50 protein-coding genes (1 of these 50 cut by a window edge) are annotated in these 57,062 nt (G+C 66.3%); 25 read left to right on the top strand and 25 right to left on the bottom strand.

Annotated elements, in window-relative coordinates; translation table 11 throughout:
- The 6 genes from ACW170_RS01860 to cckA all read left to right on the top strand — a co-directional run.
- Nucleotides 1-143: the final stretch of an ABC transporter permease gene (locus ACW170_RS01860; protein ID WP_492088014.1), read on the top strand. 625 nt of this gene lie to the left of the window's left edge; 143 of the gene's 768 nt are visible here — the last part of the coding sequence; its start codon lies beyond the left edge, outside the window; its stop codon occupies nt 141-143.
- A 67-nt stretch (nt 144-210) separates the two neighbouring features.
- Nucleotides 211-1,203 (top strand): hypothetical protein, encoded by a 993-nt coding sequence (locus ACW170_RS01865; protein ID WP_492088015.1) that lies wholly within the window; start codon nt 211-213, stop codon nt 1,201-1,203.
- Between the two features lie 128 nt (nt 1,204-1,331).
- The gene (gene fliQ / locus ACW170_RS01870; protein WP_008258892.1) at nt 1,332-1,595 is read left to right on the top strand and encodes a flagellar biosynthesis protein FliQ; all 264 of its coding nucleotides are present in this window, start codon (nt 1,332-1,334) and stop codon (nt 1,593-1,595) included.
- 4 nt (nt 1,596-1,599) lie between these two features.
- On the top strand, nt 1,600-2,385 hold the full coding sequence (gene fliR / locus ACW170_RS01875) for a flagellar biosynthetic protein FliR (RefSeq protein WP_492088016.1): 786 nt from the start codon (nt 1,600-1,602) through the stop codon (nt 2,383-2,385).
- Entirely contained in the window at nt 2,378-3,454 is a 1,077-nt protein-coding gene (gene flhB / locus ACW170_RS01880) for a flagellar biosynthesis protein FlhB (protein WP_492088017.1), read from the top strand. Before fliR ends, flhB begins: the two co-directional genes overlap by 8 nt.
- Before the next feature lie 63 nt (nt 3,455-3,517).
- Nucleotides 3,518-5,569: a cell cycle histidine kinase CckA gene (gene cckA / locus ACW170_RS01885; RefSeq protein WP_492088018.1), complete on the top strand. Its 2,052-nt coding sequence runs from the start codon at nt 3,518-3,520 to the stop codon at nt 5,567-5,569.
- Nucleotides 5,570-5,591: 22 nt separating this feature from the next.
- Here cckA and ACW170_RS01890 read toward each other — a convergent pair whose 3' ends face one another.
- From ACW170_RS01890 to chpT, 3 genes are all read right to left on the bottom strand, one after another.
- Nucleotides 5,592-6,407: a CheR family methyltransferase gene (locus ACW170_RS01890; protein WP_492088019.1), complete on the bottom strand. Its 816-nt coding sequence runs from the start codon at nt 6,405-6,407 to the stop codon at nt 5,592-5,594.
- Entirely contained in the window at nt 6,404-6,781 is a 378-nt protein-coding gene (locus ACW170_RS01895) for a response regulator (protein ID WP_492088021.1), read from the bottom strand. Before ACW170_RS01895 ends, ACW170_RS01890 begins: the two co-directional genes overlap by 4 nt.
- Before the next feature lie 91 nt (nt 6,782-6,872).
- Nucleotides 6,873-7,553, bottom strand: a complete 681-nt coding sequence (chpT, locus tag ACW170_RS01900) for a histidine phosphotransferase ChpT (protein WP_492088022.1) — start codon at nt 7,551-7,553, stop codon at nt 6,873-6,875.
- Between the two features lie 96 nt (nt 7,554-7,649).
- On the opposite strand from chpT, the gene cysQ reads away from it, so the two are divergent.
- The 4 genes from cysQ to ACW170_RS01920 all read left to right on the top strand — a co-directional run bounded on the left by cysQ (nt 7,650) and on the right by ACW170_RS01920 (nt 12,369).
- Complete coding sequence (gene cysQ / locus ACW170_RS01905) at nt 7,650-8,477, top strand: 3'(2'),5'-bisphosphate nucleotidase CysQ (protein ID WP_492088023.1); 828 nt, start codon at nt 7,650-7,652, stop codon at nt 8,475-8,477.
- A 91-nt stretch (nt 8,478-8,568) separates the two neighbouring features.
- Complete coding sequence (locus ACW170_RS01910) at nt 8,569-10,611, top strand: NAD(+) synthase (RefSeq protein ID WP_492088024.1); 2,043 nt, start codon at nt 8,569-8,571, stop codon at nt 10,609-10,611.
- A gap of 356 nt (nt 10,612-10,967) precedes the next feature.
- Nucleotides 10,968-11,192: an alkylphosphonate utilization protein gene (locus tag ACW170_RS01915; protein WP_492088025.1), complete on the top strand. Its 225-nt coding sequence runs from the start codon at nt 10,968-10,970 to the stop codon at nt 11,190-11,192.
- A 43-nt stretch (nt 11,193-11,235) separates the two neighbouring features.
- The gene (locus ACW170_RS01920) at nt 11,236-12,369 is read left to right on the top strand and encodes a CobW family GTP-binding protein (RefSeq protein ID WP_492088027.1); all 1,134 of its coding nucleotides are present in this window, start codon (nt 11,236-11,238) and stop codon (nt 12,367-12,369) included.
- 40 nt (nt 12,370-12,409) lie between these two features.
- Here ACW170_RS01920 and ACW170_RS01925 read toward each other — a convergent pair whose 3' ends face one another.
- From ACW170_RS01925 to ACW170_RS01945, 5 genes are all read right to left on the bottom strand, one after another.
- The gene (locus ACW170_RS01925; protein WP_492088028.1) at nt 12,410-13,018 is read right to left on the bottom strand and encodes a DUF1134 domain-containing protein; all 609 of its coding nucleotides are present in this window, start codon (nt 13,016-13,018) and stop codon (nt 12,410-12,412) included.
- A 282-nt stretch (nt 13,019-13,300) separates the two neighbouring features.
- Complete coding sequence (gene pheT, locus ACW170_RS01930; RefSeq protein ID WP_492088029.1) at nt 13,301-15,739, bottom strand: phenylalanine--tRNA ligase subunit beta; 2,439 nt, start codon at nt 15,737-15,739, stop codon at nt 13,301-13,303.
- Nucleotides 15,736-16,125 carry a hypothetical protein gene (locus tag ACW170_RS01935; RefSeq protein WP_492088030.1) on the bottom strand — a complete coding sequence of 130 codons (390 nt, stop codon included), beginning with the start codon at nt 16,123-16,125 and terminating at the stop codon, nt 15,736-15,738. The genes pheT and ACW170_RS01935 overlap by 4 nt, the downstream gene beginning before the upstream one ends.
- Nucleotides 16,126-16,129: 4 nt before the next feature.
- Nucleotides 16,130-17,206, bottom strand: coding sequence for a phenylalanine--tRNA ligase subunit alpha (gene pheS / locus ACW170_RS01940; RefSeq protein ID WP_492088031.1), 1,077 nt, complete (start codon nt 17,204-17,206; stop codon nt 16,130-16,132).
- Nucleotides 17,207-17,269: 63 nt separating this feature from the next.
- Complete coding sequence (locus tag ACW170_RS01945; RefSeq protein WP_492088032.1) at nt 17,270-18,247, bottom strand: polysaccharide deacetylase family protein; 978 nt, start codon at nt 18,245-18,247, stop codon at nt 17,270-17,272.
- Between the two features lie 161 nt (nt 18,248-18,408).
- Between ACW170_RS01945 and ACW170_RS01950 the strand changes: the two genes are divergently transcribed.
- Nucleotides 18,409-20,037, top strand: coding sequence for a response regulator (locus tag ACW170_RS01950; protein ID WP_492088033.1), 1,629 nt, complete (start codon nt 18,409-18,411; stop codon nt 20,035-20,037).
- 90 nt (nt 20,038-20,127) lie between these two features.
- Here ACW170_RS01950 and rplT read toward each other — a convergent pair whose 3' ends face one another.
- The 7 genes from rplT to ACW170_RS01985 all read right to left on the bottom strand — a co-directional run bounded on the left by rplT (nt 20,128) and on the right by ACW170_RS01985 (nt 26,319).
- Nucleotides 20,128-20,481 (bottom strand): 50S ribosomal protein L20, encoded by a 354-nt coding sequence (gene rplT, locus ACW170_RS01955; protein WP_395945729.1) that lies wholly within the window; start codon nt 20,479-20,481, stop codon nt 20,128-20,130.
- A gap of 54 nt (nt 20,482-20,535) precedes the next feature.
- Complete coding sequence (rpmI, locus tag ACW170_RS01960) at nt 20,536-20,733, bottom strand: 50S ribosomal protein L35 (protein WP_003166435.1); 198 nt, start codon at nt 20,731-20,733, stop codon at nt 20,536-20,538.
- Between the two features lie 160 nt (nt 20,734-20,893).
- Complete coding sequence (locus ACW170_RS01965; RefSeq protein WP_492088034.1) at nt 20,894-22,180, bottom strand: MFS transporter; 1,287 nt, start codon at nt 22,178-22,180, stop codon at nt 20,894-20,896.
- Between the two features lie 65 nt (nt 22,181-22,245).
- The gene (locus ACW170_RS01970; RefSeq protein WP_492088035.1) at nt 22,246-24,192 is read right to left on the bottom strand and encodes an alpha/beta hydrolase family protein; all 1,947 of its coding nucleotides are present in this window, start codon (nt 24,190-24,192) and stop codon (nt 22,246-22,248) included.
- 172 nt (nt 24,193-24,364) lie between these two features.
- On the bottom strand, nt 24,365-24,886 hold the full coding sequence (gene infC, locus ACW170_RS01975) for a translation initiation factor IF-3 (protein WP_492088037.1): 522 nt from the start codon (nt 24,884-24,886) through the stop codon (nt 24,365-24,367).
- A 124-nt stretch (nt 24,887-25,010) separates the two neighbouring features.
- On the bottom strand, nt 25,011-25,967 hold the full coding sequence (locus ACW170_RS01980; protein WP_492088038.1) for a glycosyltransferase family 9 protein: 957 nt from the start codon (nt 25,965-25,967) through the stop codon (nt 25,011-25,013).
- 37 nt (nt 25,968-26,004) lie between these two features.
- Nucleotides 26,005-26,319: a DUF5076 domain-containing protein gene (locus ACW170_RS01985; RefSeq protein WP_492088039.1), complete on the bottom strand. Its 315-nt coding sequence runs from the start codon at nt 26,317-26,319 to the stop codon at nt 26,005-26,007.
- A 48-nt stretch (nt 26,320-26,367) separates the two neighbouring features.
- Between ACW170_RS01985 and ACW170_RS01990 the strand changes: the two genes are divergently transcribed.
- Nucleotides 26,368-27,099 (top strand): alpha/beta fold hydrolase, encoded by a 732-nt coding sequence (locus ACW170_RS01990; protein ID WP_492088040.1) that lies wholly within the window; start codon nt 26,368-26,370, stop codon nt 27,097-27,099.
- Between the two features lie 67 nt (nt 27,100-27,166).
- Here ACW170_RS01990 and ACW170_RS01995 read toward each other — a convergent pair whose 3' ends face one another.
- The gene (locus tag ACW170_RS01995; RefSeq protein ID WP_492088041.1) at nt 27,167-28,672 is read right to left on the bottom strand and encodes a CoA-acylating methylmalonate-semialdehyde dehydrogenase; all 1,506 of its coding nucleotides are present in this window, start codon (nt 28,670-28,672) and stop codon (nt 27,167-27,169) included.
- Between the two features lie 402 nt (nt 28,673-29,074).
- Between ACW170_RS01995 and ACW170_RS02000 the strand changes: the two genes are divergently transcribed.
- From ACW170_RS02000 to ACW170_RS02010, 3 genes are all read left to right on the top strand, one after another.
- Entirely contained in the window at nt 29,075-30,205 is a 1,131-nt protein-coding gene (locus ACW170_RS02000) for a sensor histidine kinase (RefSeq protein ID WP_492088042.1), read from the top strand.
- 103 nt (nt 30,206-30,308) lie between these two features.
- Nucleotides 30,309-30,797, top strand: a complete 489-nt coding sequence (locus ACW170_RS02005; protein ID WP_492088043.1) for a MarR family winged helix-turn-helix transcriptional regulator — start codon at nt 30,309-30,311, stop codon at nt 30,795-30,797.
- 109 nt (nt 30,798-30,906) lie between these two features.
- Complete coding sequence (locus ACW170_RS02010; protein ID WP_492088044.1) at nt 30,907-32,523, top strand: methyl-accepting chemotaxis protein; 1,617 nt, start codon at nt 30,907-30,909, stop codon at nt 32,521-32,523.
- Between the two features lie 11 nt (nt 32,524-32,534).
- Here the strand turns inward: ACW170_RS02010 and ACW170_RS02015 are convergent, their stop codons facing one another.
- Together ACW170_RS02015 and ACW170_RS02020 are read right to left on the bottom strand one after the other, a co-directional pair.
- Nucleotides 32,535-33,269: an SDR family NAD(P)-dependent oxidoreductase gene (locus ACW170_RS02015; protein ID WP_492088045.1), complete on the bottom strand. Its 735-nt coding sequence runs from the start codon at nt 33,267-33,269 to the stop codon at nt 32,535-32,537.
- A 7-nt stretch (nt 33,270-33,276) separates the two neighbouring features.
- The gene (locus ACW170_RS02020) at nt 33,277-35,895 is read right to left on the bottom strand and encodes a PAS domain-containing protein (RefSeq protein ID WP_492088046.1); all 2,619 of its coding nucleotides are present in this window, start codon (nt 35,893-35,895) and stop codon (nt 33,277-33,279) included.
- Nucleotides 35,896-36,170: 275 nt separating this feature from the next.
- Here ACW170_RS02020 and ACW170_RS02025 point away from each other — a divergent pair, with 275 nt between their 5' ends.
- The 5 genes from ACW170_RS02025 to ku all read left to right on the top strand — a co-directional run bounded on the left by ACW170_RS02025 (nt 36,171) and on the right by ku (nt 41,734).
- Nucleotides 36,171-37,304, top strand: a complete 1,134-nt coding sequence (locus ACW170_RS02025) for a glycosyltransferase family 4 protein (protein WP_492088047.1) — start codon at nt 36,171-36,173, stop codon at nt 37,302-37,304.
- A 146-nt stretch (nt 37,305-37,450) separates the two neighbouring features.
- Nucleotides 37,451-39,598, top strand: a complete 2,148-nt coding sequence (locus ACW170_RS02030; protein WP_492088048.1) for an amylo-alpha-1,6-glucosidase — start codon at nt 37,451-37,453, stop codon at nt 39,596-39,598.
- A 7-nt stretch (nt 39,599-39,605) separates the two neighbouring features.
- A complete protein-coding gene (locus ACW170_RS02035; RefSeq protein WP_492088049.1) occupies nt 39,606-40,433 on the top strand; it encodes a TIGR02587 family membrane protein in 828 nt (275 codons plus the stop codon).
- Between the two features lie 3 nt (nt 40,434-40,436).
- The gene (locus ACW170_RS02040) at nt 40,437-40,808 is read left to right on the top strand and encodes a hypothetical protein (RefSeq protein ID WP_492088050.1); all 372 of its coding nucleotides are present in this window, start codon (nt 40,437-40,439) and stop codon (nt 40,806-40,808) included.
- Between the two features lie 65 nt (nt 40,809-40,873).
- Nucleotides 40,874-41,734, top strand: coding sequence for a non-homologous end joining protein Ku (ku, locus tag ACW170_RS02045; protein WP_492088051.1), 861 nt, complete (start codon nt 40,874-40,876; stop codon nt 41,732-41,734).
- 19 nt (nt 41,735-41,753) lie between these two features.
- Here ku and ligD read toward each other — a convergent pair whose 3' ends face one another.
- The 4 genes from ligD to ACW170_RS02065 all read right to left on the bottom strand — a co-directional run bounded on the left by ligD (nt 41,754) and on the right by ACW170_RS02065 (nt 48,420).
- Nucleotides 41,754-44,312 carry a DNA ligase D gene (gene ligD / locus ACW170_RS02050; RefSeq protein WP_492088052.1) on the bottom strand — a complete coding sequence of 853 codons (2,559 nt, stop codon included), beginning with the start codon at nt 44,310-44,312 and terminating at the stop codon, nt 41,754-41,756.
- A gap of 17 nt (nt 44,313-44,329) precedes the next feature.
- The gene (locus tag ACW170_RS02055; RefSeq protein WP_492088053.1) at nt 44,330-45,622 is read right to left on the bottom strand and encodes a PQQ-dependent sugar dehydrogenase; all 1,293 of its coding nucleotides are present in this window, start codon (nt 45,620-45,622) and stop codon (nt 44,330-44,332) included.
- Nucleotides 45,622-46,053, bottom strand: a complete 432-nt coding sequence (locus tag ACW170_RS02060; protein WP_492088054.1) for a DUF2231 domain-containing protein — start codon at nt 46,051-46,053, stop codon at nt 45,622-45,624. Before ACW170_RS02060 ends, ACW170_RS02055 begins: the two co-directional genes overlap by 1 nt.
- A 138-nt stretch (nt 46,054-46,191) precedes the next feature.
- Nucleotides 46,192-48,420: a TonB-dependent receptor gene (locus ACW170_RS02065; protein ID WP_492088055.1), complete on the bottom strand. Its 2,229-nt coding sequence runs from the start codon at nt 48,418-48,420 to the stop codon at nt 46,192-46,194.
- 244 nt (nt 48,421-48,664) lie between these two features.
- On the opposite strand from ACW170_RS02065, the gene ACW170_RS02070 reads away from it, so the two are divergent.
- A complete protein-coding gene (locus ACW170_RS02070) occupies nt 48,665-50,038 on the top strand; it encodes a metallophosphoesterase (RefSeq protein WP_492088056.1) in 1,374 nt (457 codons plus the stop codon).
- A gap of 96 nt (nt 50,039-50,134) precedes the next feature.
- On the opposite strand, the gene ACW170_RS02075 is transcribed toward ACW170_RS02070, so the two are convergent.
- Both ACW170_RS02075 and ACW170_RS02080 read right to left on the bottom strand, forming a co-directional pair.
- Complete coding sequence (locus ACW170_RS02075) at nt 50,135-51,307, bottom strand: zinc-dependent alcohol dehydrogenase (RefSeq protein WP_492027304.1); 1,173 nt, start codon at nt 51,305-51,307, stop codon at nt 50,135-50,137.
- A 31-nt stretch (nt 51,308-51,338) separates the two neighbouring features.
- On the bottom strand, nt 51,339-51,908 hold the full coding sequence (locus ACW170_RS02080; RefSeq protein ID WP_492088057.1) for an SRPBCC family protein: 570 nt from the start codon (nt 51,906-51,908) through the stop codon (nt 51,339-51,341).
- Nucleotides 51,909-52,352: 444 nt separating this feature from the next.
- Between ACW170_RS02080 and ACW170_RS02085 the strand changes: the two genes are divergently transcribed.
- The 3 genes from ACW170_RS02085 to ACW170_RS02095 are packed head-to-tail and all read left to right on the top strand — an operon-like array spanning nt 52,353 to nt 53,731.
- On the top strand, nt 52,353-52,877 hold the full coding sequence (locus ACW170_RS02085) for a hemerythrin domain-containing protein (RefSeq protein ID WP_492088058.1): 525 nt from the start codon (nt 52,353-52,355) through the stop codon (nt 52,875-52,877).
- The gene (locus ACW170_RS02090; protein WP_492088059.1) at nt 52,867-53,118 is read left to right on the top strand and encodes a hypothetical protein; all 252 of its coding nucleotides are present in this window, start codon (nt 52,867-52,869) and stop codon (nt 53,116-53,118) included. Before ACW170_RS02085 ends, ACW170_RS02090 begins: the two co-directional genes overlap by 11 nt.
- Before the next feature lie 4 nt (nt 53,119-53,122).
- Nucleotides 53,123-53,731, top strand: coding sequence for a cysteine hydrolase family protein (locus ACW170_RS02095; protein WP_492088060.1), 609 nt, complete (start codon nt 53,123-53,125; stop codon nt 53,729-53,731).
- A gap of 349 nt (nt 53,732-54,080) precedes the next feature.
- Here ACW170_RS02095 and ACW170_RS02100 read toward each other — a convergent pair whose 3' ends face one another.
- Nucleotides 54,081-55,490 carry an SLC13 family permease gene (locus ACW170_RS02100; RefSeq protein ID WP_492089124.1) on the bottom strand — a complete coding sequence of 470 codons (1,410 nt, stop codon included), beginning with the start codon at nt 55,488-55,490 and terminating at the stop codon, nt 54,081-54,083.
- 88 nt (nt 55,491-55,578) lie between these two features.
- Here ACW170_RS02100 and ACW170_RS02105 point away from each other — a divergent pair, with 88 nt between their 5' ends.
- The gene (locus ACW170_RS02105; RefSeq protein ID WP_492088061.1) at nt 55,579-56,424 is read left to right on the top strand and encodes a hypothetical protein; all 846 of its coding nucleotides are present in this window, start codon (nt 55,579-55,581) and stop codon (nt 56,422-56,424) included.
- Nucleotides 56,425-57,062: the final 638 nt, after the last annotated feature.

Here is a 57,062-nt window from a genome sequence, read left to right on the forward strand (position 1 = left end):
TGATCTCAGGCTTCCGCTGGACCTTCTACGGCGCGGGCGACGTGGCGATCGGGATCAGCGTGGCCGCGACCCTGGGCTTCTTCGCCCTGTGCCTGGCCGTGGTCATGTGGATGTTCAAGACCGGTTATCGACTGAAGGCCTGACGAACACGACCTGACGCTCCGCCGGAGCCGTCACGAAACCGGCTAGATCGCCTGCGAGTAGAGTAGCATGTCCGACGACGCCAAGAGCCCGACTGAACCGACCGCACCCGCGGGGTCGACGCCGGAGCCGTTCCAGCGCAAACAGGTGACCTGGGGCCGGATGCCCACGACCACCTTCCATGTCGGCCCTGTGCCGGTCGCGCCCAACCCGCTGGACCGGATTCCCAATCGGCCGCCGTTGAAGACGCCGTTGGGCCAGGCTCAAGCGGGGCAACCGCAGCAGGCGCAAGCCCGTCGGGCGACGCCAGCGCCGCGCCCCGGCGCCGGAATACTGAGCGGCTCGCTGATCCCCCAGGCTCGCCCCGCATCCGCCCCCCTGCCGACGCTGTCCACCGTCCCGCCCAAGCCCGCCGTTCAGGCGGCGGCCGATGTCGATCTGACGGTGCGTCCCCTGCCCGGCGCAGCGCCGACGCCTGCGCCCCAGGGAGCGGCAGACCCCACGCCGCCCGTCCCGGCGAGCGCCCCAATTGTTGAGACGCCCGAAACCGCTCCTGCGGTGTCGCCCGGCATCGCCCGCCCGACCCGAAGAGCCTCCCGACTGCCGGCCTATATCGGTTTAGGCGCAGCGGCCGCCCTGATCGTCGGCGGCGGCCTGTGGTTCGCGCTGCGTGCCGCGCCCGAGCCTGCAGCGCCGCTGAACGCCGCACCCGCCGCTGCGCCGGCGGCTACGGCCCCCGCCCCTCTCACGCCGGTCGCGGAGACGCCTCCGCCCGCCCCGCCCGTCGAGTCGGCGGCGGTCGAAACCGCCGCGGCCGGCGCCGCGACGCCCCGGCCGACGGCGTCGGCTCCCAACCCGACGAGCGCTCCAAACAGAACGCAAACGCCACCGACGACCCAGCCCGCCCCGCCACCTGCTCCGACCGTCGCCACGCCGTCCCAACCTGCGCCGACGACCGCTCAGCCGCCCCAGGTTGTGATAGTCCCCGCGCCGACCGCCGCTCGCCCGACCCAGACGGACCCGGACGCCCCCGTCGTAACGCGGCCGCAGCCGCTGGACTGACCGCGCTCGGATTGACGGCTTCAGGGCGGCGGAGAAAGCCAGGGCCGCCGCTTCCTTCAACTTGGTTATTCTCCCGTTAACCATCTTCCCGGCATTTTCTGCCCAGTGATTTGCGGGAGCCTGTGGCGATGAACGGCGCGGAAGTTCTGGATGTGGGGCGTGACGCCATCTGGCTGACGATCCAGCTGTGCCTGCCGGTCCTGCTGGTCGGCCTGGTCGTCGGCGTCGTGATTGGCCTGTTTCAGGCCCTGACGCAGATCCAGGAACAGACCCTGATCTATGCGCCAAAGATCATCGCCATCTTCGTCTCCCTGTTGCTGTTCCTGCCGCTGATGGGCGCCTTGCTGGGCGGGTTCATGCGCCAGATCGCGGCCCGCATCGCGGGCATGTAGACGGGTGGAGGCCTACGCCACCGCCGATCAGGTCTGGGCCGGCGGGCTGATCTTCGCCCGGATCGGGGCGATCCTGATGCTGATCCCCGGCTTCGGCGAGACCTATGTGCCGCCGCGGGTGCGCCTGTCCCTGGCCCTGGTCATCAGCCTGGCCCTGTGGCCGGTGGTGCGCGGGGCTCTGCCGGGCCTGCCCGAAACCGTAGGCGGCATGGCCGGCTGGATCATCCGCGAAGTGGTGGTCGGCCTGATGATCGGCATGCTGCTGCGGATGTTCCTGACCGCCCTGACGACGGCGGGCGAGATCGTGTCGCTTCAGACCACCCTCAGCTTCGCCCAGACCGCCAACCCGCTTCAGGCCGCGCCCGGATCGACCATCGGGTCCTTTCTGATGCTGTTCGGGGTGACGCTGATCTTCGCCACCAACACCGATCATCTGTTCATCGCCGGCATGGTCGGCTCCTACGAACTGATCGCCCCGGCCAAGCCCCTGATCATGAGCGACTTCACCGAAATGGCGGTGCGGACCCTGGGCGACAGCTTCCTGCTGGGGGTGCAACTGTCGGCGCCGGTTCTGGTGTTCGCCCTGATCTTCAACCTGGCCTCGGGCCTGATCGCGCGGGTCATGCCGTCGTTCCAGGTCTATTTCGCCGCCGCGCCTCTGAGCGTCATTCTGGGCCTGTCGATCTTCGCGCTCAGCCTGGGCGCCCTTGGCACCGTCTTCATCGACCGCTACCGCCGCCTCGCCGAGGTGTTCGCGGCCGGCGCCTTCGGGGGAGGGGCGGGTGGCTGACGACACCGACCCCGAGTCGAAAACAGAAGACGCCACCCCTCGAAAACTCGAGGAAGCGCGCAAGAAGGGCGACGTCGCCAAGTCCCAGGACGTCGGACAGGTTCTGTCCCTGGCGGGGGCGGCGGCCGTAGTCCTGGGATCCGGGGGATGGTTCGCCGGGTCGATGGCGCAACAGCTGCTGCCCTTCATCGCCCAGCCGCACCAGATGCTGGGCATGCTGGATTCCGGCGCGGGGACGCAGATCCTGGCCAAGGCCCTGTGGGCTATGACGCCCTTCCTGGGGGCGGTGATGCTGGCGACCATTCTGGGCGGCGCGGGCGGACACCTGGCGCAGTCGGGCCTGATCTTCACCGCTGAAAAGCTGAAGCCGAAATGGTCGTCGGTGAACCCGATGTCGGGGTTCAAGCGGATCTTCGGACCCGACGGGCTGATGCAGTTCGTCAAGACCTTCCTGAAGCTGATCGCCGTCTGCGTCGTCTGCTGGATGGTGCTGAAACCCCATGTCCGCGAGTTCGAGAACATGGTGACCCTGAGCCCCGCCGCCCTGCTGCCGCTGGCGCGGGACATGAGCCTGGCCCTGTTCGTCGCGGCCATCATCCTTCTGGGCGCGACGGCCGGGGCCGACTTCATCTGGCAAAAGATGCGCTTCGCCAAGCGGATGCGGATGACCAAGGAGGAGTTGAAGGAGGACTACAAGCAGTCCGAAGGCGACCCTCACGTAAAGGCCAAGCTGAAGCAGATCCGCATGCAACGCAGCCGCCAGCGGATGATGGCCAATGTGCCCAAGGCCACCGTTATCGTCACCAACCCGACCCACTATTCGGTCGCCCTGCGCTATGAACCCAGCGAGGGCGACGGGGCGCCGGTGTGTGTGGCCAAGGGCGTCGACGCCCTGGCGCTGCGAATCCGGGAGGTGGCCAAGGAACACGATGTGCCGATCGTCGAGAACGTGCCGCTGGCCCGCGCCCTCTACGCCTCGGTCGAGATCGACTCCGTCATTCCCAAGGAACATTTCGAAGCCGCCGCCAAGATCATCGGCTTCGTCTTCCAGTCCCGGAAACGCCGGTAAGACCCTGTAAGGCCCCAGGCCCGATTTGGGGGTATGATTCAGACCACTGATTCGCGAGGCCGCATGAAGTCCACCCGTCGCCTTCCGTTCGACCTGCTCGCCGTCGCGACGGCGTTCGGCGTCGTCGTGGCCATCGCCGCCCTGGCCTATCCGGCCTTCAAGGCCAATCCGATGTCGGCGCCGGGGATGATCCTGCTGGTGACGGCGGGCCTGATCGCCCTGATCGGCCTGTTCGGCTTCCGCCGCGCCGAAACCGTCAAGCCGTCCAGCGACGTCGCCGTCGACATGCTGGACGCCATGGCCGAACCGGCGGCCCTGGTGTGGGAGACGGGTCAGGTTCTGGCCTTCAACGGCGCCTGGGCCCAGGCCAACGGCACCATCACCGCCCTGCCACGCGGCAAGTCGGCCCAGGCCCTTTACATGGCCTTCGCCCAGGCGCGTCGAGGCGAACCCGGCCATGCCATCGTCCAGATCGGCGAGCGCGAAGTCGAGGTCGTGATCGGCAAGGCCGGCGACAACCGCTTCCTGCTGCGCGTCGCGCCCGAGGCCGTCCTGCCCGTGCCGGTCGCGGCGACGGCGCCGACGAACGGCGCTGCGGCAGGCGAATCCCGCGCCATGGCCGCCGGCGCCCCTTTCGGCTCGGCCGTTATCGACGGCGCCGACCTGTTCGCCGGCCGCGCGCAAGAGGCCAACGCCGCCCTGGCCGTCCTGACCGGTCCCGGCGCGGCCCGCGACGCCGCCTTCGGCCATCTGTTCGAGCCGATGGGCCTGGCCGAGGCCCGGGTGAAGCTGGCGGCCGGTTCGTCCGGCCCCATCGAACTGGTCGCCCGCGCCTATCCCGACAAGATGCTGCACCTCTATGTGGCGCCGGAAGGCGAGCGCAAACGCATCTGGCTGTTCGACGTCTCGGCGCAGAAGTCGATGGAGCTACAGCTGTCCCAAGCCCAGAAGATGCAGGCCGTGGGCCAGCTGGCCGGGGGCGTGGCGCACGATTTCAACAATCTGCTGACGGCCATTCAGCTGCAGCTGTCAGGCCTGCTTGAGCGGCACCCGGTCGGCGACCCTTCGTACGATGGACTGAACGAAATTCGCCAGACCGCCATCCGCGCCGCTGACCTGGTGCGCAAACTGCTGGCCTTCTCGCGCAAGTCCACCGTTCGGCGCGAGCGGCTGGATCTGGGAGAACTGGTCGGGGAGTTCGCCGTCCTGCTGCGCCGCCTGCTGCGCGAGGACGTGCGGCTGGAGACCGACTACGGCCGCGACCTGCCGGTGGTGCTGGCCGACAAGAGCCAGTTGGAGACGGCGGTCATGAACCTGGCCGTCAACGCCCGCGACGCCATGCGCGGCGTGGTCGAGCCGGGCGACGCCGTCGTGACCATCACCACCCGCCGCCTGACCGCATACCAGGCGCGCGAAATGGGCTGGCCCAACGCGCCCACCGACGAGGTCGCCCTAATCGAGGTGTCGGACACCGGTCCCGGCGTGCCCCCCGAACTGGTGGACAAGATATTCGAACCCTTCTTCACCACCAAGGCGGTGAACGAGGGCACCGGCATGGGTCTGGCCACCGTCTACGGCATCGCGCAACAGGCAGGCGGCCATATCTCGGTCAGCAATATCGAAGGCCCCCACGGCATGAGCATGGGCGCCGCCTTCCGCATCTTCCTGCCGGCGGCGGGCGAGGCAGAACTGGCCGAGGTGCAGCCGGTCGAGGTCAAGGTCAAGGCGCCGCGCGACCTGTCGGGCGCCGGCCGCATCCTGTTCGTCGAGGACGAAGACGCCGTGCGCGGCATCGCCGCCCGCCTGCTGCGTCAGCGCGGCTATGAGGTGATCGAGGCCGCCGACGGCGAGGAGGCCCTGATCCTGGCCGAAGAATACGCGGGCCAGATCGACATGATGATCTCCGACGTCATCATGCCCGGCCTGGACGGCCCGTCCTTGCTGAAGAAGGCGCGCAAATATCTGGGCGACGCCCCCGTCATGTTCATCTCGGGCTATGCAGAGAGCGACTTCTCGGACCTGCTGCAGGACGAAGTCGGGGTTTCCTTCCTGCCCAAGCCGCTGGACATCAAGACCCTGGCCGAACGGGTGAAACAGGAACTGCACGCGGGCTGAGGCGCCCGCCGCCGTCGGCTGCTCAGGCGGCGCGGCGCAGGGCGGAGGGTGACTTGACGTAGAGACCTTGGCGGCCGCTCACGGGGCGGAAGGCGACGGTCTCGCCTTCCAGCCGTTCGTCCTCCCCCAGGAACAGACAGCCGTCGTCTACAAGGCGGCGCTCCAGCCCGTCCAGGACGCGGGCCCGGCGCGCCGGCTCCATGTCAGCCAGCACATTGCGGCAGAAGATGACGTCGAAACGGGCCTCGTCCGCCGGCTCGTCCAGCAGATTGGCGCGGGCGAAGCGCACTCTGTCGGCCAGTTCGTCACGGACCCGCCAGTTGTCCTCGGCCGGTTCAAACCAGCGCAGCATGATGTGGGCGGTCAGGCCGCGCTGAATCTCGAAACCCGTATAGAGACCGGACCGCGCCTTCTCGATCGCACGCTGGGAAAGATCGGTGGCGACCAGATCCACGGCGACTCCGGCGTCCAGACCGGCCATGGCGATGGACCAGGCTTCCTGGCCCGTCGAGCAGCCGGCAGACCAGACGCTGACCCGGCCGCCGGGCCGCGCCCGGCTCAGAGCGGGCAGCAGTTCCTTCTCCAGCACAGCGAAGGGCGCGCGGTCACGGCGAAACCAGGTCTCGACGTTCAGCAGGGCCTCGATCACGGCCCAGCCCAGGGAGGCGACCGGATTGGCCCACAGATTGGTCAGCAGGGCCTCGACATTGGCATAGCCTTCGCGGCGCGCGATCGGGCCCAGCCGGTGTTCGGCCAGGTGGATGCGATCCCGCGTCAGCCGATAGCCGGCGCGGGTGGCCAAAAGTCCCTGAAGTCTGTCGAAGTCCTCGGGGGTCATGCCGCGATCGCACCGACCTCCGTCAATTTGGACTGCAGGATTTCGCCGTCGAACGGCTTCATCACATAGTCGTCCGCCCCGGCCGCCAGGGCCTCGGCGATCCGTTCGGGCCGGGTCTCGATGGTGCAGAACAGGATCTTGGGCCTGTCGCCGCCGGGCATGGCACGCAGGCGGCGCAGGAAGGTCAGCCCGTCCATCACCGGCATGTTCCAGTCGATCAACAGCAGGTCGGGCATGACCCCAGTGCAATAGGCCAGGGCCTCGGCGCCGTCCGCGGCCTCGTCAACCTCATAGTCAAGACCCTCGACGATTCGGCGGGCCACCTTGCGGATGATCCGGCTGTCGTCGACGATGAGGCAGGTTTTGAAATCCAAGGCGAGGCTCCCCAGGGCGCTGGGCTTCCGACAGAAGTCACGCGTCCTGCACCATCGCCCGATTCCAGTTAACGAGTCGTTTGGAAATCCATCAAAGGGGCATTCTCGCGACCAGCGAAACCCGGCCTTCCTCGACCGTCGTCTGCAGGGCGCCGCCCGCCTGAACGACGGTCAGCCACAACCAATAGGGCTGAATCCACTGGCCCGCCAGCCCCTCAGTCAGACGCTCTCCGGCCAGGCCCGTGACCGCCTCCGGCTTCAACCGCGCGCGCGCGCCCTCGGCGAAACCCTCGAAGATCAGCGCGTCGCCCTCGACATGGGACTGGATCACCGCATTGCCCCCCATCGGCAGGGCGCCGACGGTCAGATAGGCCAGGTTGATCAAGGCGCGCGCCTGGGGCTTGGAGAATTCGCCCTCGGCGATCCGCCAGTCCAGCGAGGCGCGTCCGCCCTCGGTCATGGCGGCGACCAGGGATTGAAGCTCACGGGCGTTAAACCTTTCGCTGGTCGTCGCCGCGCCGAAGGCCACCCGGGCGAAATGCACCAGGGAGACCATCTTGCGGGCGCTTTGCTCGATCAGGGACAGCGCGTCCTCGCGCATGTCCTGGGCCGTGGGATCGCGCATCAGGTCCAGGCCCGAGACGATCGCGCCCGACGGGCTGATGAAGTCGTGGCACAGCTTGGCGGCGATGTAGGTGGCCAGCTCGGTTCCGTCGACGGGCAGGTCCAGCGGGGCTTTGGCGGCGGCGGTCGAATTCATGGAGTCGAGCATACTCTCGTCGGCGTTCTGGTCACAGTTCGTGTCGCGCGCGAGGCTGACGTGATTTGCCGGTTCATGGAACCGCCGTGATGGTCTATCGAGCCCCTAATGACGACCTCCCCCATGATCACCCTTTCCCAAGACCTCGAATCCGGCGCCCTGGCCCTGGCCATCGCCGAGATCGCCGAAGACGCCGCGCGCGTGATCCTGCCCTTCTGGCGCAATGACACCGCCGTCGAGACCAAGGCGGACGACAGTCCCGTCACCCAGGCGGACCGCGCCGCCGAGGCGCTGATTCTCGAACGCCTGGCCGCCCTCTATCCCGGCGTCCAGACGGTGGCCGAAGAAGCCGTGGCCGCGAACGGCGCGCCCGATTCGGCCGATGACTGGTTCTGGCTGATCGACCCGCTGGACGGCACCAAGGGATTCGTGCGCGGCGGCGAGGCCTTCACCGTCAACATCGCCCTGATGCACGCCGGCTATCCGGTCGCGGGCGTGGTCACAGCCCCCGCGACGGGCACCACCTGGCGCACCGACGTCCCCGGCGCGGGCGCCTTCCGCCGCCAGTTCGGCGAGCAGCAGCAGGGCGAGGCCCACGCCGGCGCCGAATGGCGGCCGATCAAGGTTCGCGACCGCCCGCAGGAGGGCATGGCCCTGCTCAGCCACAGCGTCACCGACGAGGAGGCCGCTCGCCTGGCCGCCCGCCACGGCTGCACCCGCTGGCAGGGTACGGATTCGTCGCTGAAGTTCTGCCTGATCGCCGAGGGCCGGTTCGACGCCTATCCGCGCTCGGGCCCGACGTCCGAATGGGACACGGCGGCGGGTCAGGCCGTGCTGGAGGCGGCGGGCGGCCGCGTCCTGGCCGACGATGGTCAGCGCCTGGCCTACGGCAAGCCGCAATTCCTCAACGGCCCCTTCGTCGCCATGGGCGGCTGAGGCTGAAGACAGGGAGAGGATTCTCTCCCTTCATCTTTCGGGCCTATATGAGGATCGATGACCGGCGCGCGCCGGGATAACGGACGATCCGATGGCCGACACCCCCCTATTCCACTCCCCCAAGACCCACGGCTTCGTGCGCGTGGCGGCGGCGACCCCGATCAGCCATGTGGGCGACCCTCGGGCGAACGCCGAAGAGCACCTGGCCCTGATCCGTCAGGCGGCCGATCAGGGCGTGGACCTGATGGTGTTCCCAGAACTGTCGCTGTCCGCCTACGCCATCGACGACCTGCATATGCAGGCCGCGCTGCTGGACGAGGCGGAACGCCAGGTCGCGGTCATCGCCCAGGCGACGGGCGAACATGATCTGGTCGCCGTGGTGGGGGCGCCGATCCGCAACGGCGACGCCCTGTACAACTGCGCCGTGGTGATGGGCGCCGGCGAGGTTCTGGGCGTCGTGCCCAAGACCTATCTGCCCAACTACCGGGAATATTACGAGAAACGCTGGTTCGCCCCGGCGACGGCCCGAGCCGAGGACGTGATCCGGCTGAACGGCGAGACGGTGGACTTCGCCCCCGGCCTGGTGTTCGAGGCGGTCAACCGGCCGGGCTTCGTCTTCGCGGTCGAAATCTGCGAGGACTATTGGGCGCCCCTGCCCCCCTCGACCCGGGCGGCCCTGGCGGGGGCGCGGATCCTGCTGAACCTGTCGGCCTCCAACATCGTCATCGGCAAGGCCGACGAGCGCGCCATGCTGAGCGCCAGCCATTCGGCCCGCACCCTGTCGGCCTATGTCTTCACCGCCTCGGGCTGGGGCGAGAGCACCACCGACCTGGCCTGGGACGGGCAGGCGACCATCCACGAACTGGGGTCGAAGCTGGCCGAAGGCGAGCGGTTCGCTCTGGAGAACCACCTGACCCTCGCCGATGTCGACGTGGACCGGATCGGGCTGGACCGCCTGAGAAACGGCACCTTCGCCGAATGCGCGCGGGTCGAGGGCGAGGCGGCGACGGTCGTGCCCTTCATGGCCCGCGAGGATGCGGTCGAGAGCGAGCTGATCCGCCCGCTGGACCGTTTCCCCTTCGTCCCCGACGACGCCGGACGGCTGGATCAGGACTGCTACGAGGCCTTCAACATCCAGGTTCAGGGCCTGATGCGCCGGATGACGGCGACCCAGGCCGAGCGGCTGGTCATCGGGGTGTCGGGCGGGCTGGATTCGACCCAGGCCCTGCTGGTCGCCTGCCGCGCCTTTGACCGGCTGAACCTGCCACGCACCAACATCCTGGGCTTCACCATGCCGGGCTTCGCAACCTCGGACGGGACCAAGTCCAACGCCTGGGCCCTGATGAAGGCCCTGGGGGTGACCGGGGCCGAGATCGACATCCGCCCCGCCGCCGAACAGATGTTCAAGGACATCGGCCACCCCTACGCGGCAGGCGAGCCGGTTCACGACATCACCTTCGAGAATGTGCAGGCGGGGCTGCGGACCGACTATCTGTTCCGCCTGGCGAACCAGAACCGGGCCTTCGTCCTGGGCACCGGAGACCTGTCGGAACTGGCCCTGGGCTGGGCCACCTATGGCGTCGGCGACCATATGAGCCACTACAACGTCAATGGCGGGGTGGCGAAGACCCTGATCCGCCACCTGATCCGCTGGGTGGCCGACCGCGAACTGGTCGGCGCCGAGGCGACCCCGACCCTGCACGCCATACTGAACACCGAGATTTCGCCCGAACTGGTCCCCGCCAAGGACGGGGTGATCCAATCCACCGAGGGGACGGTCGGCCCCTATGCGCTGAACGACTTTTTCCTTTTCTACATCAGCCGTTTCGGCCTTAAGCCGTCCAAGGTCGCCTTCCTGGCGCACCAGGCCTGGAGCGACGCCCGCGCCGGACATTGGCCCGCGAACACGCCTGATGACGAAAAGGTCGAGTACGACCTGGCGACCATCAAGGCCTGGCTACGGAAATTCCTGATCCGCTTCTTCCAGACCGCCCAGTTCAAACGCTCGGCCCTGCCGAACGGGCCGAAGGTGGTGACCGGCGGCTCCCTGTCCCCACGCGGCGACTGGCGCGCGCCGTCGGACGGCAATGCGCGGGTCTGGCTGGACGAACTGGACGCCAACGTCCCGGATTGAATGCCTCCTCCCCGCTTGGCGGGAGCAACCCCGTCCGTTCTCCATTGGCCTCCCGCTTTCGTCATTCCGGGCGTAGCGCAGCGGAGACCCGGAACCCAGCGGCGCCGAAGGCGAAATGGGTCCGCCGCAGGATGCTGAAAGGTCGAGTCCGCGGCAGGTTCGCGCTCCCGCGCGCCGCTGGGTTCCGGGTCTACGGGCCAAGCGGCCCTTCGCCCGGAATGACGAAAGGAAAACAGGCGTGACCTCCCCGGTCGCTGTCGCGATGTGGGAGCAGCCGTCCCCACACATAGAGACCACGCAAAAATCCCGCATCTCGAGTGTGGATATTCGGCGAGCCCCTCGCTAGAAGCTTCGCCATGACCGAAGACGTGACCAAAGACTCGAACGGCAACATCCTGGCCGACGGCGACAGCGTGATCCTGATCAAGGATCTGAAGGTCAAGGGCTCGGGCGGCGTGACGCTGAAGCGCGGCACCCTGGTCAAGAACATCCGTCTGACCGGCGACACCGACGAGATCGAAGCCAATGTCGACAAGGTGCGCGGCCTGGTCCTGCGCGTCGAGTTCGTGAAGAAGGCATAGAGCCCTCTTCCCAAGTGAGGCGTCAGCCGCCATCTAGCGGCCTATGACCGACACCCTCGCCGCCCCCGTTTCGACCGCCGCAACTGGCAAGATCCCCGTCACCGTCCTGACCGGCTATCTCGGCGCCGGCAAGACCACCCTGCTGAACCGGATCCTGACCGAGGATCACGGCAAACGCTACGCCGTCATCGTCAACGAGTTCGGCGAGATCGGCATCGACAACGACCTGGTGGTCGGCGCCGACGAGGACGTGTTCGAGATGAACAACGGCTGCGTCTGCTGCACGGTGCGCGGCGACCTGATCCGCGTGGTCGCTGGCCTGATGAAGCGCCAGCGTCCCGGCAAACCCGCCTTCGACGCCATCATCGTCGAGACCACGGGCCTTGCCGATCCGGGCCCGGTGGCCCAGACCTTCTTCGTCGACGAGGACGTCAAGGCCAAGACCCAGTTGGACAGCGTCACCACCCTGGTGGACGCTAAACATGTGATGGCGCGGCTGGACGACTCCAAGGAGGCGCGCGAGCAGGTGGCCTTCGCCGACCGCATCATCCTGAACAAGGTCGATCTGGCCACGCCGGAGGAGCTGGATGCCGTCGAGGCTCGTCTGCGGGCGCTGAACCCCCTGGCCCCCATCGTCCGGGCCGAGCGGTCGAACGTGCCGCTGGACCAGGTGCTAGGCCTGCACGCCTTCGACCTGGAGCGGATCCTGGAGGTCAAGCCGGACTTCGTGAACCCGCCCCACGGCGCCGATGGTCATGTCCACGACGAGCATTGCGGCCACGACCACCATCATCATGACCATGACCACGGGCATGACCATGATCATCACGACCACGCCCACGGCGCGCACTCCCACGGCGCGCGCGGCCACGCCCACCAGGACGACATCAAGGGGATTTCCCTGTCGCTGGACCGGCCGCTGGACGGCGCGAAATTCACCGCCTGGCTGGACAAGCTGCTGGGCGAGCAGGGTCAGAACATCCTGCGCGCCAAGGGCATCATCGACGTCCAGGGCGAGAACCGCCGCCTGGTCTTCCAGGCCGTCCACATGATCCTGGAGGGCGACCTGCAACGCGAATGGGGCGAGAGCGAACGCCGCTGGAGCCGCGCGGTCTTCATCGGCCGCGAATTGGACGAGGCCGCGCTGCGGGCCGGGTTCGAGGCCTGCGCCGCCTGACCCTCACCGTCCGGGCCGCAAGGCCCGGACGGATCTCAAATCAGAAGGGCAGCAGATTGCGCTGACGGCTGTAGCTCATGGTGCCGACATTGGCGCCCAGACGCAGGCCGACGCCGGTGCGGATCGGCGCCAGCACGATGCCGTCCGCCTGCTGATAGTTCACGCCCAGACCTGCGATCAGATAGGCCGTACCCTCAACGCCAGGGTAGCGGCGATAGATCATGTCGGGGTGGTACAGGCCATAGACCAGGGTGAAGACCCGGCTGGCATTGCCGCCCCAGTCCCAACCCACCGAAGCCCCCTGCCAGAACACCTCCTGCGAGGCCGACAAGTCCTTCATATGCAGGGCGCCGCGCCCATAACGTGCGCCGACGACGACAGCGCCCGAGCCCTCCTCGCCCGCGATATAGGCGGTGGGGCGGTCGCCTTGATCGGCGAAGACGCGTTCGATGGCGCCGCCGACGGCCTCCGCCGCAATGCCCAGCTCCTTGGACCCGGCCGCGACCAGTTCGTCGAACGTATAAGACTGGGCCTGATTGTCCGACCGGATCGGATAGTTGGGATTGGCCGGAGCCGTGGCGCAGGCGCCCATCGACGAGGCCCCGGCGGCGGTGGCCAGGCCGGAAAGGATCAGTTGGCGGCGATGCATGAGGGCGCTCCGAGGACGGCGAGAGGACAGCCGGCGGGGACGCCGGGCTTTGTAACAGAGTCCCCGACCTTTGCGGCAGCCTTGCGGCTTCAAGGTTAACGGGGGCTTACGGAGGCGTTGTAGAGCTTCCTTCTCCCCTTGCGGGAGAAGGTGGCCGAGCGGAGCGAGGTCGGATGAGGGGTCGCTCCCCGCCGCCTGCGTGACCCCTCGCCCGACCGCGCCAGAACGACGGCTTCGCCGCCGTGCGCGGTCTCCCTCTCCCGCAAGGGGAGAGGGAGACAATCAGCCTCTCAGCTTGCCGCCCTGCTTCTCCACCGCCGCCACGATCTTGGCGGTCAGAGCCTCGATCTCGGCCTCGGCCAAGGTCGCCTCGCGCGGCTGGATCACCACTTCCAGGGCGACGGACTTGAAGCCCTCGTCCACGCCCTTGCCGCGATAGACGTCGAAGACGCGGACGTCGGCGATCAGGGCCTTGTCGGCGCCGGCTGCGGCCCGGACCAGGTCGCCCACCGGCTTGGCGTCCTCGACCACGAAGGCGAAGTCGCGGGTCAGGGGCATGAAGGCCGACAGGTCCGCCGATCCCCGCGCCTTGCCCGACTTGCCGCGCGGCTCGGGCACAGCGTCCAGCACGATCTCGAAGCCCAGCATCGGGCCGTCCGCGTCCAGGGCCTTCAGCACGCGCGGGTGCAGTTCGCCGAATTCGACCATCACATTCTTGGGGCCCAGTTGCAGCCGGGCCGAACGGCCGGGATGCCACCAGTCGCGGTTCTGACCCTGGGCCAGTTGCAGCGAGGCGACCGGGGCGCCGATCTCTTCCAGCAGGGTGGTCAGATCGGCCTTCAGCGCGAACAGGGCGTCCTCACCGGCGCCGGCCCAGTGACGGGCGGCATGGGGCGCGACCAGGCCGGCGATGACCGTCCGCTGATCCTTGGGACCGTCGCCCAGATAGATGGGGCCGATCTCGAACAGGGCGGCGTCGGCGAAGCCGCGCGCGGCGTTGCGCGCCGCCGCCTGGATCAGGTTCGGCAGGGCCGAGGGCCGCATGCAGTCCAGATCGGCCGCGATCGGATTCTCCAGCACCAGACGATCATCCCCGCCGCCGAACAGGGTCGCCGTGGATTGCTTGGTGAAGGACCAGGTGACGGCCTCGGCATAGCCCAAGGCCGCCAGGGCGCGACGCGCCGTGCGGACGCGGGCCTGGCGCGGGCTCAGCACCCCGCCGGCGGGCCGGGCGACCTCGGGCAGGGGCGTGTCGGGCAGGCTGTCGAAGCCCTCGATGCGGGCCACCTCTTCAACCAAATCCGCCCGGCCCTCGACGTCGCGCCGCCACGACGGCGGGGTCACGGTCCAGGGCTCGGCCTGATCGGCAGGGCCGGCGGTGACCAGGAAACCGAGCTGGCCCAGGATGGTGCCGATCCGGTCGTCATCCAGGTCCATGCCGCTGAGCCGCTTCACATAGGCGGGGTCGAAGGCGAAGGGCGCCGGGCTGGCCGGGGGCTCGCCGACGAAGACGATCTCGGACGGCTCGCCACCGCACAGGTCCAGGATCAGGCGCGTGGCCAGCTCCAGCCCCGGCGTGACCGAGACCGGATCGACGCCGCGCGCGAACCGGTACTGGGCGTCGGAATGAATGCCCAGCGCACGGCCCGTCTGGGCGATCACCAGCGGGTCGAACCAGGCGCTTTCGATGAAGACGTCGGTCGTGCTCTCGTCGCAGCCGGTGCTTTCGCCGCCCATCACGCCGCCCAGGCCGATGGGGCGCTCGCCCCCGGCGTCGGCGATGACGCAGTCGGTTGCGGCAGCCGTATAGGTCTTGCCGTCCAGAGCGATCAGATGCTCATGCTCGCCGCCCTCGATATGGGCGGTGCCGGCCGAGACCTGTCCGCCGCGCACGACGATCTCGGTCCCGACCAGCTTGGCCACGTCATAGACGTGCAGCGGCCGGGCGCGGTCGTAGGCAATCAGATTGGTCACATCGACCAGCCGGTTGATCGAGCGCAGGCCGATGGCCGTCAGGCGTTTCTGCAGCCAGGCCGGCGACGGCCCGTTCGTCACGCCCCGGATCACCCGGCCGGCGAAGACCGGGCACATCTCGGGCGCGTCCAGACGCACGGTGATCGGCGACGGGAAGCCCCCGCGCACCACGGCGATGTCGAAATGCTTCAGCTTGCCGACGCTGGCGGCGGCGAGATCCCGCGCGATGCCGGCGACGCCCAGCCAGTCGGGCCGGTTCGGCGTCACCTCGAAGTCGATCACGGGTTCCGCGCCGAACAGGCCGGCGACCGGCGTCCCCACCGGGATCTCCGGCGGCAGTTCCTGAATGCCGTCGCTCTCATCCGCCAGCTCCAGCTCCGAGGCCGAGCACAGCATGCCGTTGGACACCACGCCGCGCACCGGCTTCTCGACCAGGGTCACGCCCAGGCCGGGCACATAGGCGCCGATGGGGGCGTAGATGGTGGTCAGGCCCGCCCGCGCATTCGGCGCGCCGCAGACGATCTCTTTCACGCCATCGACGGTCTCAACCTGGCAGACCTGAAGCCGGTCGGCGTTCGGGTGACGCTCGGCCGACAGGATCTTGGCCACGGTGAAGGGCGCCAGCTTGGCGGCAGGGTCGAGAACCTCTTCGACCTCCAGCCCGGCCATGGTCATGGCCTCGGCGATCTGATGGACGTCGGCCTCGGTCTCGAGGTGATCCTTGAGCCAGGAAAGGGTGAACTTCATGCTGCGGCCCCGCCCAGACCGGCGAGCATCTCGTCGAGGAAGCTCTGCGGCCCGGTAAAACCGACGCCCAGGAAGCGGCAGCGAATGAATTTGCAGTCCTTGACCGTGACCGTGCCGGTCACCCGCTCAGGACCGACGGGCTTGAGCATCAGGCTGCGAGGGTCGCCCTGAGCGTCTCCCATATTGCAGCCGTCGAAATTGCAGCCGGACAGCGGAAGCAGAACGGCGGGGCCTTCGATCAGGCATTCTATGAAGGTGCGGCCCTCGATGTTCGCCTGCCCGGCGCGGCGCGTTTCCAGAAACAGCTGCGGCAGCCAGATCGAGCCGTTGCGATACTCCGGCCCGGGGCCGATGGCGTCGAAGGTGATGGCTTGTGTATCGGTCATTATATCAGCTCAGGCCCGAGGCCGGATTGGGGGCCGCGAAGGCCGAGAAGCCGTAGTGCGCCAGCCAGCGCGTGTCGGCGTCGAACATTGGGCGCAGGTCGGGCACCCCGTATTTCAGCATGGCCAGGCGATCCACCCCCATGCCGAAGGCGAAGCCCTGATATTCATCCGGGTCGATGCCGCAGTTCCGCAGCACATTGGGATGCACCATCCCGCAGCCCAGGATCTCCAGCCAGTCGTCGCCGGTGTTGAACACCAGTTTGCCGCCGGATCGGTCGCAGCGGATGTCCATCTCGGCCGAGGGTTCGGTGAAGGGGAAGTGGTGCGGACGGAACCGTGCCTGCACCTCGTCCAGCTCGAAAAAGCGGGCGATGAAAGTCTGAAGCGTGGTCTTCAGATGGCCCATATGGATGTCGCGGTCGATCACCAGGCCTTCGATCTGGTGGAACATCGGCGTATGGGTGGCGTCCGAATCCTTACGGAAGGTGCGGCCCGGCGCGATGATGCGGATCGGCGGCGTCTGGCTCATCATGGTGCGGACCTGCACCGGCGAGGTGTGGGTGCGCAGCACCTTGCGCTCGCCCGTCTCGGGATCGGGCTTCAGGAAGAAGGTGTCGTGCATCTCCCGCGCCGGATGCTTGGGCGGGAAGTTCAGGGCGGTGAAATTGTGGAAGTCGTCCTCGATGTCCGGACCTTCCGCCACGGCGAAGCCCATTTCGGCGAACAGGGCGATCATCTCGTCCATCACCTGCATGGTCGGGTGGACCCCGCCCTTCCTGCGCGGCCGGGCCGGCAGGGTCAGGTCGACGCGCTCGGCCTGAAGCCGGGCGTCCAGCTCGGCGGCCTCCAGCTCGGCCTTCTTGGTCGTGATGGCGGCGGCGACGCGGTCGCGCAGGCCGTTGATCATCGGCCCCTGTTCGCGGCGTTCGTCGGGGCTCATGGCCCCCATGCCCTTCAGCAGCCCGGAGACGGAGCCGGACTTGCCCAAGGCGGCGACGCGCACCTCTTCAAGGGCGGCGACGCTCTCTGCGCCGCCGATGGCGTTGATCAGTTCGAGTTCGAGTGTGGCGAGATCGGTCATTTGGCCCGTGCATTAGCGGGCCGGGGGCCGTTCGTCACCCTTGAAGGCGCGCGGCGGGATCGATCAGGGCGCGGAGGCGATGGCGGCAAGCTCCGTCGCCGGCGCCTTGTTCGCCGCGACGATCCAGGCGGGTGGTTCCGGCTCCCAGCGGATGGGCTTGCCCTCGGTGCTGTTCCAGCGGTGCAGCCACGAGATTCCATTGGCCCGGACATAACGATCTTCATGCGCATAGATCGGGTCCGACAGGGCCTCTTCCAGCGTCACGAACCGATAGCCGCGCGCCAGATACAGGGCGTGGATCCGCGGATAATAGGCCTGGTTCAGGCTGTTGGCGTGCAGCAGCAGGACCTGCGCCGGCTCGCGCCCGCCGGTCAGTTCGGCGCTATAGGGTTCGAAGAAGTCTAGCACCGTGGTCATATGGGCCACATAGGCTTCGCCGATGCGGCGCTTCAGCGCCTCGTCGCCCAGTTGCTCGGCCTTGCGATACACGTCGGCGAACATCCAGTCGTTGTTGTCCAGGGTGACGGGCGCGACCCTATAGCCGCGCTGGGCCAGGCCGGCGGCGATGGCGTCGTGCTTTTCCTGGGTCTCGCCGGTGAACAGGTAGGGGTGGCGGAACCAGCGCAAGGTCCGCCCCCGCGCCTCCAGCGCCCCCCGCGTGATCGGCGCGCCCGCATCGACATCGGCCAGATAGGCCTCGGCCGTCGTGCGGTGGATATTGATGTGGCTGAAGCTGTGGTTGCCCAGATCCAGCCCGCCGTCCAGCCAGACGTTCAGAGCCGTCGGCAGGGTCGAACCCCGGGTCGGCTCGCACACCTTGCCCTCGTTGACGAAGGCCGTGCCATGGGTGTCCAGCGGCTCGAGCATGGCCACGAAATCGGTGGTCAGCCGCATCATCTGTACCGGATCGCACAAGGCCGCGTCCGCCGCCTGATAGGGCAGGTCGTCGAACGTCACCGCGACCCGTCGCTCCTGCGCGAGCGCCGGCGTGGTCAAGGCCAAAGCCAACATCAGGCCGAGGATCGGAACACGTTTCATCATGCACTCAGCCTAGCCCAAACTGCGGCTGGAGAACACCAAAGCAGCATTCCATCCGAATACGGACGACTTGTCTGAAACGCGCCGCGAAAGGTTCATGAACGGCAAAGCCGTTGTTAAATATCACCGGTTAAGCCCTCCCTCGTGGACATGAGGGGGGCCGAATGCCGCTGATTGGTGATTTCGTTGACTTGATCGCGCCGGTGGCGCCGTCCACCCCGTGCGCCGAGGTGCTTGAACGGTTCCAGACCGAACCCAACACCCTGGCCCTGGCCGTGGTGGCGGAAGACGGCCGCCCGGTCGGCATCATCGAGCGCAACGCCTTCACCCTGCGGATGGCGGCCGAGTTCGGGCGTGCGCTTTACGCCAAGAAGCCGGCCGAAAGCCTGATGGACCGCAACGCCCCCATCGCCGAGGCGGCAACCAGCGCCGAGACCTTCTTCCAGGCCTATGGCGCGGCCGAATTGGGCGCCCTGCTGAGCGGTTTCATCATCGTGCAGAACGGTCTCTATCGAGGCGTCGGCACCGCCCTGCAGATCGTCCAGGCCGGCGCGGCCCTGCACCGCCAGCGGGCCGAGGAAATGGGCGCCCTGGCCCGCGACCTGGCCTATGCCGAGGCCGAGGCCGTCGCCTCCAGCCGCGCCAAGTCCGAGTTCCTGGCCGTGATGAGCCACGAGATTCGCACCCCGCTGAACGGCGTCCTGGGCGTCGCCGCCCTGATGGACAAGAAGCTGGAGCAGGAAGAACTGCGCCCCTATGTCCGCACGGTCATCGATTCCGGCCAGAGCCTGCTGCGGCTGCTGACCGACGCCCTGGACATGTCGCGCGCCTCGGCCGGGATGCTGACCCTGGAGGAAGAGCCGCTGAACCTGTCAGCCGTGGCCTTCGACATCGACGCCCTGTGGCGGGCTCGCGCCGAGGAGAAGGCGCTAAGCCTGACCGTCCGCACCGACTTCGAGTCCAGCCCGTGGGTCCGGGCGGACGGGATGCGGATCAAGCAGCTGCTGAACAATCTGGTCGGCAACGCTCTGAAATTCACCCAGACCGGCGGCGTGGTCGCCACCCTGGCCAGTCGCACGACGCGCGACGGTCTCCGGGTCGAACTGACGGTGGATGACAGCGGCCCCGGCGTGCCCGAGGCGGCGGCGGCGACCATCTTCGACCCGTTCAACATCGGCAAGGCTGGACGCGAAGGCGCCGGCGCCGGTCTGGGCCTGGCCATCTGCCGCCAGATCGCCGAGCGCATGGACGGGACCATCGGTCTGAGCGTGGCGCCGCTGGGCGGGGCCCGGTTCCATGTCGTCCTCCCCCTGAGCGCCTGCCCGGCTGACGAGGCGGGCGCCGCCCCGCCCATGGCCGAGCCGACGCCGCACGACACGCTTCATGTCCTGGTGGTCGACGACAACCCCACCAACCGCTTCGTCGCCGCCAAGCTGCTGGAGATGTTCGACTGCACCGCAGAAATGGCCGAGAACGGTCAGGAAGCGCTGGAAGCCGTTCAGGCCCGGCGTTTCGACCTGGTGCTGATGGACATCAAGATGCCGGTCATGGACGGGGTCGCCGCCACCCGCGCCATCCGCGCCCTACCCGGCCCGGCCGCCCACCTGCCAATCCTAGCCCTGACCGCCAACGCCGACGAACGCGACGAGTTGGACTATATCGCCGCCGGCATGAACGGGGTGGCGCAAAAGCCGATCCAGCCCGACACACTGCTGAACGCCATGCGGCTCGTGCTGGCCGAGGCCGAGGCCGACCGCACGGTCGAGAGCGCGCCCGAAACCTCAGCGGCCTAGTCCCGCGCCCCAAAACGCAGAACGCCCGCCCCGGCGAACCAGGGCGGGCGTTGATCCTTGTCGCGACGGCCCCAGCTCAGGCCGCCACCCTTAGGCCAGAGCGGCGCGGACCTTGTCGGCGACGGCCTTGAAGCCGACCGAGTCGGCGGCGATCGAAGCCAGAACCTTGCGGTCCAGTTCGATGCCGGCCTTGTTCAGGCCGTTGATGAACTGGCTGTAGGTGAAGCCTTCGATACGGGCCGCAGCATTGATGCGCTGGATCCACAGGGCGCGGAAGTTGCGCTTCTTGGCGCGACGGTCGCGATAGGCGTATTGCCCGGCGCGGTCGACGGCGGCCTTGGCGGTGCGGATCGTATTTTTGCGGCGGCCGGAGAAGCCCTTGGCCTGCTCCAGAACCTTCTTGTGCTTGGCGTGCGAGGTTACGCCACGTTTAACGCGAGCCATGTCGCTATTCCTTCAAATTCTTTGGGTTGAGATCCGTCGTACAGCGCGCGCCGATCAGGCGTACGGCATGTAGGACTTGATCTTCTTGGCGTCGGCGTCGGCCATGACCGAGGTGCCGCGGTTCTGGCGGATGTATTTCGAGTTGTGGCTGATCAAGCGGTGACGCTTGCCCGCAACCCCGGCCTTCACCTTGCCAGTGGCCGTGAATTTGAAGCGCTTCTTGGCGCCCGACTTCGTCTTCAGTTTCGGCATTTCAGTCTCCTTTTTGGAGGGCTACCGTCCTTCGGACTACTTGAGCCCGAGGGGATGACCTTCCAGAGTTTAAGAACCGCCTAGGCATGCCTGTTCGCCCGGCGGTTCGGTACGCGAAGGCGCGGCTTCTACGTGAAGACCGGCGCCATTGCAAGATGAGTCACGACGGGGCCTTGGCGCCGCCGCCGCCGGTACGGATGACCCGGCCGGCGTTCAGCGCCATCACCGCCGCCGGAATGGTCAGAAGCGCCCCGATCAGGAAGGGCCAGTCGTGCCCCAGGCCCGAGAACAGCGCCCCGGCGACCATGGGTCCGAAGATCCGCGCCACCGAGCTGGAGGCCATGTTCAGCCCCAGCATCGCGCCCTGTCGGTCGGGCGGCGAGGCCCGGCTGATCATGGCCGAAATATTGGGCATGGCCAGCGACATGCCGCAGGCGCCTAGGGCCATGACCAGAGGAATTACCCACCCCTGGACCACCGGCAGGGACAAGCCGCCCAGCTCCAGCCGGGTCGCCGGGAACCAGGCGACCGGCGCCACCACCTGCAGCACCAGCGAGGCGCCGAACAGCAACATGCCGGTCGCCAGCACCCGCGCCTCGCCGAACCGCCGCGCCAGCCGTCCGGCGAAGAACCCCTGGTTCAGGGTCGAGATCACCCCCACGATCATGAAGCTGAGGCCCACCTCGCGCGCGCCCCAGGCGTAGCGGCTCTCGGACCACAGGCCGAACACCGCCTCCATGGCCGAGAAGCCGGCCATATAGATCAGGGTGACGATCAAAACCCGCGACACCACTGGATTGCTCCGGGCGTCCTTCAGCCCCGCCAGGAAGGGCGGGCGCGCCGCCGTGGGATCGGCCTTGGCCCGGCTCTCGCGCAGGAAGACGATCACCCCGAGCGCCGCCAGGGCCGCGAGGGCCGCAGCGAGGAAGATCGGCAGCTGATAACCCAGCCGTCCCAGTTGCGGCTGGGTCAGCAGTCCGCCCAGCCCCGGCCCGACGATGAAACCCAGGCCAAAGGCCGCGCCGATCAGCCCCATCCGCCCTGCCCTCTGCTCCGGCGGCGTCACATCGGCGACATAGCCCTGGACGGTCGAGATATTGCCCGCCCCCAGTCCGGTGAACAGCCGCACCGCGATGGCCAGCCAGATATTGGGCACGAAGGCCAGCATCAGATAGCCCAGCGCATTGGCCACAAGCGTGACCAGCAGGACCGGCTTACGACCGATCCGGTCGGACAGCCGCCCCCAGAAGGGCTCGGCGAAGAACTGGCCCAGCGAATAGGCCGAAAACATCAGGGTGATCTGCCACGCCTCGGCCTTCAGGCTCTGGGCGAAGAAGGGCAGCAGCGGCACCACCAGCCCGAACCCGACCAGATTGATGAAGACTACCGAGAACAGCACCGCCAAGGCGGGCGCACGGACGGCGGTAGGCGGGGGCGTCTGGCTCATGCCCCACGCTTAGCGCGACGCTTGGCCTGCGAGAAGCGCCCTCGCGTCACCGCCACCTCGACCGCTCAATTCGGCCCGACGGGATTGTTCGCTTCCAAGAACCGCACCGTCTCGCGCAGCATCTGTTGGCGAGTGTCGGCGCGTGACAGCCAGTGGTCCTCGCCCGGCAGCTCTATGAACTCCACCGGCTTGCCGGCCCGGCGCATGGCCTCGGCCATGACCCGGCTCTGCTCGATGGGCACCACCGTGTCATCCTTGCCGTGGATCAGCAGCAGAGGCCGGTCGACTGTTTCCGCCAGACGGGCCGGCGACAGCACATCCAGCGCCCGGTCGTTCAATCGCGCCGCCCCCATGAAGCGGTTCCAGTAGCGCACCGTCTGGCTGTCGTTGCGGCCCTCCTGCCGCGCCTCCCAGTTGACCATCCGGCGCAGGTCCGACACCCCGGCGACAGCCACTCCGCAACGATAGACGCCAGCGTCCAGCGTCAAGCCCGCCATGGCCGCATAGCCGCCGTAGCTGGCGCCGACGATACAGACCCGCTCGGGATCGATGATCCCCTCGGCCGCCAGCCAGCGCACCCCATCCGACAGATCGGTCTGCATCTTGCGGCCCCACTCGCCATAGCCAGCTTCCAGGAAGGCCAGGCCGTAGCCGGTGGAACCGCGGAAATTCGCCTGGAGCACCGCATAGCCGCGCGACGCCAGCGCCTGCGCCCACCAGTCAAAGCCGGCCACGTCCTGGGACGCCGGCCCGCCGTGGGCCAGCACCACCAGCGGCAGGTTTTTCGGGGCCTCGACGCCCGGCGGCAGGGTCAGATAGCCGGGAATGTCCAGGCCATCGGCCGCCGCATAATGGATCGGACGCATCTCGCCGACCTGAGCAGGCAGGATGGTCGGATAGGCCTCGGCCAGAACATCGGCGGCCCCGCGCGAGAAATCGACCAGCTGATACAGGCCCGAATCTCCGATGTCGTTGAACACCACCACCCGATCCTGCGCGTCGTTCCAGGACGTCAGCAGCGGCCTCTTTCCCGCAAAAGCCCGTTCTATGGCGCCCCAACGCCGCGCGGCAGCCGGATCGATGAACTCGTAGTGCGTGCCGTCCTCCTCCGTGCGGCCGCCGCCGATCAGCAGGCGCGTGCGCGGATGATGGACCAGAAAATCGGGGTGATGTTCGAACGGCAGCCGGCTCCACTCGCCAGTGTCCACATTGACTTCGAACAGAACGTCCGAAGTCTCGGCATCCTTGTCCTCCGGGGCCAAATCGGGCCGGTCGGCTCCAATGATCACCGTGCGCGGCGTGCGCCCCATGCCGAGCAGGCTGGGCGTATCCACCGGCGCATCGACCACCCAATTCTCATGGAACCCGCCCCCCTTTGGCAGTCGCAGCGACCAGCGCCCCCCGCGTTCGACATAGCGGGCCATGGCGATCACCTGGCCTTCGCCGTCCAGAACATAGTCCTCGATCTCGCGGTCCATGGACTTGACCGCCCGCCCCCGGCCCGTGCGCAGGCTGATCCGGTGCAGGTCGATCTGGCCGGTGTTGATATTGACCCCACGAGCGAACAGCGTCGGACCTTCTTCGGTGCTGCGGATCGAGGCGGGACCGTACAAAACGGCCAGAACATCCGGCGTCCGGTCCAGCACCTGGACCAGCTTCTTTTTCTCCAGATCCAGAATCTGGCCGAAGAACAGCTCGGATCGAGGCACGCCCAGCATGGGGATGCCCTGCGTCTGCGAGGTCACGACCAGAACATGCCCCTCGCCGATCCAGCGCAGATCGCGGACCTTGATGGCGCCGACGTCCGCAGCGAACAGATGCTCGCCCGTGCTCATCCGAGTCACGGCGATGGCGCGAATCTCGTCCACCACGCTAATCCTGGCGACCAGATCGCCGCTGGGCGACAGCTCGATATATTCGATGGCCGGCGTAGCGCTATAGGCCTCCAGCGGCGGCGGCGCCTGAACCTCCGCCGCGGCGTTTCCCGCACACAGCCCCATTGCGATCGCCAAGGCGACCGCCTTCACCCCTGAACTCAACACCACGCACGTCCTCCCCCGAGTCGAACCTCCTTTTCAGCCGCCCCGCGTACAAGTTGCAAGAGGTCCACGCTCTGCGCGCGAAAAAGAAAAGCCCCGACCGGGTCCGGTCGGGGCTCTTCACATCAGCAATGGATCGTGTCGATCAGCGCGGGGCCAGGATCATGATCATCTGGCGGCCTTCCATCTTGGGCGAGAACTCGACCTTGGCGACTTCCTCGAAGTCGGCCTGGACCTTGTTCAACAGCTTCATGCCCAGTTCCGGGTGCGCCATTTCACGACCGCGGAAGCGCAGGGTGACCTTCACCTTGTCGCCCTCTTCGAAGAAGCGGTGCATGGCCTTGGCCTTTACCTCATAGTCGTGGGTGTCGATGTTCGGACGGAGCTTGATCTCCTTAAGCTCGACGACCTTCTGGCGCTTGCGCTGTTCGGCCTTCTTCTTCTGCTCCTGGAAACGGTGCTTGCCGTAATCGAGGATCTTGGCCACCGGCGGTTCGGAGGTGGAGACGATCTCGACCAGGTCCATCCCGGCTTCCTCGGCGGCTTCCAGAGCGGCGGAGGTGGGCATGACGCCCTGTTTCTCGCCATTCTGATCAATGAGCAGAACGCGAGGGGCGCGGATATCCTGGTTCATACGCGGCCCGTCTTTCACGGGTGGCGCTTGCATGGGACGGCGAATGGGCGTCGTTTCCTTATGTGGTCAAAGAAGGCGTGTGTCGTGATGAGCGAATGCACGCGGCTGTCGCCACGTTCCCCTCAAGCCCGCAATATGCGCCGGGAAGCCCGGTTTTTCAAGGCTTGGCGGGCGTTCCGGCGATATAGGCGTCATGAAGCGCCAGCACCGCGTCGAAGACGTGATCGACGCTCAGATCCTCGATGGGAGCGAACTGGCCGCGCGTCTCGTTCGAGGCCGCCGTGCGCGTCTTCTGCCCCCAGGGACCGTACAGCCACCACTCCGTCGGGCCGAACAGGCCCAGTGTCGGCCGCCCCAGGGCCGCCGACACGTGCATCAGCCCTGAGTCATTGCCGACGAACAGGTCGGCCCGGTCAATGGCGGCGGCCGAGGCCAGGATGTCGCCCTTACCGACGAAGTCGATGCCGCGCGCGCCCGCAGCCTCCAGGGCCGGGGTCGCCGGCGGCCGATCGCCCGGCCCGCCCACCGGCATGAACCGCCAACCGTCGAAGCGCGGCTCGGCCTTCAGCTTCTCGACCAGGGCGCCCCACCGGTCGGCGGGCCAGCTCTTGCCCGGCTGGTGCGCAATGGGAGCCAGGGCAATTATACGACCGGGGCCCGCGCCGGCCGCCAACTGCGGATCGATGACGGCGGCGGCTTCGGCCCGCGCCTGATCGTCCAGGAAGATTTCGGGATCCAGCGGCGTCTGCGACCCCATTAGGCGCGACACCATCTCGACCTTGCGCAGCCCCGTCTCCCAGGACCGATTGTAAACGATGCGCCGCTTGGCCGGGACCAGATAGCTCAGGGCCGAACCGCGGATGTCGATCACCAGGTCCCACCGCGTGCCGACCGCCTGTTTCCACAGATCGACCCAGTGTCCGGCCATCTTCTTCTTGTCGAGCACGATGGTCCGCACCACGCCGGGCGCATTGCGGAAAAAGGGCGCGGGCGGCCGCCCGCAAGCGACGGTGATCTGCGCCCCCGGAACCTGACGCGCGATCTCGCGGATCACGCCCGAGGAGATGACGCAGTCGCCGATGCGATTGGAAGTGACGAACAGGACCTGGGACATGTGGCCTTATCGACCGCCGTGACGGAAGATCAAGTCGCTATTGCTTGGTTTGCTTGAACCCGCCCGTCGCGTCGGAGGTCGGAGATTTCAGCTCTCGCGCCATCGTGTCCCGGATTTCGTCGAGCGCCGATGCGCTGCTTGTCTCCAGGCCCGCCGCCACCAGCGCGTCGCTCAGGTGACGCGCCATGTCAGCAAGCATCACTCCCCAAACCGTCGCTTCGCGCAATCCACTGTCTCGGTATGTCCCAACATTGAGGACACAATGGAGGCCACGGTTCGCCACCCAGAGCCGAGCCATTTCCACGGACATTTCGTCCTCCAGCGCAGCAGGCGGAATTCCAATTGATTTCATCAGCGTCTCTCACGACACGAGGAGGGAACAGGCAACTTCGGACGCTCCATGGAACACCTTACACGCCCCGATAGCGAGACACTCGCCTTCAAATGTGTCGATGGCTCCGGCCCGACCGTCGTCTGGATCGGCGGCTTCCGCTCGGACATGGAGGGGACCAAGGCCCTGGCCCTGGAGGCGGCGGCGCGCGAACGCGGCTGGACCTTCCTCCGTTACGACCATTTCGCGCACGGCCAGTCCTCCGGCGACTGGCGCCAGGCCACGATCGGCCGCTGGCGTGAGGACGCGGTCGCCTTGATCGACAGCCTGTCGGGCCCAGTCATCCCGGTCGGCTCGTCGATGGGCGGCTGGGTCGCCCTGCTGGCGGCTCTGGCGCGGCCGGAACGGATCAAGGGTCTGGTCCTGGTCAACCCGGCCCAGGACTTTACCGAACGGCTGATGTGGCCCGGCCTGGCCGATCACGAGCGCCAGGCCATCCTGCGCGAGGGCGAGACCCTGATCGTCGAGGAGGGCCTGGGCGAATACGTCCTGACCCGCCGGATGTTCGAAGAGGCGCGCGACTGGCTGCTGCTGGACGGCGTCATCGACATCGCCGCCCCAATCCACATCCTCCAGGGCCGCGCCGACGACGTGGTCCCCTGGCGCCACCAGGTCGAACTGGTCGAGCGTTTGAACGGCGGCGACGTCCGCCTGGACCTGATCGACGGAGGCGACCACCGGCTGTCCACGCCGGCCGACCTCGATCGACTGGTGGCGGCGGTAGAGGGGATGCGGGGCTAAGCCCTAGCCGTCGTCATCCGGCCATCCTGAAAGGCGCGGCCAGGCCATTGACAGACGGCGTTGGGTGTCAGCGCATCGTCGGAATGACGAAGGAGCTGTCCGAATGCTCCAGCGCCGAGTCGGGCCAGCGGGCCGTCACGGTCTTGGTCTTGGTCCAGAAGCGGACGCCCTCCATGCCGTGCTGGTTGATGTCGCCGAAGGCCGAGCGCTTCCAGCCGCCGAAGGTATGATAGGCGACCGGCACCGGGATCGGCACATTGATGCCGACCATGCCCACATTGACCCGGGCGGCGAAGTCGCGGGCCGCGCGGCCGTTCTGGGTGAATATGGCGACGCCGTTGCCGTACTGGTGGTTCGACGGCAGGGCCAGGGCCTCCTCGAAAGTCTCGGCGCGGACGATCTGCAGCACCGGACCGAAGATTTCCTCCTGATAGGAGGACATCTCGGGCTTCACATGGTCGAACAGCGACGGGCCGATGAAATAGCCCTTCTCGTGCCCCTGCAGGCTGAAGTCGCGGCCGTCGACGACCAGTTCGGCGCCTTCCTGCACCCCCTTCTCGATCCAGCCGGCGACACGGTCGCGGTGCTGGGCCGTGACGACGGGGCCATAGTGGGCGCCTGCGTCGGTCGAGACGCCGACCCGCAGCGAGGGGATTTCGGCGACCATTCGCTCGCGCAGTTCGTCGGCGGTCTTCTTGCCGACCGGCACGACCACCGGCAGGGCCATGCAGCGCTCGCCGGCCGAGCCATAGGCCGCGCCCGCCAGATCCTTGATGACCTGATCCATATCGGCGTCCGGCAGGACGATGCCGTGGTTCTTGGCCCCGCCCATGGCCTGAACCCGCTTATGATTGGCGGCGCCGGTCTGATAGACATAGTGGGCGATGTCGGACGAACCGACGAAGCTGACGGCGTGGACCAGCGGATGGGTCAGGATGGCGTCGACCGCCGTCTTGTCGCCATGCACCACGTTCAGCACCCCATTGGGCGCCCCAGCCTCCAGCATCAGTTCAGCCAGCCGCACCGGCAGGGACGGATCCCGCTCCGACGGCTTCAGCACGAAGGTGTTGCCGACGGCAATGGCCACGCCGAACATCCACATCGGGATCATGCCGGGGAAGTTGAACGGGGTGATGCCCGCCACCACGCCCAAGGGCTGGCGCATCGAATAGACGTCTATGCCGGGGCCGGCCCCTTGGGTGTATTCGCCCTTCAGGGCATGAGGGATGCCGCAGGCGAACTCGATCACTTCGAGCCCGCGCTGGATGTCGCCCTTGGAGTCGGCGATGACCTTGCCGTGCTCGCTGGACAGCAGTTCTGCCAGCTCATCCATCCGCGCCTCGACCAGGCGCTTGAAGTCGAACATGACGCGGGCGCGGCGTTGCGGATTGGTGCTGGCCCAGCCGTCGAAGGCGTTTTGCGCCGCCTGGACCGCCCGATCGACCTCGCTGACGCTGGCCAGCTGGACGCGGGCCTGGACCTCGCCGGTATTGGGATTGAAGACGTCGCCGAAACGGCCGGACGCGCCTTCGAAAGCCGCACCGTCGATGAAATGGCGAATGTCGCGCACCATACCTGAGATTCCCTATGACGTTCTTGCTGTTGCGACCGTCATAGCAGGCAGGATCGGTCTCTTGCAGCCCCAAGCAGCGGAAAACGCTCCCCATACCTCTACGGCCGATGCATGCGCTCAAGATAACGACAATAGTTCTCAAACAACATGACCCAGTCCGCCTCCTCGAAAATAAGGTCATTTACGTACAGTGAGTGTAAAAACATTTCCGCTAATGATTGTCATTGAACTCGACCGTCACCGTACTGAAATAGTTGTTCCCACTCCCCTCCAAGTTGATATAGAGTCCTTCAATTCAACCAACGACGTTAACTCCCCCTCTAGTGGGGAAGCGTCGATCTGGACTGGGTGGGAGACCAGGACGTGGAGTCTTTTGCAGAGAGCATCCTCATGGATGCCCCTATGGCTATTGTCGCGATCAACGGGTCCGGCACGGTGCGCTGCGCCAACGCCACTGCTGAGCGGTTTTTCGGTCGATCCTTGATCGCACCGGCGATCGATATTCGCGAGTTGCTCGAGGATTTCGACGTCGCTGCGCTGGCCTCGCCATCAGCGGTCGAAGACATCAACGCCGTAAGTCGCAGCGCAGGAAAAGACCTGCACAGAAGGGCGAGGCGCGTCGATGGTCGGCAAGCCTTCGTAGACGTGCAGGCTGCGCGGTTCTCAAGGGCGGGAGAAGACCTGGTCACCCTGTTCATCCAGGATATGACGGCCTCCGTCGCGGCCGAGGCAGCGCTTCAGGACGTCAAGCTGCAGATCATTCACAACTGGCGACTGAACTCACTCGGAGAAGTGGCGTCAATGCTGGCCCATGAACTCAATCAACCGCTTGGCGCCGCTGTCAATTATCTCGCGGCTGCTGACTCAGCCTTCGGCCGGCGCGAGACTACGACCGAGGTGGCGGACATGATGCGAGCGGCCCGAGGTCAGGTCGAGCGCGCAACAGACATCATACGGCGCCTTCGGTCACTCCTGACCCACGACAAGGGGTTCCAGACTCGAGAGAATGTCGCCGAGGTGATCAACGAGATCCTGCCGATCCTGCACGTTCATGCACGAGAAACAAAGGCCGAGATCACGGCCCGGATCGATCCGGGCGACTTCACCCGTTGCGACCGCGTCCAACTGCAGCAAGTCGTGTTGAATCTGGCCAGGAACGCCATGGACGCGCCGGTGACGGGCGCGCCGCGCAAGGTTGAGATTTCGGGCCGCCCCACGCCCCAGGGATACCTCATGGTGGTCAGTGACAACGGTCCGGGCGTGCCGTCGGAAATGGCTGACAAGCTGTTCGAACCGCTTGTGAGCAGCAAGCCGGGCGGAATGGGACTTGGCCTCTCGATCTGCCGCACCATCGTGGAAGCCCATGGCGGCGGCATTGATCTGGCGCCAAGCCCGCTCGGCGGCGCCGCTTTCGCCTTCACCCTCAACGCCAATGTGCACGATCTTCATCTTCCCGGCGACGCTTCCGAACGGGACGTCAACCAACACGAATACAGGCAGGGCCCGGCGAAGGCCGCAAGGGGCCGAGCTTGATCAAGCCCGTAGTTGGCAAGCCTCTGTTTTCTTCGCCGATTATCGACGCCAGGTAGGTACTTGCCACTATTGAAAGCTGCAGGAGCTGAATTAGAAATAGTCTATGGGATCACGTGGAATCATCGCCGCCGGACTCCTGCCGACTGACGACAAGTCGGCCGCGACGCTGATCGCCTTCGACACCCTTATCCAGCAACTGGATCAGCTTCTGGATCATTTGTTCATTGACGGCAGCTTGAATGAATCGACGGTCCAGGCCCTGAATCTTGTCGAAAGCGCCGGGCGGCGCGGCCTCAGGCAGTGTACGCTGGTCGACGCAATGAACATGCCCGCAGCAACCATCTCGCGACTGGTCGATGGCCTCGTCAAGAACGACCTAATCAATCGCAGCGCACATCCGACGGATCGGCGAGTCACCATGCTGTCTCTGACGGCGGGTGGAGGGCAACGTCTCGCGCGTCGTCGCGCCGCCTACCGCAGCTTCGCCGAGACTCTGCCTCCTGAGGCGGTCGAGGCCATGCGTACCATGTCGCCACTGTTGGACCAGTTCATCCAGTCCCTTGCGATGACCCCACGGGAAGAAGCCGCTTAGGACGGGCAGGCGAAAGGTTGCGTCCCGAAACCTTTTCACGCCTCAACCACGATCAACAATGGCTTAGGCTTAGACCGTCATGCTTTCCAAAGCATAGGGAAGGGTGAGCATGTCTGCAGATATGGAACTTCAGAAGCGGTTGGATTTTCTGAAGTTGGACGCTCGCGCCAAGACGGCGCTTTCCCAAGCGCGACCTGATATCGAGGCCGCGCTTGGGCAGAGCCTGGACGCATTTTATGATCAGGTCCGCGCCACCCCCGAGGTCGCGCACTTCTTCAGTTCCGAAAGCCATATTGCGGGGGCGAAGAGCGCTCAATCCAAGCACTGGTCCCTCATCGCCTCGGGGGACTTCACGCCCGAGTATGTCGAGGGCGTCCGTCGAATCGGACAGACCCATGCCCGGATCGGGCTAGAGCCGCGCTGGTATATTGGTGGCTATGGACTGATCCTCAACGGTCTGATCAAGGCCATCGTCAAGGCGCACTCCAGCAAGCGCGGACCGTTCGGCCGCAAGGATGACGGGGACGTCCTGGGCGAAACCATCGCCAGCGTGGTCAAGGCCGCCATGCTGGACATGGACATCGTCATCTCCCTGTACCTTGAAGCGGCCGAAACCGCTCGGCGTGAGGCGGACGAGAAGCGCGCCCAGGCTGAGGCCGAACAGAACCGCGTGGTCGCCGCCACGGCGGACGCCCTGACTGCACTGGCCCAGGGCGATCTGACGGCGCGGATCCACACCGACTTCCCCGGCAGCTACGCGCGGCTGAAGGAAGACTTCAACGCGGCCATGGCCCAACTGGACGCCGCCATGGCGGAAATCTCCGGCAACACCCAGGCCATGCAGGCCGGGGCAAGCGAAATCAGCGAGGCCGCCGACGACCTTTCGCGGCGCACCGAACAACAGGCCGCGACCCTGGAAGAAACGGCCGCCGCCCTCGACGAAATCACCGCCACGGTGAAGAAGACCGCCGAGGGGGCCAACCAGGCCGCGACAGTCGTGGAGACGTCCCGCGTCGCGGCGGAGAAGTCGCGGGAGATCGTGCATCGCGCCGTCGACGCCATGGGGGCGATCGAGTCTTCGGCCGACAAGATCAGTCTGATCATCGGGGTGATCGACGAGATCGCCTTCCAGACCAATCTTCTGGCCCTGAACGCCGGCGTCGAAGCGGCTCGCGCGGGCGAGGCCGGTCGCGGCTTTGCCGTAGTCGCCTCCGAGGTCCGGGCCCTGGCTCAACGCTCGGCGGAAGCGGCGCGAGAAATCAAGTCCCTGATCACGGCCTCATCCGTTCAGGTGAAGTCAGGCGTCAGTCTGGTCGGGGAGACGGGCGAGGCCCTGTCTGCCATCGTCGCACGCGTGATGGAAATCAACCAGTTGATGTCCGAGATCACAGCCTCGACGCAGGAACAATCCACGGCGCTGCACGAGGTCAATACGGCGGTGAACCAGATGGATCAGGTGACGCAGCAGAACGCGGCCATGGTCGAGGAGTCCACTGCAGCCAGCCACAATCTGACGCAGGAAGGCGCGCGTCTGGCCTCGCTCGTCGCGCGGTTCCAGGTCACGAACCAAAACAGTGGGGGACAGGCCGGCAGGGCCGCAGTCAAGCCGTCAAACAATACGCCACCGCCGCGCTCCACACGACCGGTCGCCACGCCGGTTCTACGGCAAGCAGGATCCGCAGCACTGGCCGCCGCGCCCGAAGCGAACGAATGGGAAGAGTTCTAGCGGGAGACGAGTCACCACTCTATGGGCTTGCCGTCCCAGGCGAAAAAGCGGCCGCTGTCAGACGGCTGAAGCCCATCGACGACCCGTAGAAGCGCCTGAGCCGCGTCAGTCGGCGACAACCGGCCGGCGACCGGCGAGCGAGCGGGAAAGGGAGCGCTGAGGCGGGTTTCGACCGTTCCCGGATGTAGCGCCGCACAAATCCCCAGCGGATGGGTCCGTCGGTGTTCGACGGCTAGCGTGGCGATGAACATGTTGAGCGCGGCCTTGGAGGCCCTGTAGCCGTACCACCCCCCCAGCCGATTGTCCGAAATACTGCCCACGCGCGCGGACAGGGCCGCAAAGACACTGGGCCGGTCGCGGGGCGTCAATGGCAGAAAATGCTTCGCCACCAAGGCCGGTCCGATGGCGTTGACGAGAAACAACTGCTGGAGGGCAGAGGCGTCCAGAGCCCGCATGGTCTTCTCAGGCGTCAGGCCCTGACCTTGAAGCAAACCGGTCGCGACGATGACGCGCGACGGCAGTCCTTGGAGAGCGACGGCCTCTGCAGCGCGGGCGATCTGCGCTTCGTCGGTGATGTCCGTCTCGACGAAGCGCCAAGCCGCGTCGTCAGGCCAGTCGGACGGCCTGCTCCGCCCCAGCCCGATCATGCCGTCATAACAATTCTGCGCCGCCAGTCCTTTCAGCAAGGCGGCCCCGATACCGCCCCCGGCGCCGACCACAACGGCGAGATTTCCTGTCCCGGTCATCAGCCCCTCAGTCATTTTCAAATATGGCGTCGATCCGCCGCGCGAGAACCTTCAGTTCGAAGGGCTTGGTCAGAATATGCATCCCCGGGTCGAGATCGCCGCCGCTCAAGACAGAAGTCTCGGCATAGCCCGTGATGAACAGCACCTTCAGCCCAGGCCGACCTACCCGCGCTGCGTCAGCCAACTGCCTACCGTTCATCCCGCCGGGCAGCCCAACATCGGTAATGAGAAGATCGATGGCTCGCCCGGAGTTCAGGATGGCCAGGCCTTCACGACCATCCCCGGCTTCCAACAGCTCATAACCGTCGTCCGCCAGCCCCTCCAACAGCAGCATGCGTATCGTGGCTTCGTCGTCGACGATAAGCACCGTCCGCTGTCCCCGCGAGGGCGTAGATGCGGGCGCATCTTCGATATCTGCGCCAAGTTCGACTGCGCCGAGATATCGGGGCAAATAAAGACAGATTGAGGCGCCCTCTCCCGGTCGAGAACAGATCTGAACCTGCCCGCCTGACTGCTGGACGAAACCATAGATCATCGACAGGCCGAGGCCGGTGCCCTGGCCGAGGGGCTTGGTGGTGAAGAAGGGATCAAAGGCGCGCGCGATCACGTCGTCCGTCATGCCCACGCCCGTATCGGTCACGCAGATCCGCACATACTCGCCCACCTCCAGATGAAAGCCGGCGTCCACGGACCTGTCCATCCAGCGGTTGGACATTTCAAGCGTCAGCTGTCCGCCGTCGGGCATGGCGTCGCGCGCGTTGATGCAGAGGTTGAGGAGCGCGTTCTCCAGTTGGCCCGGATCGACCAGCACCGGCCAGAGACCGGTTTGATAGCCGGTTTCGAACTGAATGGCCGGCCCGATGGTCTGACGGATCAGGTCCTCCATGCTGCGCGCCAAGCTCTCAACGTCTGTGCCCTTCGGCTCCAGCGTCTGACGACGCGAGAAGGCGAGGAGACGATGCGTCAGCGCACTCGCTCGTTGCGCCGCCGCCTGGGCCGCAGAAATGAAGCGGCCCGCCTCCGCCACTCGCCCCTCGGCGATCCGCTTGGCCAGAAGCTCGAGACTCCCCGAGATGCCAGTCAGCAAATTGTTGAAGTCGTGGGCGATGCCTCCGGTCAGTTGACCCACGGCCTCCATTTTCTGCGACTGGCGCAGGGCGGCCTCGCTGGCCATAAGTTCGGCGGTCCGCTCCTCGACCGTCCGTTCAAGGGACGCCGCCAACTTGGCCAGATGCCGTTCGGCCCGTCGGCGTTCGCGCGCCGCCAGGGTGCGCTCGCCGACGTCACGAAGAAATCGAAGCTCGTCCTCTTGCCAGGCGCGCGGCGAAGCGTGGTTTAGATAGACCAACGCCACCATGCCCGCCTGGTCCCGCAGGGGCATGTTTACGACAGCGCGGGCCTTGATAGCTTCCAGCATCTGCGCGGTCGCCAAGGTGCGCGGGTCCTCCCGGGCATCAGAAAAGGAGACGGTTTCGCCCCGCTTCAGGTCTTCGATATAAGAGCCGTAGTCGCGGAAGTTCAGCACCCCCGCCAGGGTCTGCACGCCCGGCGCATTCCAGTCGCGTGTAATCGTGATCGTTTCCTCGTCTCGATCCACAATACCGAATCCAACTCGGCTTAACTCCAGGGTGCGCCCCAGTATCTCTGCTGCGGCATAGGTGATCTCCTCCGGATCCTCGAGATCCCGCAAGACGTCCGAAAGCTCCACCATGGCCGTGCGGAGGCGTTCGGCTCGTACTCGCTCGGTGATGTCCGTGGTCACACCCGCAATGCGACGAGGCCGATCCTCGGCGTCGAGCACCAGTATGCCTCTCGCCTCCATCCAGCGCACATCACCCGACGGAGTAATGACCCGGTGAATGATGTGATAATCGGCGCCGTCCCGAATGGTCGCCTCGCTCTGCGCAAGCACCGCGTCGCGGTCGTCGGGATGGATCATCTTCTGACGATCCTCGTAGGTGAAGGTCGTATCGACCGGCCAACCCATCAGTGTCTTGTAAGCGTCAGAGGCGACCAGGGTGCGTGTCTGCACATCGACGCTCCACGCGCCCAGACCACCGGCCCGCATCGCCAGATCCAACTCGCGATCCCGGTCGCGATCCGCCCGCAGCCTGTTTGTCAGTTCAGCCTCAAGCGCGGCCTTGTCGATCTGCAAACCGGCGAGGCGCTCGCGCTCAATGGTCACATCGACCTGGCTGGCGAAGAAGTATGTGAGCGCTCCGTTCGCATCGAACACCGGCGCCATCAGCAGACGGTTCCAGAAGCCCTGCCCGTCCTTGCGATGATTGCGGATGTCGATCTCAATCGGTCGGACGGCGTCCACCGCTTGCCGGATCTGACGCACGGTCTCGGGGTCCGTCTCAGGCCCCTGCAGAAAGCGGCAGTTGCGCCCGACGATCTCCTCACGGGCGTAGCCTGTGAGCCGACAGAAGGAGTCGTTGGCGAACACCACGGGATTGTCGGCTTGCCGAGGGTTGGTGATGATCATCGGCATACGCGTCGCGCGAACCGCCGAAACGAAGGGGTCCGTGCCGCCGTCCAGGCCCAGAACCTCCGCCGCAATCCGCTCGGCTTCCCGCCTGACGTGGTCTGCGCTTTTCGGATCATAAGGGTCGGACTCAGTCAATCGCCTTCACCTCCGCTGCGCATGGTCAAAGGGGCGCACGGGCATCAAAACACACGAAAAGCTCTACGGTTCATCACGCCCGTCGGATGTCGAGCTCGGGCATTTGGGCACCTTGAAGACCCAGAACGCGCCTTTGACCGATTTCGTACACAAAATGCCCGCACCGCTCAGCTTAAACTACCGTAACCATTAAAGAAATCCCGAACATAGCGGAACCGACTCCGCGCCCGGCCATTAGTCTTGGCGGCCCGGCTTGGCGGGTCGGAGCACACATCATGAAGATCGCGCAGGTCACCCCGCTTTATGAGGCCGTTCCTCCGAAGCTTTACGGCGGAACCGAGCGCGTCGTGGCGCATCTGACCGACGCCCTGGTGGATTTGGGGCACGACGTCACCCTATTCGCCAGCGCGGACGCACAGACCCGGGCGCGGCTGGTTCCGGTTCGCGATCAGGCCATTCGCCTTGATCCAGCCCCCCTGAAATCTGACCTCGCCGCCCACATGTCGATGCTGGGAGAAGTGCTTGACCGCGTAGATCAGTTTGACGTCATCCACTTCCACACGGATATGATCCATTTCCCCGTGTTCAGACCCTATGCGGACAAGACGGTGACCACCCTTCACGGTCGTCTGGACATGAAGGATCTGCCGGGCGTCTATGCGCGGTGGACTGAATTCGGCCTCGTCTCCATTTCTGACGACCAGCGCAGGCCGCTGCCGCTCGCCAACTGGAAGGCCACCGTCCACCATGGCATGCCGGGAGAGCAATACCTGTTCTCCCCACAGTCGCAGGGCTATCTGGCCTTCCTCGGTCGGATATCCCCCGAGAAGCGCCCTGACCGCGCCATCGAGATCGCCACCAAACTGGGCAAGCGCCTGAAGATCGCGGCCAAGGTGGACGCCGCCGACAAGATCTATTGGGAGGAGACCATCCGTCCGCTGGTTGAGGGCAATCCGCTGATCGAGTTCGTTGGCGAGATCGGCGACCACCAGAAGTCGGCTTTCTTGGGCGGCGCCGACGCCCTGCTGTTTCCGATCGACTGGCCCGAGCCCTTCGGCCTGGTGATGATCGAGGCCATGGCTTGCGGCACGCCCGTAGTCGCTTTCCGTTGCGGCTCAACGCCAGAGATTATCGAGGACGGCGCCACCGGCTTCCTGGTCGACACCATGGAACAGGCTGTTGCGGCGGCTAGTCGCGTCCATCTGCTGGACCGCGAGGCCGTCAGGGCCCGGTTCGATTTGCGTTTCTCGGCCACCGCCATGGCCCGCCGCTATCTGGACGTCTATGGTGATCTGCTGGCGCGTCGGCCGTTCGCCGCAGCGGCCTTGGGCGCCGCGGCCCCCCTGAATAGCGTCGTCACCCCCATTCGCCCAATCACCGAAGACCGCAGCTTCGCTGCAAGCGCCTAGCGTCGCCTTGCCGGTTTCATGAAGAAAAACAGGCGGCGGAGGTGAACCCTCCGCCGCCTTCGCCATTTGATCACTCAAGCGGCTCCTGAGCGCCGCAATAGGGTGGATAGGCTCAGGGCAGGCCTCAAACGACCGGGAGAGACCGCATGGACGACGCCTACACCACCCAATTGAGCGCAGGCGAAACCATCGAGGCCTCGGGTCTCGAACAGCTGATGGCGTTGAAGGAAGGCGACACCTTCCTCGTCGCCGACGGCTGGGGCGACATGACCGGCGGCGCCGACGGCCTGTTCGCTGGAGACACGCGCGTCCTGTCGCGATGGACAATGACAGTGGGGCTGCTGAAGCCGTCACGGCTGTCGTCAGGCGTCAGCCAGGACAACGTCTTCTTCTCCTGCCACACGACCAACCGGCCGCTGCCGCCCATGGGTGGACGATCAGCGCCGGCCGGCGTGCTGCACATCGAGCGGCGTCGGTTTCTGTGGGGGCGCCGGATGTTCGAGCGCATTCAGATGGTCAACCACGGGGTGGAGGACATCCTGTTGCCCCTGGCCTTCGACTTCGGCGCGGACTTCTCCGACATTTTCCAGGTCCGCGGCACGCCCAGACCCAAGCGCGGAACGCTTCACGCTCCGACGACGGACGGTCGGCGCGTCACCTTCCGCTACACCGGACTGGACGGCGTAGACCGCGCCAGCTGTCTGGCCTTTTCCGAGCCCCCGGCGCGGCTGACGCATCACCGGGCCGAGTTCATGTTCAGCCTTCCCAAGGGCCGGTCCATGGACCTGTTCATTGAATGCGGCGTCGATTCCTGTGAGACGCCGGACGCCGGCCGGTGGCGTCAGAACGCCGTCCACGCCCGCCTGGCCATGCGCGCCAAACGTCGGCGCGGCGCCTCGGTGCGGGGGCCGCGCAGCCCGCGGTTCAATGACTGGCTGGATCAGTCGCGGGCCGACATGGCCCTGCTGACCACCGACCTGCCCACGGGCCCCTACCCCTATGCCGGCACGCCCTGGTTCTCGACCCCGTTCGGCCGCGACGGCATCATCGCCGCCTGGCAAATGCTGTGGCTGGACCCGTCGCTGGCCAAGGGAGTCCTGACCTATCTGGCCTCGCGCCAGGCGACCGAGACCTCGCTGTTCCAGGATAGCCAGCCCGGCAAGATCATGCACGAGACCCGCGGCGGCGAGATGAGCGCCCTGCGCGAGGTGCCTTTCGGCCTCTACTACGGCGGGGTCGACACCACCTGCCTGTTCATCGCCCTGGCCGGAGCCTACGCCAGCCGGACCGGCGACCTGGATCTGATCCGTGAACTCTGGCCCAACCTGGTCGCCGCCGCCAACTGGATGCGCGACTATGGCGACTCCAACGGCGACGGCCTGATCGACTATCAGCGGGGCGCCGACACAGGCCTGTCCAACCAGGGCTGGAAGGACTCCGAGGACTCGATCTTCCACGCCGACGGCCGCTTCCCCAAGGGTCCGATCGCGCTTCTGGAGGTGCAGGGCTACGCCTTCGCCGCCTGGCGCGCCATGGGCGATCTGGGCGAGCGTCTGTACGACGACCGCACGCCTGAATGGCGTATGCGCGCCGAACAGGTCCGCGCCCTGGTCGAGGACAAGTACTGGATGGAGGACGAGGGCTTCTACGCCGTCGCCCTGGACGGCGACGGCGAGCAGTGCCGCGCCATCGCCTCCAACGCGGGCCATCTGCTGTTCACCGGTCTGCCGTCGGTGGAGCGCGCGCGCCGGGTCACCAAACGCCTGCTGTCGGCCGAGTTTCGCACGGGGTGGGGCATCCGCACGCTCGAGCTGGGCCAGGCGCGGTTCAATCCGATGAGCTATCATAACGGCTCGGTCTGGCCGCACGACACCGCCATGGCGGCAGCGGGGATGGCCAACTATGGCGAGCGACAAGCCGTCGCCGACATCCTGGCGGAGATCTACGCCGCCGCCGCCCATTTCCACCTTCGCCTGCCCGAATTGTTCTGCGGATTCCCGCGCGAACCGGGCGAGCCGCCCATCGCCTATCCGGTCGCCTGCCTGCCTCAGGCCTGGGCGGCGGGGTCGGTCTTTTTGATGCTCCAGGCGGCGCTTGGTCTGTCCATCGACGCCTGGACCGGAACGATCGACATGGCCGACCCCGTCCTGCCTGCGGGTCTGGAACGGTTGAAGATCACCGGGTTGACGATCGGAGACGCCGTGGTCGATCTTTCGATCCGGCACGTCGATGGCCGCGCCGTCGTCATACCGGACCATCGTCAGGGGCGGCTGGCGGTCAGAACGCTTCGTTGACTCTTCGATGACCCCTTCCGCCCTCGCCGCCTCGCGTCTCGAACGCAACTATCTCCGGGATCTCGGACGCGCGTTCGCCGGCGCGCTCGTATTCAGCATTCCCCTTCTGATGACGATGGAGATGTGGGAGGCCGGGGTGGCGATGGACCGGTGGCGGCTGCTGATGTTCGTCGGCGCCGGCCTGCCCCTGCTTTACGGCCTGGCCTATTACGCCGGGTTTTCGAACCGGCGCGGTCTATCCAATGACCTGCTCGATACATCTGTGGCCCTGGCGGTCGGCTTCATCACCACCTCCGTCCTGTTGGTCCTGTTCGGCGTCATCCAGTGGGGCGCCTCTCCGCGTGAAGCGGTGGGCATGGTCGCGCTACAGGCCATCCCCGGAGCAATGGGAGCCCTGCTGGCTCGCAAGCAGCTGAGCGGCGGCGGCAGGGGCGAAACGGACGAAGGCCAAGCCTCCTACCTGGGCGAACTGTTCCTGATGGCGGCGGGCGCCCTGTTCTTCGCCCTGAACGTGGCGCCGACAGAGGAAATGATCCTGATCGCCTACAAGACCACAGCCGTCCATGCGCTGGGCCTAATCGCCCTGTCCATTCTGCTGCTGCACCTGATTGTCTTCAAGGCCGGCTTTGCAGGTCAGGAAGAAGCGGATCGTCCCGTCGAAGCCTTCCTGTATTTCACCTTGCCCGGCTACGTAATCGCTCTGGGGATCAGTCTCTTCGTCCTGTTCGTCTTCGGTCGCACGGACGGCCACTCGCTGGGCGGGGTGCTGCACACAATGATCGTCCTGGGTTTTCCCGCCGCCATCGGCGCGGCCGCAGCCCGTCTTCTGGTCTGAGCCATGAGTGCGAAAAACAGCGCCGAGAAAAGACCTGTGCTGCAGTGGATCATGGCCGCCGTCGGCGCGTGTGTGACGGCGTCGGCCGTCGGCGTCATGGCGTGGGAGGGCGTGCGGCCCAGCGCACCGCCCATGCTCAGCGCGCGCATCGTCGAGGTCGAGACCACGGCCGCAGGTCATGTCGCCAAGATCAAGGTGAAGAACGACGGAGACGACACCGCCGCAGCGGTGAATATCGAAGCCGTGCTAGGTGATCAGGCCGCCACGGCGACCCTGGACTATGTGCCCGGCCATGGCGCTGCCGAGGCCTATGTCCGGTTCGACGCCGACCCTCGCCGCGCCGTCGTCAGGGTCGAGGGCTGGGCCGCCCCGTGAAGTGTTCGATCTGGCTTGCGGAAACGCAGGGACCTCTCCCGCGTTAGGGCAGAAAGGAGACGATCATGGCCGCACGCCCCACCTGGCAGGGACATCTGAAACTGTCGCTGGTGACCTGCCCGGTCGCCCTCTACACGGCGACCTCGTCCACCGCCCATGTCAGTTTCCACCTGATCAATCCCGACACCAACAACCGTATCCGGATGGTGCCCACCGACCCGGACACCGGCCCCATCGAGCGCTCGGATCTGGTCAAGGGCTATGAGGTGTCGAAGGACGAATACGTCCTGTTCGACGATGCCGATTTCGACAAGGTGAAGCTGGAGACGACACGGACCATCTGCATCGACAGTTTCGTCGATGAAGACGACATCGATCGGCTTTACTGGAACGACCCCTTCTACGTCGTGCCGGAAAAAGGCGTCGGGGCCGAAGCCTTCGCCGTCATCCGCGACGCCATGAAGAGCGCTGGAAAGATCGCCATCGGCACTCTGGTGCTGCGCGGCCGCGAGCGTCAGTTGGCGCTGGAGGTGCGGGGCAAGGGGTTGGTGGCCTATTCGCTGCGCGCGCATGACGAGGTGCGCGAGGCCGACGACTATTTCGACGATATCCCGTCGGTGAAGGCCGACAAGGACATGGTCGATATCGCATCCCGGATCATCGCCCAGAAGCAGACCGACTTCGACCCCACGACCTTCAAGGACCGCTACGACGACGCCCTGCGCGAGATGATCAAGGCCAAGCAGAAGGGCGGCAAGGACGTGATCGAGGCGCCCGAGCCCGACGACACCAATGTGATCGACCTGATGGAAGCCCTGCGCAACAGCCTGAAGGGCGCGGCCACCGGCGCAAAACCGGCGGCGAGGAAGAAGACCGGCAAGACGCCTCCTAAGAAGAAGCCGGCATCCGGCAAAAAGGCAGCCTGAACTGCGGCGCTAAAGAGACTTACAGCCCCATCGCCTTCAGCGACGGCCGCAGGCTGACTTCGCCCGCACGGAAATCCTTCCATGGATCCGGCTTCTTCAGCAGGCCGGATGCGTCGTGCAGGGTGAAGGCCTTCGGGTCCAGGCCCGCCTTCACCTGCCCCCACGACAGGGGGAAGGCGATCCCCGCACCGGGCCGCGCGCGCACCGACCACGGCGCCACCGCCGTGGCCATGCGGCCGTTGCGCAGATAGTCGATGAAGATCTTCCCGCCCCGCGCCTTCTTGGCCAGGGTGGTGGTGAACCGGTCGGGATCGGCGCGCCGCACCTCCTCCGAGATCGCCTTGGCGAAGGCCTTGCACTGGTCCCATTCGATGCGGCTACGACCGTCGGAACGGATCGGGACGACGACATGAAGCCCCTTGCCGCCGGTCGTCTTGACGAAGGGATGCAGGCCCAGCTGTTCCAGTTGCGCCTTCACCGTCTTGGCCGCCGCAATCACCGCCGCGAAATCCAGGCCTTCGTCCGGGTCGAGGTCGAAGGTGATCTGTTCGGGGGTCTCGGGATCGCCTGGCCGGCAGCCCCACGGATGAAGCTCCAACCCGCCCGACTGAGCGACGGCGACCAGGCCGCCGACATCCGTGACGGCCACATAGGGGTGGCGCTGCTGCACGTCGATCAGCTTCAGGCGGGGGTTCGAGCCCGGCATGGCGTGGCGCTGGAAGAAGGTCTCGCCCTCGATGCCGTCCGGCGCTCGGATGATCGAGACTGGCCGGTCGGCGACGTGGGGCAGAATCCGCTCCGCCGCCGCCTCGTAATAGCGCGCCAGATCGGCCTTGGTGATCGCCGGCCGACCGCCGACGGCTGGCCACAGGATCTTGTCGGGCTTGGACAGCGTGACCCCGGCGACGACGACCTTGCCGGATGCGGGGGTCGAAGCCGTCTTGGTCTTCCGGACGGCGGGCTTGGCCGCGACAGCCGCCTGCGGATCGTCGGTCACGTCCTGGGCCGGCTTATCCTCGCGCAGGCCCTTGAAGGCCGCGTGCCGCAACGATCCGCCCTCGGTCAGGCCGCCATGTTCCAGCTCGGCGACCAGCACCGGTTTGACCCAATGGATGTCCTTGCCGCCCCGCGGCGCCCCCTTGCCCACGAACGGAGAGGCGTCAGCCGCCGCATCCTTCAGGGCGGGCAACAGGGTCTTCAACAGGGGCGCGGCGTAGCACGTGCCGACCCGGCCGAGGTAACGCAGCCCGTCGTCCTCGGCGACGCCGACCAGCAGGGAGCGGAACCGCGTCCCGCCTTCGGACGACCAGCCGCCGATCACCACCTCGTCGCGCCCCCGGCATTTCGACTTGACCCAGGCCGAAGACCGACCCGCCCGATAGGGGGCGTCCAGTTTCTTGGAGATCACGCCTTCCAGGTCCATGCGGCAGGCGCTGTCCAGCACCGCCTGCCCGGTCGAGGCGAAATGATCGACATACCGCAGCCGCTTGCGCGCCTTGGCGGGAACGCGGTCGATATGGGCCTGCAGCCGCGCCTTTCGGTGCGACAGCGGCAGGTCCCGCAGATCGTCCTCGCCCTCGCGCAGCAGGTCGAAGGCGAAATAGACCAGCTCGCTCGTCTTCTGATCCGCGATGGCCGCCTGCAGGGCCGAGAAGTCCGGCGTGTGATCCTCGCTCATGGCGCACAACTCGCCATCCACCACACCGTCGGGCCAGGTCGCCGCATCCGCCGCCAGTTCTGGGAAGCGATCGGTCCAGTCGTGGCCGCGCCGGGTGTAGAGTCGCGCCTGCCCGCCTCCGGTCGCCACCTGGATGCGGTAGCCGTCGAACTTGATCTCATGCACCCAGCCTGCGCCGCCCGGCGGATGGTCGGCGACCTTGCAGAGCTGGATGGGGACGAAGGCCGGAGGCTTGGCCAGGTTCGCCTCGCCCGACTTGGCCTTGGGCTTGGCCGGCCCCTTGCGCGCCACGGGGCGAGAGGCGGTCCATTGTTTCTTGCCCTCGGCGATTTCCGCCAGGCTGCGGCCCGAGGCGACGGAGGCGTCGATCTCCATATTGGCATCGCCCTCGCCCGGCACGGCCGCCTCGTCCTTCTCCTTGATCAGCAGCCAGTTGTTGCGCTTCGACGGCTTGCCGCGATCCGACTTGAGCCGCACCAGGGCCCAGCCGCCGCTGAGCCGTTCGCCGTGCAAGATCATCTTCAGCGAGCCCCGCTTCAGCGCCGCCTCGACGTCCGGCTCCTGGGGCTCCCACTCGCCCTGGTCCCACAGCTGGACCGTGCCGGCGCCATAGTTGCCGGAAGGGATAGTCCCCTCGAAGCTTCCATAGTCGAGCGGGTGATCCTCGACCTCCACCGCCAGCCGTTTGACGGCGGGATCACGCGACGGGGCCTTGGTCACGGCCCACGATTTCAGCACCCCGTCATGTTCGATGCGAAAGTCGTAGTGGAGCCGTGTCGCGGCATGGCGCTGGATCAGATAGGTCAGACGCCCCTCGCGGGACGCCTTCCCCTTGCCGGACGGTTCGGGCGTGCGGGTGAAGTCCCGTTTGGCCCGATAGGTGTCCAGTCCGTGCGCCATGCCGCCTCGCCCCGCCCTTACTGACGCGGCGCGATCCGCCAGACCGTGTTGGACAGGTCGTCGGCGACCAGCAGGATTCGTCGCTGCGGATCAAAGGTCACGCCGACCGGACGACCGCGCGCCTCGCCGTCCTTGATGAAGCCGGTGGCGAAATCGACCGGCGGACCGGCGGGACGCCCACCCGAGAAGGGCACCCAGACCACCTTGTATCCTGCCAGGTCCTGACGGTTCCAACTGCCGTGTTCGCCGATGAAGGCGCCCTGGCTGAAGCCGCCGCCAAAGCCGCCATCCTGCGCGAAGCTGAGGCCCAGGGCGGCGACGTGCGAACCCAGGGCATAGTCCGGCTTGACGGCCGTCTGCACTAGATCAGGCTTCTGCGGATGGACGCGCGGATCGGTGTTCTGGCCCCAGTAGGAATAGGGCCAGCCATAGAAGGCGCCCTCACGCACCGACGTCAAATAGTCGGGGACCAGTTGCGGGCCCAATTCGTCTCGCTCGTTAACCACGGCCCACAGGGCGGCTGTGGTCGGCTCGATGGCCAGGGCGGTAGGGTTGCGGATGCCGGTGACGAAGGTGCGGTGGGCGCCGGTCTCGCGGTCGATGGCCCAGACCACCGCCCGTTCCTCCTCCACCGCCATGCCGCGCTCGCCGATATTGCTGTTCGAGCCGATGCCGACATACAGGGTCTGGCCGTCGGCGCTGGCGGTCAGCGACTTGGTCCAGTGGTGATTGATCGCCGACGGCAGCTTGGTCAGCTCCTGTCCCGGCGCGGTGACCCGGGTCTGGCCCGGCTGATAGGGGAAACGCAAAAGCGCGCCCTGTTCGGCGACATAGAGGGCGCCGTCCACGAAGGCCATGCCGTAGGGGGCGTCCAGATTGTCGATGAAGGTGGTGCGGACCTCGGGCTGTCCGTCGCCGTTGGCGTCGCGCAGCAGGGTGATGCGGTCGCCGCCCTCAACGGAGGTCTTGCCCTTAGCCTTGATGATGCCGGCGATAAAGTCCTTGGGCCGCAGCTTGGGGGCGTGACCGCCCGAGCCTTCGGCGATCAGGATGTCGCCGTTGGGCAGGACCAGGATCTGACGCGGAATCTGCAAATCTGTCGCCATCGGGGTGACGACGAAGCCGTCCGGCACGGTGGGCAGTTCGCCGTTCCAGCCGATCGGATTGGCGATCTTCATCGGCGGAACCAGGGTCTCGTTAAGGCCCGGAAGATCGGGATTGGCGCCCGTCTGGTTCAGATCAGGGTCGCTGCGGCTGCAACCCGCGAGGGCCAGGACCGCGACAGTGGTGCAAAGGAGTGTCTTGATCATCACGCGATCTCCCGCACGGTCGAGTTGGAATAGGCCAGCCAGCCCGCGATCAGGACCAGAAGGGTCGACAGGATCGACAGGGTCAGACCGAAGGCGCCAACCGAACTCCAGGCGTCCTGGCTATGCTTGAAGGCGTTGATCAGGCCGAAGATCCAGGCCATGGCCAGGGCGGCCAGATGGATAATGGCGGCCCGTCGCGCAGGCGTGCGCCAGGACAGAGCCAGATCGATGATAGCCCACAGGCCCGCGAGTCCACCGAAAACCAGGGCGCCGACGATCAGCCAGGCCGAAAAGTTCGACCACTGCATCTGGGCGGACTTCAGATAGGCGATGTCGCTGATGACGGCGGAGGTGAACAGGGCGATGGGGAAGGCCATCAGGATTCCGCGTAGCGGATTCAGCCTCTCACGGAAGGCGGCGACAGCGGGCATGAGAGGGTTTCCTGCGGCGTCGCCACGATACGGCGACGTCGAACCCAACACGTGGCCCGGTATTTGGTTCATCCGGTCGAGCGCGACCGAACGCGGCAGAACGGGCCGCCGGCGAAACGCCGACGGCCCGTCACAGGCTTAGAAGCGCTTGGTCAGTTGAACGCCGTAGGTGCGGGGTTCGTTGACGAAGGCGGTCAGGTTGTTGAAGTCGATGGCGCCGATGACGTTCTCTTCATCGGTGATGTTGCGAACATAGGCGGCCGCTTCCAGCCCCTTGTTCAGATCCCGCCAGCCGGCGCGCAGGCCGCCTTCGAACGCCGTGTCTTGCATGAACTCGACCGATTCATACAGGAACAGGTTGAAGTCCTTCTGCATGGCCCAGTCCGTCGAGGCGAAGAACTCGGTGTCGTCGCCCAGAGGCAGGACATAGTTCAGCGTCAGGTTGGCGGTGTATTCCGGCGCCTGAGGGAAGGGGTTGCCGTCGACGTCGGCGCGACGGGTCGTGCCCACAGTCACGATGGGGTCGGTGACGGTGCAGTTCGAGCCGCAGATAGCCACCAGCAGGCCGCTGTCCTTGATCTCGGTGTGGTTCCACGCCGCGCCGGCCGACAGGCTGAAGCCCGCGCCCAGATCGATGTCGCCGTCCAGCTCCAGGCCGTAGCCTTCGCCCTTGTCGGCGTTGATCAGGCGGTTGGAGTTGTCCGCACCGCCGATGGCGGTGAACTGCATGTCGCTGACTTCATAGACATAGGCGGTGCCGTTCAGGCGGGCGCGACCGTCCCACAGGCGGGCCTTGAAGCCGGTCTCGTAGGACATGACCGTCTCGGACTCGGCCGTGGTCAGGACCGGCAGGTTGCGGCCCTGGATCGACGGGCCGCGATAGCCCTTGGCCACGCGGGCGAACAGATTGAGGCTGTCATTGACCTCATACAGGGCGCTGACGTCCCAGCTGACCTGCTCGTCGCCGACCGAAACGGCGCCTGTGCCGCCAGCGCCCGCACCCAAGACGATGCGGCCATTGTAGTCGCGGTTGTCATCGGTGTAGCGGACGCCCGCCGTCACCTTAAAGGCCTCGGTCAGCTTGTAGCTGCCCTGGCCAAACACCGACCACGAGTCCGACTTCTGCACGATGTCAGTCACGCGCGTCGGCTGAAGACCGCCGACGCCGTTGAAGGTGCCCGAGACCAGGTTGATGCGCTCGTCCCAATAGAAGGCGCCAATCTGCCAGCCCAGGCGGGCGTCGTCGTTCGAGGCCAGTCGCAGTTCGTAGGTATTCTGCAGCAGGTCGCTGGAGAGGGTGCCGGTCTCGGAGTTGAACGGCGTCTTGTAAGGAGCCGTCGCCGGGGCCGAAGCCACGCCGCCGTCGATGTCGCCGTCGCCCTGCGACCAGCCCTGGTACGAGCCGACGATCCCGGTCAGGGTGGCGGGGCCGAAATCATAGGCGACGCGCAGCGACTGCGAGGTCGTCTGCTGCTTCTGGAAATTGTTGCGGCCGCCGTCGTAATAGACGGTGTCGCGGTCGAAATTGCCGTTCAGTTCGTTCGAGCCCTTGGTCAGGGCGTTGGCGCGGTTCATCGTGCCCGTGCCGTCATAGTCGCGGGCCTGCAAGGTCAGCAGGGTCGAGAGCCGGTCGGTCGGGGTCCAGGCGACGTGGACGCGGGCGGCCAGATCGTCAAAGCCGCCCAGGTCGTCATCATTCGCATCGGCGAAGGACGGGTTGTAGGCGTTGTTGACCCAGTCGTCGCGGTGGTTCCACAGAATGGCGCCGCGCACCTGAAGCGTGTCCGACGCCGGCAGGGTGACGGCCGCCTCGGTCCGGGTCGAACCCAGGTTGCCATAGGTCAGCGAGCCGAAGCCGGTGAAGGCGTCCGACGGCTTGACGGTGTCGATCTTGACCACGCCGGCCGGGGTATTGCGGCCGAACAGGGTGCCTTGCGGACCGCGCAGAACTTCCAACTGCTGCACGTCGAACAGGGGGAAGCCCTTCAGATAGACGCTTTCCAGCACCACATCGTCCAGCACCACCGAGACCGGCTGGGAGGCGGTGAAGTCGAAGTCCACATTGCCCAAACCGCGGATATAGAAGCGCGGCGCATAACGGCCGTTCGAGCTTTCGACCTGAAGGCTGGGCACGCGGGCCGACAGCGACAGGATGTCGGCGCCGCCTGCAGAAATTTCTTGCAGCGTCTGGGTGTTCAGGGCGGTGACGGCGAACGGCACCTCGCGGATGTTCTCGCTGCGGCGTTGGGCGGTGACGACGATGTCGTCGACGCCGGCCGGCTCAGCATCGGTCTGGGCGAGGGCGGCGCCGGCGCTCAGCAGGGCGACGCCGCTGACGGTGGCGGCAAGCAGGGCTTGACGAAGCATGGGATTGTTTCCTTGGCGACATGGGAAGCTGTCGCGCGTGCCCGTAAGGCCTCCGGAGACGAGTCGCCAGCCGAGACCGCACAGGAAATTTGAACCTTTGAAGACGCGGACACAGGGGTGCGACAATCGAACAGACATCAACAGGCGCGACGTCGCGCGATATTGTGCCGCTTGATTTCAGATGCGAAACTGAAGGCCTGCGTGGCCTGGTTCCGCATCCCTCCCGACATCTTCAGGTTCGTGCATGTCCTTCGTCACGCCATCTCGCCGCCGGCTGCTCCAAATCGCCGGAGCGGCGGTCCTGACACCCGGTCTGGCGGCGGCTCGGCGAAACCACGTGATCGGCCGCGTGCTCGCGGTCTCGGACATGCACTCGGCCTACGAAAGGACCAGCCGGCTGCTGGCGGCGTTCGAGCGCGAGGTGAAGTCTCAGGCCGTCCCCCATGTGATCGCGATCAACGGCGACATCTTCGAACACGGCAACGCTGTGTCTGTCCGTTCGGGCGGCGCCGTCGACTGGGCCTTCCTGGCCGAGACGGCCCAGCTCGCGCCCACCGTGGTCAACATGGGCAATCACGACAATGATCTGACGCCGGATCTGGCCGAGGTCGTGGCCCGGATGCGAAGCCTGGGCGTGCTGCTCGTCAGCAACATCGTCGATACAAGGACCGGGGCGACCTACGCCGCGGCGAGCACGACCGCCCCGTTCGGGTCACGCAGACTGCGGATCGTCGGCCTGGCGACCAATGCCTTGAACACCTATCCGCAGGCGTCGCGCGCGCAGCTGTCCATCCCGGCGCCGGGCGAATGGGCGAGCGCCCATCTGGCCGATCTGACGCAGGGCGCCGATCCGGTCCTGGTCCTGAGCCACGCCGGCGTCGTGGCCGATCGGACCATCCTGCCCCTGCTGCCGGACGGGGCGCTGATGATCGGCGGCCATGACCACCTGCTGTTCCAGCATAGCCAGGGGCGCAGCGCCTATGCGCACACCAGCTCCTGGACCAACGCCTACACAGTGGCGGACTTCCATGAAGACGGGTCGGTGACGGCCGAGTCTCGCGCGGTCATGGCCGACGCCCCGTCCTGGCCGCCGCTACAGGACCTGATCGACGCGACCCTCGCGGCCCATCTGACGGATGAGGACCGCGTGGTGCTGGGACGCCGGGCCCAGCCCCTGTCTTTGGGCGACACCGGCCGCCGCATCGCCGCCGGTTTCGCAGAGGCGGCCGGCGCCGACGCCGGCTTCATCGGCCACACCACTTTGGGAACAGGCGCGCCGGCCGGACCCGTCACCCGGCACATGTTCGGTTCCATCGTGCGGTTCGACGGCCGGCTAATGGCGGCCAATGTGTCGTTCGCCCAGTTGGACGCCTTCATGGCCCGCGCCAATCAGGATCGGCCGATTCCGCTGAACCAACGAACCGGCGACTTCCTCTACGGCGCGACCTCACGCCAACGGTCGGGCGACACAGGACGGGCCGGCGACACGTGCATCGTCACGACCGACTGGTGCGCCGCCAACCAGGCCGAATACTTCGGGACCACGACCCTCCGGTTCAAAGAAATCCCGGACCGCAGGGTCAAGGCGGTCGCCGCCTCGGCGCTTTTCGAGGCCTGAGGAAGGCTTGGAAGCAGGCGCGCTGTCGCAGGGGCCGGTTGACGTCACCAACCGCGCGGGGCTCGAGGATTTCGCCTGCAGCTGCTGACCCCTCGCCTAAGGCTTCAGGACCACCTTGGTCCATTCGTTCTGATTTTCCTTGAAGTTCTTGTAGCCTTCCGGCGCCTGTTCAAGCGGCAGGCGATGGCTGATCAGATCCGTGGTGTCGATCTTGCCGTCGAGCACCAGTTGCAGGAGTTGCGGCAGATAGCGCTGAACATGGGTCTGGCCCGTCTTCAACGTCAGCCCCTTCTCCATGAAGGCGCCCACGGGCCATTTGTCGGCGACCCCGCCATAGACGCCGGGAACCGAAACCGTGCCGCCCTTTCGCACCGCCATGATGGTCTCGCGCAATACATGCGGGCGATCCGTCCCGAGCCGGGTCTCCTGTTTGACCGCGTCGATGATGTTGTCCGGCGAGAAGCCATGGCTCTCCATGCCGACCGCATCGATACAGCTGTCAGGCCCCAGACCGGCGGTCATTTCCTGAAGGGCCTCGCGCACCTTCACCTCATGATAGTTGAGCACCTCGGCGCCATTGGCCTTTGCCAGGGCGAGACGGTTCGGATGGCGGTCGATGGCGATGACCCGGCCGGCCCCTTGCAGGATGGCGCTCTTGATCGCGAACAGGCCCACCGGGCCGCAACCCCAGATCGCCACCGTGTCGCCCGGCTGGATCTGCGCATTCTCGGCCGCCATCCAGCCGGTCGGATAGATGTCCGACAAAAACAGCACCTTCTCGTCTTCTATCCCGTCGGGGATCTTGATCGGCCCATAATCGGAATACGGCACGCGGGCGTACTCCGCCTGGCCTCCGGCAAACCCGCCCGTCAGGTGCGAATAGCCGAACAGGCCGGCGACGGGGTGACCATAGGCGATCTCGGTGGCGTCGGACTTGTCGGCGGGGTTTGAGTTGTCGCACGCCGCCGGTAGCGAACGCTCGCAGAAGAAGCATTGTCCGCAGGCGATGACGAAGGGCACCACCACCCGGTCGCCCTTTTTCAGGCTGGTGTTTCCCCGGCCCACTTCCACCACCTCGCCCATGAACTCGTGGCCCAGAATGTCGCCGTTCGACATGCCGGGGATCATGCTGTCGTAAAGGTGCAGGTCCGAGCCGCAGATGGCGGTGGCTGTGATCTTGATGATGGCGTCGCGCGGGTTGACGATCTGGGGATCAGGGACGGTGTCGACCTGAACATTGTGTTTGCCGTGCCAGGTGAGAGCTCGCATGGGCGGTTCCTTATCGAAGAATGGACTGGGATCAGAAGTGGCGTGACGCGCGCGGCGCGGCGTCCGGCGCTTTCGACGTCGAGATTTCGCCCGTCTCCATCAATTGTTTGAAGCGACGGAGTTCGCGCCGCGCCTGAACGCGGGGTTCGCGCTGCATGACCTTGGCCACGACCTTGCCGACAACGCCGGCGGGCGGATCATAGCTGATGAAGACCCTGACCTCCGTCCCGCGGCCGAAGGCGTTTTCGCGGAACTCGACCCATCCCTCGTGATCGATGTCGGACCCTTCGGTGGAGGTCCAGGCGATCCGCTCGCCGGGAACGTCGTCGGTGATATCAGACACCAGGTCGATGTCCGCCCCGGCCGGTCCTGCAATCGTCCACTGCGACCGTCGGTCCCCCAGCACTTCCACCGTCTTCACGTTTTCCATGAAAGCCGGCAGGTTTCTGAAGTCGCGCCAGAAGGCGTAGAGGTCCTGTTTTGGGCGATTGATCAGCACCGCCTGAAGGCTGGAGGCGTCATGGTCGCCTTCCCTTCGATCGCTGTCGATGAAGGCGGTGGAAGCGACATCGGCGTCGGTGGAAACTTCGCTATGAGACATGGGTTTGGCTCCGATCAGCTGAAACTCGTCAACCGCGCCGCACGCTCTTCGTTCCGTCGGCTTTTTGGTCGGAACAGCGCTCCGTTGCGGAGTTCTCCAGCCAATATCCGCGGAGACTCCATGACCGACGCCCTCGACCAGACCACCGCCGAAGCCGCTTGACCCCTGCCGTCGTCACCGGCGCCTCGTCGGGAATCGGCTTTGAATTAGCCAAGCTGCTCGCAGACGACGGCTACGATCTGGTGGTCGCGGCCGATACCCCCTGGTCGAAGCGATTCAGGTGCTGGAAGGCCTCGGCGGGCGGGTCGATCCGGTGCAGGCCGAACTCGCCTCGGAAGAGGCTTTGAGCCAAGCGACGCCGACGATCCGCTTCTAGGTCCGCTTTGAGACAGAGGAACGCAGATGCGGGCTTTTGCGCTGTGAGGTCAAACCCCAGGAGGATTCATGTCCGTCATCGACAAGGCGCTGGCCGCCATCACCCCGCAACCGTCTGAAGAGCATCGCCGCGAGGCGACCGAAAAAGCCAGGGCGGCCGCCCAGACCGGCGACTGGCTGTCACTCGCCCTGGACCACCACGAGCTCATTCGTTCCGCCTTTGCCGAAGGTCGAACCGCGAAATCGGCGGCGGACCGCACGGCGGCGATGCAGAACCTGGCGCTGGTCCTGAACGGTCATTCCCTCGCCGAAGAGCTCGTCCTCTATCCGGCCATGGCGCAGCACGGGCACAAGCTCCAGGCGGGCGCCGCCTATTCCGAGCAGACCACGGCCAAGATGCAGATGGCCGAACTGGAGAATATCGCGCCCTCCTCCGACGCCTGGCTCGACAAGTGGGCCCATATCGAGGGCGCGGTGCTGACCCACATGTTCGAGGAAGAGAACGGCTGGTTCCTGCACCTCAAGGAACATGGTGAGCATCAGGAGCGACTGACCGCTCGCTATACCGAAGAGTATCAGCGCTATGTCGACTAAGGTGGGCGTGGGGGCGGAAGCGAGCCGATCGGGCCTCGCCCAGGGCGGCCTCGGCGGACCGGAAGACCAGTTGCTGGAGGCGGGCCAGGAGGAGGTCTTCTCCCGCGCCGAGGTCGAGAGCGGGCGTATCGAACATCACGCCGACACCCAGACCAAGCCGTCGCCCGACGAAGTGGAGCCCTCATCGCCCAACGCCGACGTCGATGGACACGAGGACGCCCCCATGGACAAGGCGGGCTGACGGCATGGCGCAGGGTCTGAACGCCGATATTCCGGCCTCGGCAGTCCATCTCTGTGTTGATATGCAGAGGATGTTCGTCGAGGATACCGACTGGAAAACGCCCTGGGCTGAACGGGTTCTGCCGGTGATCGTTCGTCTGTGCGAACAACGGGCAGACCGCACCTGTTTCACCCGGTTCATCCCAGCCGCGCGACCCGGCGAAGGTCGGGGGACCTGGCGCAAATACTGGGATCGCTGGCCGTCGATGACCCTTGAAGCCTTGGGCGAGCCGATGGTGGACCTGGCCTCCGAGCTGCAGCGGTTCGCACCGCCGGGCTGGATCTTTGACAAGACCCTCTATTCGCCCTGGACCGGAACCGACCTGAACGCCGTACTGCGGCGCAGCGGCGTCGACACGCTGGTGGTCACGGGGGCGGAGACCGACGTCTGCGTGCTGGCGACTGTGCTGGGGGCCGTGGACCTAGGCTATCGCGTCGTGGTCGCGACCGATGCGCTGTGCAGTTCCTCGGACGAGGATCATGACGGCCTCATGGCGCTCTACCATCGCCGCTACGGCCAGCAGATCGAGACCGCCGAGGTCGAGGCCATCCTGTCGGCCTGGCGCTCCGCCTGAGGAGGAGGCCGTTCGCGGGCTAAACTAGACTTGGCCCAGCAGCCGGATCAACAGTCCGGCGAGAAGGGCCGCGCCCATGAGGGCCGCGATGAAGACGGACGAACCCCACGCAGAGGCCGGCGTGCGGTCCTCGACAGGCCGTGTCTGACGCCAAGCCAGCCTGATCCCGAGCGCCAAAAGCTCCGCATCCTCAACGATCGCCGTCGCCTCGGCCGCCTCGCGATCCTGCTGCTGATCGCCTTCGCCCCTCCTCTATGTGGGCGTCGGCGCCGCCGCCTTCTTCAGCACTCAGCCCCCGCCATTCTAGGCGCGGGGACTGAGGTCGTCCGAGCCGGAAACGTCCCAGCGACTAGAACGGGAAGAAGATCGGTATCGCCATCATGGCCGCGATCCAGGTCACCAGGTTCAACGGCAGACCCACGCGCACGAAATCCATGTAGCTATAGCCGCCCATGTTAAAGACCAGCACATTGGTCTGATAGCCGAAGGGGGTGGCGAAAGCGGCCGAGGCGGCCATCATGACGCAGACCAGGAAGGGCCGGGGATCGACGCCCAGGCTTTCCGCCAGGGCGACGGCGATGGGCGTGATGAGCACAGCGACGGTGGCGTTGGACAGAAGTTCGGTCGCAAACAGGGTCACGCCATAGAGCACGATCAACGCGCCCAGCGGCCCCATAGGCCGTATGATGTCGATCAGGCGGTCCGCGCCGGCCGAGGCCAGGCCGGTCACCTCTATGGCCGTGCCGACCACCACCATGCCGGCGATCAGCAACAGGATCTCGGGCCTCAGGCCGGCGTAGGCTTCTTCTGGCGTAATGACTCTCAGCAGGATCAACGTCACTGCGCCGGCGAAGGCCGAGGCGGCGATCGGCGCCCACCCCAGGGCGGCCGAAGCGATCACCAGCACGAATACGGCCAGCGAAATCATCGCCGGGCGTAGACGGAAGGGCCGGTCCGCCGCCCCATACAGATCGACATCGCCCAGGTGGGCGTCGCCCGAACCGTCCGACTGGTTTCGAGACTCCCCCAGACGCGGGAGGCCGAAGGGCAGAATGCGCTTATGCCGCCGAGCGGCGTCCGCCTCTTCCCGCCGACGCGCCTCGGCCATCTCGGCCAAGCGCGCCGTTTCGGCCTCATCCATGGCCACCGACCGCCCCAACTGGCGTGCGCCGACGAAGTAGAGCCACACCCCCCCGACGATCGCGAGGAACAGACCCACCGGCGTGATCTCGAACAGGCCGAACACCGGCTGGCCCGCGTTGCGCGCCATGTCATTGACCAGGAGGTTCGTCGAGGTGCCGATGAGCGTCAGCAACCCGCCCATCACGGTCACATGGCTCAACGGCATCAGGAAGCGCTTCGGCGAAAGTCTCAGGGATTGAGCCACGTCGCGGATCACCGGCGCGGCCAGCACCACGACGGGCGTATTGTTCAGGAAACCGCCGATAGCACCGCACAGACCGATGACGATCCATATTCCCCGCGCTCCGACGCGGGCCGCCAGCCGGGTCGCCTGACGGATCATCAAGCCCAGCAGCCCCGACAGTTCGATGGCGTAGGCGATGACGAACAGGCCGGCCAAGGCAATTACAGCCGGGCTGGCGAAGGCCCCCTGCACCTCGACAGGCCGGACCACGCCCAAAAGCAGAAGGACGGCGGCGCCGGTCAGGGCGACAACGTCGGCGCGTAGCTTGCCGTTGATCAGCACGCCGACCACGCCGACAAGCACCGCCAATGCGGCGATCTGATCGAAGGTCATGAACCCGTGCAGACCGCTCTCCATCGCTTTCGTCAACCTATTTCGAGTATCGTCCCCAAAACAGCCAGCTCCATGCTACAGTGGGTACATGCTCGAACCGATCGCGTCGCCTCGCCCGTCGGTCGTCGCGCTTGCGGCGTCCTTTCTGCTTTTCGGCCCCGTACTCACAGGCTGCCAAGGCGAGGAGTCCGCGCCCGAGCCTAAGCCTGCACCCGTTCAGACCCAGACGCCCATCGTCGCTGTCGGGCCGGCGCCGACGCTGGACCGCGCCGGACTGCTACAGGCTATGGACGTGGCCGCGTCTGCCTATGCGGCGGGCCGCGACGTCGGCGGGGCCAGTTTGGCTGGGCGACGGTTTGTGGTTCGTCAGGCCTTCGGATGTGGGGGGGCGACGCCGCCCCCCGGGGACAAGGCGACCGGCGACGGTCTCGCCGGCTGGTCCTGGGGAGAGCGGAGAAGGAGCCTCAAACTGAGCTTGGCGCCCGGCGACTGGACGGCGTCCCCCTTGGTCGCGGGCGGCGCCGAAACCTGGGAGAGCGTCGAGGGGTTCTGGTTGCCGCATCCCTGGCTGCGGGCGGACGGCTGCCCCGGGGCGCAGGGCGACCCCCTGGCCAGCGGACCGGCGGCGCCCTCGCCCCAAACGATGGGCCTGGCGGCCGTCTTCGAAGAAGACGGCCCCCGCACCGGACGCCGAAACGGCCGGGCCTATGATTTCATCGTGCGCGGCGAAGACGGGCAGCCGGCCGTTGCGCCGAGCAACGGCTACCGCCTGGTGCTGGAAGGCCGAATGGTGGCCTTCGCCGACGGCCGCGCCATCCGCTGCCGCGCCGCCAATCCCGATCAGCGTCCCGTCTGCATCGGCGCGGTTCAACTTGATCGCGTCGCCTTCGAGGACGCCGAAGGCAGGATGCTCAGCGAGTGGCGCGCCGGTTGACGTGCAAGTCTATCCTGGCCGAGTGGAATAACGGCATAGATCACGGATGAGCTTCCCTCGCTTCGGCGCGCCGTCACCTACGGGTGGCGCGGGTTCAATAGAGACGCTCTGGCGGAAGGCATTGAGCGGGCTGACAGCGCAAGAATCTTCTGCTCGATCCTGGCCCTGATCGGTCGCATCGCATTGCGTTCCGCCTCGGCGGAGGTGGGCGTGTCGCGGACCACCTCCACCCCAGCCGCGAGAGTCAGAAAAGGCGCCCTCCCTCCCTTGCTCCCTCTCCGCCCGAAGCTCTCCCGTGCACACTCCAGCGTCGGCGTTTCGACACAGTCTATTCAGCCCGCAGCTCGGTAGCCCAGCGGCGCGTCATCGCATTTGAGGAAGGTCTCGCTTATATAGCGACCCTACCGTCAGACCTGAGCCCGCACGTCACCAATCAACGTTTTGTTTTTACTGACCAATGACTGCAAATCAAGCGCGTAGACTGGCCGTGGCGCCGATGATGGACAGGCCGCATCGTTCATAAATTTCAAAGACTTGCGAGCCATCGTGTGCGAAATTTGCACACTAAAGTTCACGTTCTCTTCCCTTCTCACTCCGGTGAAATGATCCGAACTGGCCCGCTTCAACGCGCGGTCTCG

Source organism: Brevundimonas sp. FV2ps16 (genome assembly GCF_058681075.1).

Bases quoted from the DNA above. Each gene is read 5' to 3' on its own strand.
- pheT (WP_492088029.1), bottom strand. From the start codon at position 15,739: ATGAAGTTCACCCTTTCCTGGCTCAAGGATCACCTCGAGACCGAGGCC.
- rplT (WP_395945729.1), bottom strand. From the start codon at position 20,481: ATGGCTCGCGTTAAACGTGGCGTAACCTCGCACGCCAAGCACAAGAAG.
- cysQ (WP_492088023.1), top strand. From the start codon at position 7,650: ATGACGACCTCCCCCATGATCACCCTTTCCCAAGACCTCGAATCCGGC.
- ACW170_RS01935 (WP_492088030.1), bottom strand. From the start codon at position 16,125: ATGACCGATACACAAGCCATCACCTTCGACGCCATCGGCCCCGGGCCG.
- chpT (WP_492088022.1), bottom strand. From the start codon at position 7,553: ATGCTCGACTCCATGAATTCGACCGCCGCCGCCAAAGCCCCGCTGGAC.
- ACW170_RS01920 (WP_492088027.1), top strand. From the start codon at position 11,236: ATGACCGACACCCTCGCCGCCCCCGTTTCGACCGCCGCAACTGGCAAG.
- ligD (WP_492088052.1), bottom strand. From the start codon at position 44,312: ATGGCGCACGGACTGGACACCTATCGGGCCAAACGGGACTTCACCCGC.
- cckA (WP_492088018.1), top strand. From the start codon at position 3,518: ATGAAGTCCACCCGTCGCCTTCCGTTCGACCTGCTCGCCGTCGCGACG.
- ACW170_RS01990 (WP_492088040.1), top strand. From the start codon at position 26,368: ATGGAACACCTTACACGCCCCGATAGCGAGACACTCGCCTTCAAATGT.
- ACW170_RS02075 (WP_492027304.1), bottom strand. From the start codon at position 51,307: ATGCGAGCTCTCACCTGGCACGGCAAACACAATGTTCAGGTCGACACC.
- infC (WP_492088037.1), bottom strand. From the start codon at position 24,886: ATGCAAGCGCCACCCGTGAAAGACGGGCCGCGTATGAACCAGGATATC.
- ACW170_RS01980 (WP_492088038.1), bottom strand. From the start codon at position 25,967: ATGTCCCAGGTCCTGTTCGTCACTTCCAATCGCATCGGCGACTGCGTC.
- ACW170_RS02100 (WP_492089124.1), bottom strand. From the start codon at position 55,490: ATGACCTTCGATCAGATCGCCGCATTGGCGGTGCTTGTCGGCGTGGTC.
- fliQ (WP_008258892.1), top strand. From the start codon at position 1,332: ATGAACGGCGCGGAAGTTCTGGATGTGGGGCGTGACGCCATCTGGCTG.
- ACW170_RS02060 (WP_492088054.1), bottom strand. From the start codon at position 46,053: ATGCCCGCTGTCGCCGCCTTCCGTGAGAGGCTGAATCCGCTACGCGGA.
- ACW170_RS01995 (WP_492088041.1), bottom strand. From the start codon at position 28,672: ATGGTGCGCGACATTCGCCATTTCATCGACGGTGCGGCTTTCGAAGGC.
- ACW170_RS01985 (WP_492088039.1), bottom strand. From the start codon at position 26,319: ATGAAATCAATTGGAATTCCGCCTGCTGCGCTGGAGGACGAAATGTCC.
- ACW170_RS02070 (WP_492088056.1), top strand. From the start codon at position 48,665: ATGTCCTTCGTCACGCCATCTCGCCGCCGGCTGCTCCAAATCGCCGGA.
- pheS (WP_492088031.1), bottom strand. From the start codon at position 17,206: ATGACCGATCTCGCCACACTCGAACTCGAACTGATCAACGCCATCGGC.
- ACW170_RS01915 (WP_492088025.1), top strand. From the start codon at position 10,968: ATGACCGAAGACGTGACCAAAGACTCGAACGGCAACATCCTGGCCGAC.
- ACW170_RS01950 (WP_492088033.1), top strand. From the start codon at position 18,409: ATGCCGCTGATTGGTGATTTCGTTGACTTGATCGCGCCGGTGGCGCCG.
- rpmI (WP_003166435.1), bottom strand. From the start codon at position 20,733: ATGCCGAAACTGAAGACGAAGTCGGGCGCCAAGAAGCGCTTCAAATTC.
- ACW170_RS01945 (WP_492088032.1), bottom strand. From the start codon at position 18,247: ATGATGAAACGTGTTCCGATCCTCGGCCTGATGTTGGCTTTGGCCTTG.
- ACW170_RS02005 (WP_492088043.1), top strand. From the start codon at position 30,309: ATGGGATCACGTGGAATCATCGCCGCCGGACTCCTGCCGACTGACGAC.
- ACW170_RS01890 (WP_492088019.1), bottom strand. From the start codon at position 6,407: ATGACCCCCGAGGACTTCGACAGACTTCAGGGACTTTTGGCCACCCGC.
- ACW170_RS02015 (WP_492088045.1), bottom strand. From the start codon at position 33,269: ATGACCGGGACAGGAAATCTCGCCGTTGTGGTCGGCGCCGGGGGCGGT.
- ACW170_RS02030 (WP_492088048.1), top strand. From the start codon at position 37,451: ATGGACGACGCCTACACCACCCAATTGAGCGCAGGCGAAACCATCGAG.
- ACW170_RS02035 (WP_492088049.1), top strand. From the start codon at position 39,606: ATGACCCCTTCCGCCCTCGCCGCCTCGCGTCTCGAACGCAACTATCTC.
- ACW170_RS02065 (WP_492088055.1), bottom strand. From the start codon at position 48,420: ATGCTTCGTCAAGCCCTGCTTGCCGCCACCGTCAGCGGCGTCGCCCTG.
- ku (WP_492088051.1), top strand. From the start codon at position 40,874: ATGGCCGCACGCCCCACCTGGCAGGGACATCTGAAACTGTCGCTGGTG.
- ACW170_RS02085 (WP_492088058.1), top strand. From the start codon at position 52,353: ATGTCCGTCATCGACAAGGCGCTGGCCGCCATCACCCCGCAACCGTCT.
- ACW170_RS01865 (WP_492088015.1), top strand. From the start codon at position 211: ATGTCCGACGACGCCAAGAGCCCGACTGAACCGACCGCACCCGCGGGG.
- ACW170_RS02080 (WP_492088057.1), bottom strand. From the start codon at position 51,908: ATGTCTCATAGCGAAGTTTCCACCGACGCCGATGTCGCTTCCACCGCC.
- ACW170_RS02000 (WP_492088042.1), top strand. From the start codon at position 29,075: ATGGCTATTGTCGCGATCAACGGGTCCGGCACGGTGCGCTGCGCCAAC.
- ACW170_RS02090 (WP_492088059.1), top strand. From the start codon at position 52,867: ATGTCGACTAAGGTGGGCGTGGGGGCGGAAGCGAGCCGATCGGGCCTC.
- ACW170_RS01965 (WP_492088034.1), bottom strand. From the start codon at position 22,180: ATGAGCCAGACGCCCCCGCCTACCGCCGTCCGTGCGCCCGCCTTGGCG.
- ACW170_RS02040 (WP_492088050.1), top strand. From the start codon at position 40,437: ATGAGTGCGAAAAACAGCGCCGAGAAAAGACCTGTGCTGCAGTGGATC.
- ACW170_RS01925 (WP_492088028.1), bottom strand. From the start codon at position 13,018: ATGCATCGCCGCCAACTGATCCTTTCCGGCCTGGCCACCGCCGCCGGG.
- ACW170_RS02055 (WP_492088053.1), bottom strand. From the start codon at position 45,622: ATGATCAAGACACTCCTTTGCACCACTGTCGCGGTCCTGGCCCTCGCG.
- ACW170_RS02095 (WP_492088060.1), top strand. From the start codon at position 53,123: ATGGCGCAGGGTCTGAACGCCGATATTCCGGCCTCGGCAGTCCATCTC.
- ACW170_RS01910 (WP_492088024.1), top strand. From the start codon at position 8,569: ATGGCCGACACCCCCCTATTCCACTCCCCCAAGACCCACGGCTTCGTG.
- ACW170_RS02010 (WP_492088044.1), top strand. From the start codon at position 30,907: ATGTCTGCAGATATGGAACTTCAGAAGCGGTTGGATTTTCTGAAGTTG.
- ACW170_RS02025 (WP_492088047.1), top strand. From the start codon at position 36,171: ATGAAGATCGCGCAGGTCACCCCGCTTTATGAGGCCGTTCCTCCGAAG.
- ACW170_RS02105 (WP_492088061.1), top strand. From the start codon at position 55,579: ATGCTCGAACCGATCGCGTCGCCTCGCCCGTCGGTCGTCGCGCTTGCG.